At 46.6% G+C, this 57,671-nt stretch carries 44 protein-coding genes and 1 riboswitch (1 of these 45 running past the window's edge); of the genes, 18 read left to right on the top strand and 26 right to left on the bottom strand.

Features of this window, described 5'->3' with window-relative positions:
- Both L5M29_RS18905 and L5M29_RS18900 read right to left on the bottom strand, forming a co-directional pair.
- Positions 1-36 carry the 5' portion of a DUF4274 domain-containing protein gene (locus tag L5M29_RS18905; protein ID WP_263169451.1) on the bottom strand. 570 nt of this gene lie to the left of the window's left edge, so 36 of the gene's 606 nt are visible here — the first part of the coding sequence; the start codon lies at positions 34-36; the stop codon falls past the left edge of the window.
- Between the two features lie 99 nt (positions 37-135).
- Positions 136-561, bottom strand: a complete 426-nt coding sequence (locus tag L5M29_RS18900) for an HPP family protein (RefSeq protein ID WP_105250180.1) — start codon at positions 559-561, stop codon at positions 136-138.
- Positions 562-814: 253 nt separating this feature from the next.
- On the opposite strand from L5M29_RS18900, the gene L5M29_RS18895 reads away from it, so the two are divergent.
- A complete protein-coding gene (locus tag L5M29_RS18895; RefSeq protein WP_263169449.1) occupies positions 815-2,581 on the top strand; it encodes an alkaline phosphatase D family protein in 1,767 nt (588 codons plus the stop codon).
- A 290-nt stretch (positions 2,582-2,871) separates the two neighbouring features.
- Positions 2,872-3,438, top strand: coding sequence for a phosphoribosyltransferase (locus L5M29_RS18890; protein WP_028759331.1), 567 nt, complete (start codon positions 2,872-2,874; stop codon positions 3,436-3,438).
- 86 nt (positions 3,439-3,524) lie between these two features.
- Here the strand turns inward: L5M29_RS18890 and L5M29_RS18885 are convergent, their stop codons facing one another.
- Positions 3,525-4,802 (bottom strand): glycerophosphodiester phosphodiesterase family protein, encoded by a 1,278-nt coding sequence (locus L5M29_RS18885; RefSeq protein WP_263169447.1) that lies wholly within the window; start codon positions 4,800-4,802, stop codon positions 3,525-3,527.
- 370 nt (positions 4,803-5,172) lie between these two features.
- Between L5M29_RS18885 and L5M29_RS18880 the strand changes: the two genes are divergently transcribed.
- On the top strand, positions 5,173-5,475 hold the full coding sequence (locus tag L5M29_RS18880) for a DUF3622 domain-containing protein (protein ID WP_105250177.1): 303 nt from the start codon (positions 5,173-5,175) through the stop codon (positions 5,473-5,475).
- A gap of 380 nt (positions 5,476-5,855) precedes the next feature.
- Complete coding sequence (locus tag L5M29_RS18875) at positions 5,856-7,040, top strand: DUF3103 domain-containing protein (RefSeq protein WP_263169445.1); 1,185 nt, start codon at positions 5,856-5,858, stop codon at positions 7,038-7,040.
- A gap of 97 nt (positions 7,041-7,137) precedes the next feature.
- Here L5M29_RS18875 and azu read toward each other — a convergent pair whose 3' ends face one another.
- The 3 genes from azu to rihA form a co-directional block, all read right to left on the bottom strand.
- On the bottom strand, positions 7,138-7,614 hold the full coding sequence (gene azu / locus L5M29_RS18870; protein ID WP_028759449.1) for an azurin: 477 nt from the start codon (positions 7,612-7,614) through the stop codon (positions 7,138-7,140).
- Between the two features lie 293 nt (positions 7,615-7,907).
- Positions 7,908-8,819: a ribokinase gene (gene rbsK / locus L5M29_RS18865; protein ID WP_263169444.1), complete on the bottom strand. Its 912-nt coding sequence runs from the start codon at positions 8,817-8,819 to the stop codon at positions 7,908-7,910.
- Between the two features lie 19 nt (positions 8,820-8,838).
- Positions 8,839-9,795, bottom strand: coding sequence for a pyrimidine-specific ribonucleoside hydrolase RihA (gene rihA, locus L5M29_RS18860; RefSeq protein WP_263169443.1), 957 nt, complete (start codon positions 9,793-9,795; stop codon positions 8,839-8,841).
- Between the two features lie 234 nt (positions 9,796-10,029).
- Here rihA and L5M29_RS18855 point away from each other — a divergent pair, with 234 nt between their 5' ends.
- From L5M29_RS18855 to L5M29_RS18845, 3 genes are all read left to right on the top strand, one after another.
- Positions 10,030-11,472: a hypothetical protein gene (locus tag L5M29_RS18855; RefSeq protein WP_263169441.1), complete on the top strand. Its 1,443-nt coding sequence runs from the start codon at positions 10,030-10,032 to the stop codon at positions 11,470-11,472.
- Positions 11,473-11,606: 134 nt separating this feature from the next.
- Positions 11,607-11,840, top strand: a riboswitch (cobalamin riboswitch).
- 108 nt (positions 11,841-11,948) lie between these two features.
- Complete coding sequence (locus tag L5M29_RS18850) at positions 11,949-13,910, top strand: TonB-dependent receptor (RefSeq protein ID WP_263169438.1); 1,962 nt, start codon at positions 11,949-11,951, stop codon at positions 13,908-13,910.
- A 280-nt stretch (positions 13,911-14,190) separates the two neighbouring features.
- Entirely contained in the window at positions 14,191-14,919 is a 729-nt protein-coding gene (locus L5M29_RS18845) for an HDOD domain-containing protein (protein ID WP_105250172.1), read from the top strand.
- 80 nt (positions 14,920-14,999) lie between these two features.
- On the opposite strand, the gene L5M29_RS18840 is transcribed toward L5M29_RS18845, so the two are convergent.
- Positions 15,000-15,905, bottom strand: a complete 906-nt coding sequence (locus L5M29_RS18840) for a LysR family transcriptional regulator (protein ID WP_028761667.1) — start codon at positions 15,903-15,905, stop codon at positions 15,000-15,002.
- Positions 15,906-16,105: 200 nt separating this feature from the next.
- Between L5M29_RS18840 and metE the strand changes: the two genes are divergently transcribed.
- Complete coding sequence (metE, locus tag L5M29_RS18835; RefSeq protein WP_263169436.1) at positions 16,106-18,376, top strand: 5-methyltetrahydropteroyltriglutamate--homocysteine S-methyltransferase; 2,271 nt, start codon at positions 16,106-16,108, stop codon at positions 18,374-18,376.
- A 96-nt stretch (positions 18,377-18,472) separates the two neighbouring features.
- Here the strand turns inward: metE and queG are convergent, their stop codons facing one another.
- Positions 18,473-19,675 carry a tRNA epoxyqueuosine(34) reductase QueG gene (queG, locus tag L5M29_RS18830; RefSeq protein ID WP_263169435.1) on the bottom strand — a complete coding sequence of 401 codons (1,203 nt, stop codon included), beginning with the start codon at positions 19,673-19,675 and terminating at the stop codon, positions 18,473-18,475.
- A 174-nt stretch (positions 19,676-19,849) separates the two neighbouring features.
- Here queG and L5M29_RS18825 point away from each other — a divergent pair, with 174 nt between their 5' ends.
- Positions 19,850-20,647 (top strand): substrate-binding periplasmic protein, encoded by a 798-nt coding sequence (locus L5M29_RS18825; RefSeq protein WP_263169433.1) that lies wholly within the window; start codon positions 19,850-19,852, stop codon positions 20,645-20,647.
- Here L5M29_RS18825 and L5M29_RS18820 read toward each other — a convergent pair.
- Positions 20,644-22,500, bottom strand: coding sequence for a diguanylate cyclase (locus tag L5M29_RS18820; RefSeq protein WP_411569048.1), 1,857 nt, complete (start codon positions 22,498-22,500; stop codon positions 20,644-20,646). The two genes, L5M29_RS18825 and L5M29_RS18820, sit on opposite strands and share 4 nt — an antisense overlap.
- Positions 22,501-22,720: 220 nt before the next feature.
- On the opposite strand from L5M29_RS18820, the gene L5M29_RS18815 reads away from it, so the two are divergent.
- The gene (locus L5M29_RS18815; protein WP_113939058.1) at positions 22,721-23,245 is read left to right on the top strand and encodes a phosphatase PAP2 family protein; all 525 of its coding nucleotides are present in this window, start codon (positions 22,721-22,723) and stop codon (positions 23,243-23,245) included.
- Between the two features lie 31 nt (positions 23,246-23,276).
- A complete protein-coding gene (locus tag L5M29_RS18810; protein WP_263169429.1) occupies positions 23,277-23,711 on the top strand; it encodes a DUF3069 domain-containing protein in 435 nt (144 codons plus the stop codon).
- Positions 23,712-23,824: 113 nt separating this feature from the next.
- Here the strand turns inward: L5M29_RS18810 and L5M29_RS18805 are convergent, their stop codons facing one another.
- The 4 genes from L5M29_RS18805 to L5M29_RS18790 form a co-directional block, all read right to left on the bottom strand.
- Entirely contained in the window at positions 23,825-25,513 is a 1,689-nt protein-coding gene (locus tag L5M29_RS18805) for an NAD-dependent malic enzyme (protein ID WP_263169425.1), read from the bottom strand.
- Positions 25,514-25,787: 274 nt separating this feature from the next.
- Complete coding sequence (locus tag L5M29_RS18800) at positions 25,788-26,252, bottom strand: DUF1456 family protein (protein WP_168824742.1); 465 nt, start codon at positions 26,250-26,252, stop codon at positions 25,788-25,790.
- Positions 26,253-26,392: 140 nt separating this feature from the next.
- Positions 26,393-27,667: an Nramp family divalent metal transporter gene (locus L5M29_RS18795; RefSeq protein ID WP_263169423.1), complete on the bottom strand. Its 1,275-nt coding sequence runs from the start codon at positions 27,665-27,667 to the stop codon at positions 26,393-26,395.
- A gap of 168 nt (positions 27,668-27,835) precedes the next feature.
- Positions 27,836-28,375 (bottom strand): PH domain-containing protein, encoded by a 540-nt coding sequence (locus tag L5M29_RS18790; RefSeq protein WP_263169422.1) that lies wholly within the window; start codon positions 28,373-28,375, stop codon positions 27,836-27,838.
- Between the two features lie 242 nt (positions 28,376-28,617).
- Here L5M29_RS18790 and L5M29_RS18785 point away from each other — a divergent pair, with 242 nt between their 5' ends.
- Positions 28,618-31,176: a TonB-dependent receptor gene (locus tag L5M29_RS18785; protein WP_263169420.1), complete on the top strand. Its 2,559-nt coding sequence runs from the start codon at positions 28,618-28,620 to the stop codon at positions 31,174-31,176.
- Positions 31,177-31,335: 159 nt separating this feature from the next.
- A complete protein-coding gene (locus L5M29_RS18780; RefSeq protein ID WP_263169418.1) occupies positions 31,336-31,968 on the top strand; it encodes a glutathione S-transferase family protein in 633 nt (210 codons plus the stop codon).
- 109 nt (positions 31,969-32,077) lie between these two features.
- Here the strand turns inward: L5M29_RS18780 and L5M29_RS18775 are convergent, their stop codons facing one another.
- Complete coding sequence (locus L5M29_RS18775) at positions 32,078-32,578, bottom strand: DUF4447 family protein (RefSeq protein WP_263169417.1); 501 nt, start codon at positions 32,576-32,578, stop codon at positions 32,078-32,080.
- A gap of 30 nt (positions 32,579-32,608) precedes the next feature.
- Positions 32,609-33,016 carry an SMI1/KNR4 family protein gene (locus L5M29_RS18770; protein WP_263169415.1) on the bottom strand — a complete coding sequence of 136 codons (408 nt, stop codon included), beginning with the start codon at positions 33,014-33,016 and terminating at the stop codon, positions 32,609-32,611.
- Between the two features lie 612 nt (positions 33,017-33,628).
- Between L5M29_RS18770 and L5M29_RS18765 the strand changes: the two genes are divergently transcribed.
- Genes L5M29_RS18765 through L5M29_RS18755 form a run of 3 tightly spaced genes read left to right on the top strand, consistent with a single transcriptional unit; the run spans position 33,629 to position 38,353 of the window.
- A complete protein-coding gene (locus L5M29_RS18765) occupies positions 33,629-34,861 on the top strand; it encodes an efflux RND transporter periplasmic adaptor subunit (RefSeq protein WP_263169414.1) in 1,233 nt (410 codons plus the stop codon).
- Positions 34,862-34,863: 2 nt separating this feature from the next.
- Positions 34,864-36,882 carry a MacB family efflux pump subunit gene (locus tag L5M29_RS18760; RefSeq protein ID WP_263169413.1) on the top strand — a complete coding sequence of 673 codons (2,019 nt, stop codon included), beginning with the start codon at positions 34,864-34,866 and terminating at the stop codon, positions 36,880-36,882.
- A 7-nt stretch (positions 36,883-36,889) separates the two neighbouring features.
- A complete protein-coding gene (locus tag L5M29_RS18755) occupies positions 36,890-38,353 on the top strand; it encodes an efflux transporter outer membrane subunit (protein ID WP_263169412.1) in 1,464 nt (487 codons plus the stop codon).
- A 133-nt stretch (positions 38,354-38,486) separates the two neighbouring features.
- On the opposite strand, the gene L5M29_RS18750 is transcribed toward L5M29_RS18755, so the two are convergent.
- The 10 genes from L5M29_RS18750 to L5M29_RS18705 form a co-directional block, all read right to left on the bottom strand.
- The gene (locus L5M29_RS18750; protein ID WP_173913176.1) at positions 38,487-39,629 is read right to left on the bottom strand and encodes a site-2 protease family protein; all 1,143 of its coding nucleotides are present in this window, start codon (positions 39,627-39,629) and stop codon (positions 38,487-38,489) included.
- Positions 39,630-39,860: 231 nt separating this feature from the next.
- On the bottom strand, positions 39,861-40,238 hold the full coding sequence (locus L5M29_RS18745) for a DUF4144 domain-containing protein (protein ID WP_263169411.1): 378 nt from the start codon (positions 40,236-40,238) through the stop codon (positions 39,861-39,863).
- Between the two features lie 233 nt (positions 40,239-40,471).
- Complete coding sequence (locus L5M29_RS18740; protein ID WP_198573564.1) at positions 40,472-42,160, bottom strand: DUF342 domain-containing protein; 1,689 nt, start codon at positions 42,158-42,160, stop codon at positions 40,472-40,474.
- Between the two features lie 479 nt (positions 42,161-42,639).
- The gene (locus L5M29_RS18735) at positions 42,640-43,683 is read right to left on the bottom strand and encodes a methyltransferase (protein WP_263146794.1); all 1,044 of its coding nucleotides are present in this window, start codon (positions 43,681-43,683) and stop codon (positions 42,640-42,642) included.
- A gap of 184 nt (positions 43,684-43,867) precedes the next feature.
- A complete protein-coding gene (locus L5M29_RS18730; RefSeq protein WP_263146797.1) occupies positions 43,868-45,190 on the bottom strand; it encodes an alkaline phosphatase in 1,323 nt (440 codons plus the stop codon).
- Positions 45,191-45,264: 74 nt separating this feature from the next.
- Positions 45,265-46,218 (bottom strand): glutathione synthase, encoded by a 954-nt coding sequence (gene gshB / locus L5M29_RS18725; RefSeq protein WP_168826802.1) that lies wholly within the window; start codon positions 46,216-46,218, stop codon positions 45,265-45,267.
- Positions 46,219-46,311: 93 nt separating this feature from the next.
- Complete coding sequence (gene rsmE / locus L5M29_RS18720) at positions 46,312-47,043, bottom strand: 16S rRNA (uracil(1498)-N(3))-methyltransferase (protein WP_173246769.1); 732 nt, start codon at positions 47,041-47,043, stop codon at positions 46,312-46,314.
- 8 nt (positions 47,044-47,051) lie between these two features.
- On the bottom strand, positions 47,052-47,828 hold the full coding sequence (gene endA, locus L5M29_RS18715; RefSeq protein ID WP_411569047.1) for an endonuclease EndA: 777 nt from the start codon (positions 47,826-47,828) through the stop codon (positions 47,052-47,054).
- Positions 47,829-47,957: 129 nt separating this feature from the next.
- The gene (locus L5M29_RS18710; RefSeq protein ID WP_219252128.1) at positions 47,958-48,617 is read right to left on the bottom strand and encodes a SprT family zinc-dependent metalloprotease; all 660 of its coding nucleotides are present in this window, start codon (positions 48,615-48,617) and stop codon (positions 47,958-47,960) included.
- Between the two features lie 158 nt (positions 48,618-48,775).
- Positions 48,776-49,930, bottom strand: coding sequence for a hypothetical protein (locus tag L5M29_RS18705; RefSeq protein ID WP_263169410.1), 1,155 nt, complete (start codon positions 49,928-49,930; stop codon positions 48,776-48,778).
- Between the two features lie 331 nt (positions 49,931-50,261).
- Between L5M29_RS18705 and blaOXA the strand changes: the two genes are divergently transcribed.
- Positions 50,262-51,086, top strand: a complete 825-nt coding sequence (gene blaOXA / locus L5M29_RS18700; RefSeq protein ID WP_263169409.1) for a class D beta-lactamase — start codon at positions 50,262-50,264, stop codon at positions 51,084-51,086.
- 164 nt (positions 51,087-51,250) lie between these two features.
- Here blaOXA and L5M29_RS18695 read toward each other — a convergent pair whose 3' ends face one another.
- Positions 51,251-52,162 carry a LysR family transcriptional regulator gene (locus L5M29_RS18695; protein ID WP_105251501.1) on the bottom strand — a complete coding sequence of 304 codons (912 nt, stop codon included), beginning with the start codon at positions 52,160-52,162 and terminating at the stop codon, positions 51,251-51,253.
- Positions 52,163-52,283: 121 nt separating this feature from the next.
- Between L5M29_RS18695 and L5M29_RS18690 the strand changes: the two genes are divergently transcribed.
- Entirely contained in the window at positions 52,284-56,837 is a 4,554-nt protein-coding gene (locus L5M29_RS18690) for a biotin carboxylase N-terminal domain-containing protein (RefSeq protein ID WP_113941555.1), read from the top strand.
- The last annotated feature ends 834 nt before the right edge of the window (positions 56,838-57,671 follow it).

Below are 57,671 nucleotides of genomic sequence, written 5' to 3'. Positions count from 1 at the left end.
GCGAATAAATTGTTCCTGGGAGAGTAATTTAGCCAAGGGAATCCTTTCTTTTTATAGAAAATACAGTTTATAAAAAATACAACGCCAGCCTTTACGTAGTAAAAGGCTGACATAGAAGAAAAGGAGCGTAAAACGTTACGCTTGCTGTTGCAGCAGAGTACGGCACAGCTTAATAAAGTCCGATGAAGTGACGATACCGAGCACTTTTTTATCGGCATCGACGACGGGCAAGCAGCCGAGTTTGTTTTCAATAAAATATTCCACCACCACAGTTAAGGGCTCGTCGGCGGTGAGATGCTGATACTCTTTATCCATCACTGTCGTGATTGGCGTGTATCGCTCTTTACGTTCGAGCGCGCCTTGGCCGTATTTGTTCAACATAGTCATCACGCTGGCGATCATCTTTTTATGGGTGAGTACGCCAACGAGGGTGCCATCAATTTCAGAAATCACAGGTAAGTGGCGTACGCCACGGGTTTGCATCAGATGGTGGGCATCTTTCAAGCTGGCGCCATCGCTGATGCAAATGACTTGATCACTCATAATATCGCTGACTTTCATTGTATAAATTCCTTTTCTTGCCATTCTCTGGCGTGCATTTAACACGCTGCGTTAGCCTGCACCGATGTTAGCAGCTTCTCTGTAAGCTACGCCAGTCCTGCACAAATAAAGTACGCTATCCAGTATAAGTGTTTGAATTGATAGATATCATAAAAGGCTGACAAAGATGTCACAAATATGTAACAGTGATATCTCACAATCGTGGTCTTATTAGACCTCATACCAGTGAAGCCTTATCTAACAAGGAATAATAATGAATCGTACCGTAACTCGTCGTGATTTTTTGGCTATGTCGGCCAAAGGTGTTGGTGTTGCTGTAATCTCTTACGGCTTGATGGGCTGTAGTGATAGTAATGATGATAATTCTGTACCCGCTCAATTTTTACATGGAATTGCCAGTGGCGATCCGGCAGTCGATGCCGTGATCCTATGGACTCGTGTCACGCCTGAGTCTGAGGGCGATGTAAAAGTGAGTTGGCAAGTGGCAAGCGATGCGGCCTTTAGTCAATTAGTGACTACAGGTGAGACTGTCACTAATGCGAGCCGTGACTACACGGTTAAGATTGATGCCCGTGGTTTACGTGCCGGGCAAACCTACTTTTATCGCTTTATGACGGGTGATAAAACCTCAGTTGTGGGTAAAACCCGCACTCTGCCTGAGGGTGATGTTAGCTCAGTCAAATTAGCCGTGATGTCCTGTGCTAACTTTCCTGCCGGTTATTTTAACGTCTATGAGTTAGCGGCGGCGCAGGATGATTTAGATGCTGTGGTGCATTTAGGCGATTACATCTATGAATATGCCCGCGGTGGTTATGCCAGTGAGTATGCTGCCGAATTGGGCCGTGAAGTGTTACCGGCCAATGAGTTGCTGACGTTGAGCGATTACCGCACTCGCCATGGTCAGTACCATACCGATGCGAGTCTGCAAAAGTTACACGCGAAAGTGCCTTTTATTACAGTGTGGGATGATCATGAAGTGGCCAATGATACTTGGCGTGATAGTGCCGAGAATCACAACGAAGGCGAAGGGGATTTTGCCGTTCGTAAAGAAGCGGCACTACAAGCTTATTTCGAGTGGTTGCCGATTCGCCCATGGCGTGAAGGGAATCATGAAGAGATTTACCGCAGCTTCAGTTACGGCAATCTCGTCGATCTGCATATGCTGGATACTCGCGTATTAGCCCGTGATAAACAGCTCGATTATGCCGATTATATGGATCCTACCACGGGCTCGTTTGCGGGAGAGCGTTTCCTTGCCGATGTCACTTCGACCACTCGCACTATGCTGGGGCTGACGCAATTATTATGGCTGCAGGGCACATTGCTACAGTCGACAGGCAAGTGGCAAGTACTGGGACAGCAGGTATTAATGGGTAAGATGTCATTGCCGGCGGCGATTGCCACTCAGCAGATGAGCATTCCCCAATTTGCCATGTTAGGGGCTTTAGCTAAGTTAGCGGCCCGTGCGGCGGCAAATGATCCCACGCTGACTGCCCAAGAGCTGCAATATCTTCAAGCCAATCAAGCCTTACTCACGCCAGAAGTTATCGGACTGCTGCAATTACCTGCCATTCCATACAACTTAGATGCTTGGGACGGTTATGCCTATGAGCGTGAAGTGATTTTAGGTACGGCTAAATCGAAAAATCTCAACCTAGTTGTGATCGCGGGTGACACCCATAATGCATGGGCAAACGAGCTTAAAGACGTGCAAGGCGATACTGTGGGTGTTGAGTTTGCGACTAGCTCAGTATCATCGCCAGGCCTTGAATATTACTTGAATCTGCCAGCGGAACAGATCCCCGCGACCGAGGCGGCAATCGTCGAGTTAGTGCCAGATCTTAAGTACGCTAACTTAAAAGACCGAGGCTTTATGACGCTCACCTTTACCGCTGATGAGGTGCGCAGCGACTGGCATTATGTGGATACCATTTTGTCGAAGGATTTCCAAGTCGCAACGGCCCGTGGTTATAGCACTAAGACAAAAGTAGGCGAGCATGTGATTACGCCTATCGTTTAATGCGGTATTGTTCGCTTGTTTATCGGCCACCTTAGGGTGGCCTTTTTGTTGCTTTTGGCTTTAAAAGGCAAAATAAATGTCTGTTGTCACGCAAGTTCTTACTATTACTGCAGCACATCGCATTTTTTTGGTATAAAATTCGCTCCCAAAATTCGGCGGCTGCCTACACTTGCTAAGGCAAAGCTGTTCTAGTGTTTTGGGAACCTTTACCCGCCGAACAGACCTTACAGGGGTCATAAGCTTTTGCTTTAACGACCTAAGAATAAAATCAATGTGATGGGGACTGTGTCATGTCAGAAAAGTATTTTGTTACCGCGCAGCAATTGCTGGAAGATTCATTTTTATTAGCTTCGCAAGTGTATGAGAGTGGCTTTCGTCCGCAATTTATCGTGGGTATTTGGCGTGGCGGTGCTCCAATCGGGATCGCGGTACAGGAGTTTTTCGATTTTAAACAAGTTGAAACCGATCACATTGCCGTGCGTACCTCTTCTTATTATGGGATTGGCACCGACAAACAAAGCAAAGAAATCAAAGTTCATGGCCTGCATTACATCGTTGAAAATGCGAACGCGAGTGACGGTTTGTTGATTGTGGATGACGTGTTTGACTCTGGCCGTAGTATTCATGCATTAAAAGAAAAACTCAGCCAACTGATGCGCTTGAATATGCCAACCGATATCCGTATCGCTTGCCCTTATTACAAGCCAAAAAATACCGCAGTGCCTTTAAAACCCGACTATTACATTCATGCCTCTGAAGACTGGTTAGTTTTCCCGCACGAAGTTACAGGTTTAACGCCTGAAGAAATTGCCGAAGGTAAGGGCGATTTAAAGAATATCCAGCACCTGTTTAAATAGCTCGCGGCGAGATATAGATTATTTTCGCAATAAAAAAATGCGTTAACGATTAATCGTTAACGCATTTTTTTTTCTATATCGATGACTTATAAATCCATACAGTTAGCATAGTAAGTCACTGTGGCGGGCCAGTCGGAGAACACTCCAATCACGCCGACATCTTTCGCCAGTACATCAAGTAATTCAAAGGTATCGCCTTCGTTATCTATCGCTTCGGTAATGCTTTGATAGTAAAAGCCGCCGCCATTTTTTAATAAACCAGATCGCTCCAGCGACCAAGTGATGATCTTAAGCCCTGCGCCTTTGGCGGCCTTAGCGTATTCCGAAGGAATGATCTTTTTGTCCGCATCTAAGGCGACTAATACCCAGAGTGGCGGCGCAATAATTTCGACGCCTTGGGTCTTTAAATCCGCCATTGATGGCGACCAAGTGGCAGAGTTCTGCGGATCAAAGGCGCTGTTATAATCGTATCTGTCATCGAGAAACACGGCTTGCTTCGCAAATTCAGGGGCGTTGGCGACCCAATATTTGATGTCATCCAAAATAAATGACTGGGGGAATACCTGCGAAACATCGACGCCCGCCGCCGTGTATTCATCCAACATTTTTTGCGCGTAATCCTGCTGAGTAAAACCATCGAAGGGCATAGATACGCTCGCCGCTTTTAGCTCAGGCGTCATCTTTACACCAGCTTTTTTAAACATTTCAATACTTTCAGCGTGGGTCATCAAGGTGCCATTGTCAGCATAAAGATCGGTGCGCCAGCTTGGGGTACCATTGATGAATTCGGCCGCAGTGGTCGCTTTAGGATTGTTGCCTTCCATCTTACCCTTGAGAGTTTTAAATTCGGCGAGGGTGATATCGCTAGTGCAACAGGTTGCCGATGCGCTGATACCATTGGCGGCATCAGCGGGAGTGAATGGGCTCGAACATTTATTGGCAAGTTCGGGTATGGCTAAAATGTTGGTCGTGCTGGCAAGATCGCACTGTGAGTGGCGGCAAACTAAAGCTTTATCGGCGGTGAAGGTGACATCACATTCGACTATGCCTGCGCCCGAATCGATAGCCGCTTGGTAGGATTCCTTTGTATGCTCAGGGAATTGCATTGATGCGCCACGGTGACCGATAGAAAATTCGCTGCGATAAAAACTGTCAGTGGTGCATTGTTCTAAGCGGGTTTTAAGTGTGCTGTCTTGCATTTGACGTACGAGGAATAAAGGTCTTTCTCCCACTTGAGCAGGAACGGGTTTGCTGGTGGGTGGCGTGATAGCGGCGTTATCATCGTCATTATTGCAACCGGCTAATAAAGCGCTCGTGGCAATTAACAGGCCGAGTGAGAGCGACGAAATAGGGTGTAGTTTCATCAGATTTACCTATGAGTAATGATGTAAATAATTAATATTAATCAGAAACTCTAAAGTGTTAATGTGACTGAAAAAGCCTATTTGTATGACATAAACAAGAATATATACCGTTTGCACGACGATTATCTAAGGCACGCTAGCTTGCGATAAACTGCCTTCGACAGAGGACGGTCGGGATATATGCACAGTGTTGCTTTAGATGTGAGCATTGACTCCACTGAGCGAGTCGATGAAACTGGCATGAATATTTTCATCTGGGCGATCTTTCTGGGCCGAAATCAAGTACACTGCGCTCCTTTTGTTTTATGATGAGCGTTTGGTTCGCTTGATAAGACAAACGTGACAAGCATCATTTAGGAAATAGAGCAGAATGAGCAAGGGCAAAAAATACGATTTTCGCGTGACACAGGGCGACAACGGTTGGAAAACTGAAATCACTCGTCGCATGACATCAACTAAAACAGTTGTGTCTAAGAGCCATGATGGCTTTGCGACTGAGGCCGAAGCGCAAGCTTGGGGCTTAACTGAATTACAAGTGTTTTTAGGCACGTTAACTGAGCGCAATAAACGTCGCTCAGAGAAACAAGCTAAAGCAAAATTAGCCGCAGCATTAGCGGCTGAAGCGGCTACTGATGCCGAAGATCTTGATGAAGATGATTTCGACGAAGAGTAATACTCATTAGTTTAACCTTGTCTTATCAAGCCAGTGTGACTGTTAGGGCGCGCATAACGGGTTCTGAAACGTCACTTTGGCGATGAACAGCAAAAGGCAGATCTTAAGATCTGCCTTTTGTGTTTTTGTCGCTCGCGAAACTGTGCATATCAATTCATTTCATCCTATTTCCTCGTTTATCTTCATACACTCTGTTCGGCTGGACTGATCTGTTGATGCTGTAATTAGCTTGTTTTTATCGTATTTAGCCGGAATTACGTACCCTATACCATTAATAATTAACGATAACTATTATCATTTGATTTACTTAGATGCTGCTCTGTGCTCATATGTAAGTAATTCGAACGCACGTTTAACTTTATCAAGGTAAGGGAACTCCTATGAAACTACTTCAATCCAGTTTATTGCTGTGTTTGTCAGCTTCGGCAACCCTGAGTTATGGCCAAGCCTTAGATGGAGATGCGTTACGCTTACTACAAGCGTCGCTAAAGGATTCGACTTTGGATGCACAAGCGCAGTTAACCAATACTAAGCGGGCATTGGCGTTAGATTTAAGCCATCAATATGCGCAGCTTGCGCCTATCTTACAGACTGAAATAAACCAGTATCAGTTGGCAGTAAATGCCGATGACATTCTGTCTCAGCATAGGCTCAATGATAATGTGATCACCAAAGCCGATGCGTCGATTCGCCGAGTGAAGGGCTTAAGTGCCAAAGCGGATTCTCTGGTGCAAGTGCGTCTGGCGGATGAAACCATGTTAACCCCATGGCAGCAAGGTGAGTCTCCTCTATTTGCCTATGAGCCCGATGGTGACGAGCGTCAGTGGGATTATATTGAAGCCTTTGATATTCATGGACAAGTGCATCAATTAGACGTGTATAACCTGCCGCAGCAACCAGTGTTTGTGGTCGGTATCGATAGCAAAAAAGCCTTTGTGGCTGGCTTAGAGGTGATGCGGGCGACATTTGCCGAGGCGCAGTCAGCGAAAAAAGAGGGCGCGCTACTGAGCCGTGCGCAAACACAGGCGGTGGCAGACAAGCCGATTTCAACCACAGTGATCAAACAAATATCCTTGAAGGATGACCATGAGCCGTGGATTTCTGGTCGTGCCGAAATTTACGGCATAGTGACTGGGGTTGATCCAAGCCGTGAAGAGCCTGTGCTCGATATCGTCGAAATGCCCTATTTAGATTATGCGGATACGACCTATTATCCGAATCAAATCATCATCCATTGGGAACGTTATCGTTGGGCGGCTGCGGACATGATCTTAATGGAGCATGACGATGGTACTAACTATAAAGTGTTGGCCACTAAGCTGTTGGAAGCGGCGGAGCAGATCTTAAAGTCGATCCCCGATCCTGAAGCTCAGGGTTATGCGCTGATCCCGCAAATTACCAATGGTATTTTAAGTGTGATGCCGGATGCTTGGTTCACCAATGACGATGACTTTGTCGACGTGTATTACACTTTACAGGAAGGGGTTGAATATCCTAACTTGAACGGCGCTAACGGTAATGCGATGACGAGCTTTGCGCCATTAGTCATCCAACCAAGACCATGATGGATTAGTGCGGCTAAATGCAATGGCTGAAATGTAAAAGCGGATCCTAAGATCCGCTTTTTTATTGGCTAACTTAAGGTGAGGCTAAGCCATTCCTTTAAGCTTTTAACTTGAAACTGCCTTGCATAATCGCCCAGTGACCAGGGAAGCTGCAGAAGAATTGGTAGGCTTCGGTGGCGCTCATACCGGCAGTGCTAAAGGTGATCGACGTTGATTCGCCACCGCCCACTAAATCTGTGTGTGCGATAACGCGCGTATCACCGGCTTTGACATAGGCTGCATCAGGACCGGCACTCATGCCTTCAGTTGCTACTGCTGACATATCGGCTGCCTTAGTTAATACCCAGTTATGGCCCATGGCTGCTTTTGGCAAGGTGCCTGAGTGGGTTAAGGTTAAGGTCACTTCTTTACAGCTTGCAGGTACAGACAGCTCTTTAGTGTCAAATTGCATTGCATCAGTGGCGGCAATTTTCAGTTCACATTCGTTGGCACTCGCTTGGCTAGCGAATAATAATCCTAGGCCGATTAGGCTAGTGCTGGTCACGTTACGTAAAGCTGTGCTTTTTGCTTTCATCTGGTACTTCCTTATTTGAACAAGGGTAGCCGAGCCGTTTTGACTCGGACATGCACCTGCCAGCATAAGCAATCTTCATTAAATGGGAATGAAATCAGCGTGTAAATTATGTATATGCAACTTTAGGTTGAAAGCTTGCATCGTTATTGGCGGCAAAATTGTTAGCGGTAAACATAGGTGAGTACTTAGCTTTAGTGAACTAAGTACTCAGGAGCTATTATTTATGTGTTTGATTTATAAATGATAATTTATTGATTCTAACGCAGGGCGTCTAATTCAGAACGTCTTACGTTTTAGTACGAAAGCTCCTGTCGATAGGGAATCGCACGTTGTGCGCCTGGGCGAGTGACAGTAATGGCACTGGCTGCATTGGCAAATCCCACGGCTGCAGCAATTGACATGCCCTCGCTTAAGCCCACAACTAAGGCGCCATTGAAGGTATCCCCTGCGGCGACTGTGTCTATGGCCTGCACTTCAAACGCAGGTATTAGCCCATTAAAACCTGGGCTGCTGATAAATGCGCCACGGCTACCTAAGGTAATGACCACAATCTTTACTCCCTGCTGGTGGAGAAGTTGCGCTGCCATTTGTGCATCATCAAGATGGTTGATCTCAACTCCCGTTAAGGCTTCTGCTTCGGTTTCATTGGGGGTAATAATATCTACCCACTTGAGTACATCTTGGCCAAGTGCCGTCGCTGGAGCAGGATTTAGTACAGTCGTCACGCCAAGATTCTTGGCTATTTGCAGCGCCTTTGCCACTGTGGCAGCGGGCGTTTCCAATTGTGCTAACAAGTACTCCGCATTAGCAAACAGGGCGTAATGAGCTTCTAAGTCATCGGGTGAAAGGCTGGCGTTGGCACCTGCGGCAACGCCAATCGTATTCTCACCGTTATCACCGATAAAAATCATGGCAGTGCCTGTGCTCAGTCCGGCTATTTGGCGGATCCCTTCCGCGCTGATGCCATCTTTCATCCAGCTTTGACGCATATCATCGCCGATACTGTCTTGGCCGAGATGGCAGATAAAATCAGTGCGTGAACCTGATTTGGCTAAGCGCGCGCAGGCGACGGCTTGATTGGCCCCCTTACCGCCCAGTTCGAGGCGATAATCTCGGCTCATTAAGGTTTGCCCTGCAGCGGGCAGGTACTCAAATTTCATCACATGGTCGGCATTTGCACTGCCGATAACGAGTATCTGGCTCATAGAAGACTCACTGTTATTTTTATCTGCGATTGAGATAAGTTGCATCATAGACGCGTAAACTGTCTACCAGTAAATCGACAAAGCCTTGCCTATCGATCCCAAACAGCACAGTCGCATTGGCGGCTTTACCTGTTAGCTGATAGCGATCGACCACTGTCATGCCTAAGGTCAACTCACTTTGGGTTTCAATACTTACCCAGCAATCTTGCGCCTCAAATAGCTCAGGTTTAAGCAACCAAGCGATAGTGCAGGGGTCGTGCAATGGCGCACCAATAAAGCCCCATTTAGGATCTCTGTGGTAAATCATAAAGAAATCCAATAATTCGGCGACGCACTGAGCAATTGGATTTTGAATCGCGCGAATGCGTTCTATGTCTTCATCCATGATTTGCGCCTGATGAGTCACATCGAGCCCACACATAGTGATGGGAATACCTGACTTAAAGACAATATCGGCGGCTTCGGGGTCGACAAAAATATTAAATTCGGCGGCTGGGGTCCAATTACCGACACCAGCTGCGCCGCCCATTAGCACTATGCGCTCAATTTTATCGTGTAACTCGCTATGACTCGCCAGTAAAAGGGCGATGTTAGTCAGCGGTCCTGTGGGAATTAAGGTTACTGGCTGATGACTTTGGCGAATTTGCTGCGCCATTAATTCAACTGCGGTAATGGCTTGAGGACTAAAACTTGGATTAGGCAATGCAGGGCCGTCGAGTCCGGTTTCACCATGGACATTGTCGGCAATGATTAATTCGCGAGCTAATGGCTTGACTGCGCCGCCAGCGACAGGAATATCACTGCGATTTAATAAGGTTAAGATCCGCAGGGCATTATTGAGCGTTTTATCCGGCGTTTGGTTACCGGCGCTGGTGGTGACGGCAAGTGGAACCAGCTCTGGATGGGCGAGAGCTAAAATGAGCGCAATAGCGTCGTCATGGCCGGGATCGCAATCCAGAATAATAGGGCGAGTCATACTGTTACTCCTTTAAACAGTGGTGATGGGGGCTTAGAATAGCATGCCATCAGTTAGGCGCTAGCCTGTGGAGGGGACTTGCAGAGTAAACTGTGAGCATTTTCGTCTTTTTATCAACAAGCTGCTAGAATTCTGCCCATTTTTGACACTAGGCGATGTTAGGTAAATCCATTCTCGCTCTGTCCGCTGCACAACATTGAATGACATCTCCAAGCAAATATAAGGAAATAAGTAATGCTCACTCATCGAATCACTTGGCCTAAGGTTTTACTCGTGGGCATGGTTGCCATGCAGATCTCTGGCTGTAGCGATCCTCAACCTATGGCCGTTGTGGAAAGTAATAACGAGTCATTGCTACAGTTTGATAACGGCAAACTGCTCCAACTTAAGGAAAATCCGAGTCCACAGTATCGCCATATTCCCTGTGATTTACCCGCAGTCGAGACTGTGGTCAACAACAGTTCGGCCTTTGCGGCGTTAACACAATCTGGTGAGGTGATCACTTGGGGTGACAGTTATGCTGGCGGTGATAGCCGCGAGGTGACGGAGCAGCTTAAGCAAGTTAAGCAAATCGTCCCAGTTAAGGACGGGTTTGCCGCGCTACGTCAAGATGGCACTGTGGTGTACTGGGGCAATGCGGGGAAATATAGCCTCGACAAAGCCCTACAAAACCGCATGACCAATATTACCAAATTGTTCGCCAATCAAGAGGCCATTGCCGCCCTTGATGCCAATGGCAAGGTGCATACTTGGGGTTATGGCCCCTACGGCGGCAATAGCTTACATGTGCAGGATCAATTAGTTGATGTTGTTGATATCTTCGCCAGAGGACGCAGTTTTGTCGCCCTCAAAAAAGAAGGTAGCGCGGTGATTTGGGGGCAGGTTGAAGAGTCGACCAATATGAAAAAGTTACTCCCGCAGCTTACGGATGTAGCGAAGATCGAATATTTTCAACACACCTATGCCGCCTTGAAAAAGGACGGCACTGTGGTGAGTTGGGGCTGGCGCAGTGATGCTTACTCGATCCGCAGCGCCTTAAAGGATGTGGCGAGTATGACGGCAAACAATTGTGCCTTTGCGATTTTAAGCCCTACGGGGGATGCACATTTTTGGGGCGATGGGATTAACTGTGGTATCGATTGGATTAAAAAAACCGATATCACAGGGGTAAAAGAGATTATCAGCATTGGCTCAGGCTTTTTATTACTGCAGGATAAGGCCGTGCCGCAAATAGTGGCCGACGATACTGATTACGCTCATATGTTTGGGTTTCATTATGCCCAAGAGATTCTTGATAAATATTGGCAGGAAGGCAGCATCATTACCCAAGGGCCTGCCTCCTTTGTGTTTACACGTCCCGATGGCAAAGTGGTGCCTGTTGGTTATCGCGCCAACCGTGAAAATGTGGAGAAGTTGATTGCACGTATTCCGCGCCTTACTTGGTTAGATGGCGCAAATGACGGTTATGTTGGCATCAGCGAAAAGGGGGAACTGGTCTCTTGGTCGATGAATTTGCCAATGTTCGACAAGTCGCCAGTGCAACCTGCTGACTCGTTAGTGATTAAACCGCTGGATTTTACCCCCGTTGCCCAATGTGAAACCTCTAAGCAGCGTCAGGTGATTTTGAGCAAAGACAGACCAAAACCTGCGGCAAAAAACTGGGATGGTGTTTTCTAGCTCATGTGAGTTTTCTCGCTAACTTGAGATTAATGGACTTTCATCCGTATAGACGTCTATAATGCGCGCGCTCAGGTCTGATATGCTCTGAGCCTTGTTGGGCGTTAACAGGTTGTACGCCCTTTGAACCTAATTTTGAGTCAACCTTCTGTGGTGCTTGCGTGCGAAAGCCGTGAGATAATCGGGAAGCCAGTGAAATTCTGGCACTGCCCCCGCAACGGTAAAAGGTGAGAGACGACCGCGTTTGATTGGTGTGTTCAAGACAGAACCCGAAAGTCAGAATGTGAAAGGTCAGTCTCGCGTTAATCCAACTTTAATGGATTAACATAGCCTAAGTCCGGAGACCGGCCCTAAAGGTGTTTTTGAGATTTCGGTGGGCAGATCTCAAAATGCGATAATCACCGTCAGTATTTACGACTGAATTAACGGTATCGTGGCGTCAATGCCCCGTTTTCCTTGCAGGAGTTAAAGGTAAAATGGGAACAAATCCAACAAAAATCGCGCTGCTGATCGGCAGCCTATGCAGTTTTTCAATTATCGCGCCCGTTATGGCGGCTGACGATACCAGCACAGCTAAAGTCGACGAGCATCTTGTCGTGATCGGCCGCTCTGATAAGACCCCGTTAAATATTGCCGCCAATGTGAATGTGATTGATGCCGCGGCGATTGAAATGAGTGGCGCGACTAATTTGACCGACGTCTTACGTGGTCAAAGCGGTATTCAAATTTCGGATAACAATATTGGAACTAGCTTTGCTATGCGTGGTTTTAGCGCCAGCACTGCCGTTAATAACACGCTGATTTTACTTGATGGTCGTCGTCTCAATAATATCGATATCGCAGCGCCTAGCCTTAATGCCATTCCGCTTAATCAAGTGGATCGTATTGAAATTTTATCGGGTAGTGCGGGTGTGCTTTATGGCGATCAAGCGGTAGGTGGCGTGATCAATATTGTCACTAAATCCCCTGAAAATACAGGTGGTAGCGTACAGTTATCTGGCGGTAGCTTTGATACCTATGAAGGTCGTGGTGATGTGTCTGGCGCGATCAACAAAGATTGGCGTTACTTTTTCACAGGTAGTTATAACCAAGGTGACAACTATCGCCAGCATAATGCCAACGAAACCGGCTCTATTCTTGGCCGCATTCAATATAAAACAGCCACAGACTCGTTCTTTGTTGAAACCAGCTACTACGATAACGATCGTGAAAATCCGGGCTCGCTTACTGAAAAGCAATTTAAAGACGATCCCCGTGCTTCATCAAATAAGGTAGAGTATGCCCACGAGATGACCACTGCGGCGCGAACGGGTTACCAGCATCAGCTTAATCAAAACTGGGCGCTGGCGGCGGATTTAGATTACAGCGATACCTTAGTGTCTTCTCTTAATTGGGGGGCGAACAGCCATAACACACGCTCACTGTTAATGTTTAGCCCTAAAGCGTTAGCGAATTACAGCACGCGTCAAGGCGAGCTAAGCCTAGTCACAGGTTTAGACATCAGCCGTGGCAAGGCTGATTTTGACACTATGGCGCGCAGTAATGTGCAGCAAATGCAAAGCGCCTATCTACAAGCTACAGTGCCTTTAAGCCATACTTTAAGTTACGTTGTGGGTGGCCGTTATGCGCGGGTGACCGACGAGTTAGTCGATGGCAATGTCTATCCTAATGGCATGGATTTAGACGAAAATGCCCACGCATTCGAACTGGGTTTAAATTACCGCCCAACTGCGGAGCACAGACTCTATGTGCGCGCTGATGATAACTTCCGTTTTGCCAAAGTGGATGAGCAAGCTTATACATCGCCGGGCGTATTTGGCTTAAAGCCGCAAACAGGCCGTTCCTATGAGGCGGGTTGGGATTGGGCTGTCGCTAGTCAAACCCTGCGAGTCAGCCTATATCGTCTCGATTTAGAGGATGAAATTGTTTATGACTCGAGTGCAGTTAAACCCATAGGTGGAAATTTCAACGGCGCAAACGTTAATGCCGACGCTTCTCGTCGTTATGGCGCGGGTGCCGATTGGGATTGGCAGGTGACTAAAGCGCTGCAACTCGGGCTGGAATATAACTACACCGACGCCGAATTTACCGATGGTGCTAACGATGGCAAAGAGCTGTCTTGGGTGGCAAAACACACGGGACGCGGTTATGTCAGCATGGATTTTGCTGAGCATTTCCAAGTATTTGCCGAAGCTATCTACACGGGGGATCGTTTTATCGAAGGCGATAACGCTAATCAAGGTGATAAGCTAGCAAGTTACGTGCTTGGTAATTTAGCCTTGAATTATAATCGTGATGCTTGGCTTGCCAGTCTGCGTATCGATAATGTATTCGATAAAGATTATGTTAGCGCAGGTTATTACGGTGGCGATTGGGGGGATAGTTACTATTCTGGTCGAGGTCGCGATATTCGTTTCACTGTGGGCTACCGCTTCTAAATATTAATGAGCTATCTAACTAACAAAGCCAGACTCAGTCTGGCTTTTTATTTTTTACGCTGAGTTCAAAGAATAAATCTTAAAATAGGTATAGTCTTGAATATCGTTTTAGTAGAGTGGTTTAATTGTCGTTATCTATAGTGTTAGCGGGCAGTCATTACTAAATAGGAGTAATTTATATTTTACTCTGCTGTTTATGGCTGAAATTCTTAGTATTTTAGGTATGATGTGAGCTGTAACCGAATCATCTTATTGTTAATAAACAGGTGTAAAGTGTCTTATGACTGATCTTGAGCAACAGGTTTTTACTCAAGTTAGAGCTATCATAGCGAACGAAGAGCAAGTGATTGGCCGCCGAGGAATTCTAATTCCACTCAAAAAAGCGATCCTTGCTGAAGGCGACATTCGTAATGTGATTGACATTATCTCGAGCGATCCCGCATTGGCAGCGCACATGCTTATGCGCAGTAATTCCGCACAGGCTGCTGTAGTGGAAAATCACAAAACTCGTTCGTTGAAAGAAGCTTTGATCCGCTTAGGTCAAGTTAATATCTATCGCTACGCCTTTACGTTCTATTTAAAAGAACGCCTCGATGAACTGCCACAGCCCTATAAAAAGTTGGTCCAAGGTTATTGGAAGCTGACTGAAGATATTGCAACGGATGCGGTAGATAGCTTAGCGGATATGGAAGGTGTGGAGGTTGATGCTGACGAAGTGCAAACCTTAGCTCTGTTCAGTGTGTTCGGCCAAATTATCGCACTGACCGCATTTGCCTATTTAAATGCTAATGCCGAACAGTCATTTCCTTTAAGTGTGATTAAGTCATTGATTGATAATCAACAACAGACCTTAACCATAGAAGCGTTCGAGGCGTTAGATCTCGATCAGGATCTGCGTCAAGAATTTATGATCGCCCATAATTTGCGTCAGACCCGTAATCCTAATTCATCAGGGTTGATACTGCGCCGTGTCTTGTCTATGCGTGGATTGTTGATGAATCCGCTGTAATTTGTCGATGCTATGAAGTAGTCATTTGACTCAATAAAAAAGCCTGCATTCGCAGGCTTTTTTACTCTATGTCACCCGCATTAATTCGTCTTCTGCTGGCGGGATAAACCTTCCCTCGCCACCAGTTGTAACCAATTTTGGATCAATGCAGAGTTAGCACTGTGGCGGCGATAGGCACCAAATAGCGGTCGTTTCAGACCTTCTTGGCCGAGTTTTACCGTAGCGAGACTCAGTCCATGTCCTTCATTAATCGACCAGCTTGGCAGTGCGGCTATGCCGTCTTTACAGGCAATGCGTTGCAATAACATCATGGTTAAATCACAGGTTTTTTGCTCGCCCGCCTCTATGCCCGCAGGTTCTAAAAAGTGGCGATAAATATCTAAACGTGTCAACGGCACTGGATAACTGATAATAGGCAAGTGTGCTAATTGCTTAGGAGTGACATAGGCTTCTTTCGCTAAAGGATGATCCTTAGCAACCACTAACTTCACTTCAAAATCAAACAAATGCTGGTAGGCGAGTGAATGCCCAGGCACAGGATCTGAGGTTAATACAATATCCAGTTCACCCATTTCTAAGGCATTGAGCGAGTCGAACAAGTGGCGGCTCGACAAGTCTAACTCGGCAGTTGGATGATCTTGCCTAAATTGTTCCATTACAGGCATTAACCAGCGAAAACAGCTATGGCACTCAATGCCGACTCGCAACTGATTAGTTTCGGTTTCCAGCCCATTCTTCAAATCTGTCTCGGTTTCTAACACCTTAGGCAAAATCTCTTCGGCCAGATGCAACAGGCGTGCACCTTCTTGGGTGAATGACAGTGGCTTACTCTTACGCACAAAAATGGGCGAGTTAATCCTTTGCTCCAACTCCTTAATCTGGTGGGAGAGGGCGGATTGAGTGACAAAACGTTTTTTGGCTGCGCCCGCCAAACTGCCGCTTTCTTTCAGGGCCATTAAGGTTCGCAGGTGTCTTAGTTCGATCATGTTCACTCCAAGTGAATTTCGCTCATGTTGTGCTTGAAATCAATTCGGTTGCTGGCATAGAGACTAACACAATAAACTTCTAGACGTCCAGACGCCCATTGTTATTTATCAAGGCTGAAGTGCTGAAAAGTGCCAAGAGAAAACAATCTGGTGGGTGCAAGTGCCGAATGTGGCTTATCTCAAATAAAGGAAGATAGAGTATGCAATTAAATAGTCTTGGGTTTCCCCGTATTGGGCGTCGTCGTGAATTGAAATTTGCCTTAGAAAAATACTGGCGTGGTGAGAGCACTCAAGCGGAATTACGTGAAGTGGCGAGTGAACTTCGCCGTACCCATTGGCAGTGGCAAGCTGCTGCTGGCATTGAGCAAGTTCCCGTAGGTGATTTTGCCTTTTATGATCAAGTGCTGACCTTAAGCGCGACTTTAAATGCCATTCCTGAGCGCCATCGTGGTGAAGGGGCAATCGATCTCGATACTTTATTCCGTGTTGCCCGCGGCAGAGCGCCAACGGGCCAAGATGCGCCAGCCTCTGAAATGACCAAGTATTTCAATACTAACTATCACTATCTGGTACCTGAGCTCAGCCAAAACCAAGAGTTTTCGATTGCCTATGAGCAGTTCTTTGATGAAGTCAGCGAAGCGCAGTCCTTAGGCTATAAAGTAAAACCTGTGCTACTCGGCCCTGTTAGCTACTTGTACCTAGCTAAAACCGTGGGCGAAGAGTTTGATAAGTTAAGCTTATTACCCAATTTATTAACTGCTTATGCTGACATTTTGGCGCGTTTTGCTGCTCAGGGAGTGCAATGGGTACAGCTCGATGAGCCCATTCTCGCATTGGAATTGGATGGCGAATGGCAAGCGGCGATGATTGAGGCGTATCAAGCCCTCAGCACTGCGAAGGTGAAGATCCTTCTTACCAGTTATTACGGCGGTATCGCACACCATCAATCGCTGGTATCGGCCTTGCCGGTCGCGGGGTTGCATGTCGATTTAGTCACAGCGCCGGATCAATTAGCAGTCTTTGCCAATGCGCTTGGTCAAGATCAAATTTTGTCGGCGGGTGTGGTCAATGGTCGCAACGTGTGGGCGGCAGAGGCGGATTTGATTGCCGAACGCATAGGCACGGTTGCCCGTGATCTCGGAGATCGCTTGTGGATCGGTACTTCTTGCTCACTCCTGCACAGCCCTGTGGATTTAGAGGTGGAAGCCACGCTTGAGCCCGCGCTGCGTCAACAACTCGCGTTTGCGAAGCAGAAATTACTCGAACTGGCCAATGTGCGCCAATTGCTACTGGCACCTGAATCGGTCGCGGCAAAAGAGATTGTGCAAACCTGTTTGGCACGCCGTGAGGCGAAAGCGCAGTCTGCAGATAAGCAAGTGATTGCCCGCGTTGCCGCGTTGACATCTGCCGATTATGAGCGCATCAGTGATTTCAGCGTACGCCAAGCAGTGCAGCAGCAGAAATACCGTTTACCTCTGTTGCCGACCACCACCATTGGCTCCTTCCCACAAACACCTGCAATCCGTGGACTACGCAGTCGTTGGCGCAAGGGCGATCTGAGTGATGCACAATATACAGAGCAATTGCAGCAAGTCACCCGCGATACTATCGACCGCCAGCTTAAACTCGGTATCGATGTGTTGGTTCATGGTGAGGCCGAGCGCAACGATATGGTGGAATACTTTGGTGAGCAGCTTGCGGGCGTTGGCTTTACCAAAAATGGTTGGGTGCAAAGTTATGGTTCACGCTGTGTTAAGCCGCCGTTGGTCTATGGTGATGTTAGCCGTCCAAAGGCGATGACGGTTGATTGGGCCGAGTTTGCCCAAAGTCTCACCGACAAGCCTGTAAAAGGCATGCTGACTGGCCCGGTGACGATTCTGCATTGGTCATTCGCCCGTGAAGATATCGGCCGCGATGTGATTGCGACTCAGCTGGCGCTGGCGATTCGTGATGAAGTGGTGGACTTACAAAATGCAGGTATTGGCATTATACAAATCGATGAGCCCGCCTTCCGTGAAGGTCTGCCATTGAAACAAAGTGAGTGGCAAGCCTATTTAGATTGGGCGGTGAATGCCTTTAAACTCAGCGCTGCTGGCGTGACTGATGAGACTCAAATCCACACCCACATGTGTTACAGCGAGTTTAACGACACGATTGCCGCGATTGCCGCCATGGATGCCGATGTGATTACTATCGAGACTTCGCGTTCACGGATGGAGTTACTCAACGCCTTTGAAGATTTTGAATATCCCAATGAAATCGGCCCCGGTGTGTATGACATTCACTCACCAAACACCCCAAGTGTGGAGGCCATGGTGCACTTAATCGAGAAAGCGGCGCAAAAAGTGCCCGTACGTCAGCTGTGGGTCAATCCAGATTGCGGCCTAAAAACCCGTACTTGGGATGAAGTTGAACCCGCACTGAAAAACATGGTCGATGCCACGCGAGAACTACGTCGCCGCCTTGGTTAATATTATGCTTGAGTGAAATATTTTTTTACTGAGTTTATTGAGTTAGTAACAGCGGATGCTTATGCATCCGTTGTTGTTTATTGCTTGCCGATTGACTTAAGCATCTCGCGGTAAGCCTTTTTCGATAATGCGCACCATGCGCTCGGTTTTGCGGCGGGCTTTTTGTTGTTCAGTTGCTGCGCTTTCAGCAAGGCGCGATTGCTGGGCATTAAGCGCCCATTCAATATGCTCACGCACTATCTCATCGATATCTTCGCTGTGATTGCGGGCGTTAAGTGCGGCAATAATCCTTGGGCTTGCGGGAGCGTTACCCAGTGCTACTGCAATATTACGTAGCCAACGTTTATGTCCAATGCGGCGAATGGCGCTGCCTTCAGTTTGTTTAAGGAACTCGGCCTCGCTCCAAGCAAAAAGGCTGAGAAGGTCTGGTTGCTTTAACTGCGGACGAATATGAAAGTCAGTTTCTTCAGTCAGCGGCGCTTGGCGATTGATGGGACACGCGAGTTGGCAATCATCGCAGCCATAGATGCGATTGCCCATGAGTGGCCTAAATTCTTCGGGAATAGCGCCCTGCAGTTCAATGGTGAGATAGGAAATACAGCGTCTGCCATCGACCACATAAGGTTCTACGATTGCACCCGTTGGGCAGGAGGTGATGCAGGCGACACAAGTGTTACAGCCTTCTTGAATGGGAATATCCACAGGTAGAGGCAAATTGATCAGTAGTTCACCTAAAAAGAACCAACTGCCAGCCTCATGGTTGAGTATGAGTGAGTGTTTACCTGTCCAGCCTATACCGGCTTTTTCGGCTAAGGGGCGCTCAAGTACTGGCGCTGAGTCAACAAAGGGGCGAAAGTCAGCTGCATCGAAACCGAGAGCAACTAACTCTGCACTGATTTGATCTCCCAGCTTTTTAAGTCGAGCGCGGATCAACTTGTGATAGTCGCGACCTCCGGCATAACGGGAAATGTAACCTAAGTTGGGATCGGTGAGATTCGTTGCAAAGCCAGCTTCGGGTGGCAAATAGTCCATCCGTACGGAGATCACCCGCACTGTGCCCGGATGCAGTTCTTGCGGGCGAGCGCGCATCATGCCATGGGTGGCCATATAGGCCATTTCGCCATGAAAACCTTTGTCTAGCCATGCTTGGAGTTTGGCTTCTTCAGCGGTTAAATCCGTATCGCAAATGCCAACCTGCGCAAATCCGAGTGCTTTTCCCCACGTTTTAATTTGCAGAGCGAGCCGCGACAGCATGCTGGCATAGGATTGGCTTGGGGTTTGATTGGCTAAAGTTGACATGAATTGATGGCAGCGAGGCTCTTGGCTAGGTGGCAATATGATAGCAGTTTTCACTTATTGAGGACGAGTTTACTCAGAAGGGGGCGTGAGGCGATATTTTCTTTGGGATATTTGTTTATTTGCAGTTGGGATTGAGTCTATGATTAGGTCTAATGTTTATCGTTTGGTATTCGTATGCTGAGTGCGTTTCCCCTTAGGGCGTGTTTTCTTGCGATGAGCTTATTAGGCCTGATGCCTAATCTTGTTTTTGCGGCGCCTGACAAGTTGAAATTGGTGACCGAAGCTTGGCCTCCCATGAGTTACGAGCAAAATGGTGTGCCGCAAGGTTTTGCGGTGGACTTAGTCAATACCTTGCAATCAAGACTGGGTCAGAGTGAAAAAATCGATGTGTTACCTTGGGCTCGGGCGTATTCGATTGCCAATACCTCAGCAAACGTTTTACTTTTTGCTACGTCAATTAATGATGAGCGAGCTGAGCAGTTTGATTTTATCGGTCCTATTGCGACCAGCAAAATTGCATTGTACGCAAGGGCGGCAGATCCCATCGCTCTCGATCAACTTGCTGAACTTCAATCGACAGATATTGTGGGGGTTTATCGGGAATCGGCGGGTGCGCAGTTGCTACAACAAGCGGGCGTGGATAATTTGCTGGTGGCGAGTTTTCCGCAGCAATCGGCGAAGCAGTTGCTGTTTTCTCGAATTCGTTTTTGGTGCCAAGCGGATCTTGCGGTAAAGCAGATACTCGAAGAGGTTGGCGCGAGTGAGACAGATATCCGTCAAGTGTATGTTGTATCGGAGATTAATCTCTATTTAGCTTTTTCTAAAGGGACATCGGCGGCAACCGTTATCAGTTGGCAAACAGAGCTTGAGAAAATGAAAGACTCAGGTGAATTTAGTCGTTTGTATCAGACATGGTTTGGCACTTTGCCACCGCCATTACAACATCAAGTGTTTTGGCATAAGGCCGTTTAATTCTCTCTTAAAGCCTCATTATTGGCTGATTTCACACAATTTCTGCCCGCATTTTTAGCCTCATAAAGAGCATTGTCGGCCCGCTTTAGCAAGGTGGCAAAATCTTTATCTTGATATGCATCTTCCGTATTATTTTGTGGTTCTAAAGTGGCGACACCAGCGCTAACGGTCAATTTGAGTTCTGCTGGTAAATTCTGTGCGCTAAGGCGGCTAATATGGTTCTGCAATTGATGCGCCAGCGCTAACGCACCTGTGGCATCAGTGTTAGGCAATAGGATTAAAAACTCTTCACCACCGATGCGGCCAACGAGGTCTTTATTACCCGATAAGGCTCGGCCTGCATTTGCAATGGTCATAAGGGCGCGATCGCCTAATTCATGGCCGAAGTTATCGTTGATTTTTTTGAAGTGATCCGCATCAAAAATAATCACTGAAAAAGGGCTTTGATGTTTTAAGGCTTGCTGAAAATATTTCGCGGCTTGGGCATAAATATGCCGACGATTAGGGAGTTTGGTAAGGTAATCCGTGAGGGCAATAACTTGCAGTTGGCGATTTCTATGTACTTGTTTATAAGCGAATATAGACACTATCGTCAGGATAAAGCCCGCTAGTAATAGGATAATGTGTTGCAGTGATTTGTTCTTTTCGAGTAGCGCGAGCTCTTGTTCTTTAAGGTTTTGGTTTTCAATCAAGCGTTGATTTTCAGATTCAATCCGACTGGTATCAAACTTGACCTTTAATTCTGTCGTATGATGGGAGAGAGAATTGCCATCGACTTTTTTTGTTAGGGTAACAAATTCTTGCAGCGCTCCGTAGGCGGCAGATAAATCATTCATCGCCACATATATGTTACTTTTAAGCTGCAGCAGTTGAGTGAGTCCCCGATTATTCTGCAGAGTGCGAAAGGCTTTTTCCCCTTGCTCAAGTTCGATAAGCGCCTCTTTATAGTGAGCTTGTTGAAACTTTATATCGGCCATAAATAGCTTCATGAAGCTGTAATCGGTCAGATCTTTTTCATTAATAACAGTATCGGCTTCGATTAAATACTTTTCGGCTTCTGTCAGACGATTGAGTTTGATTAAGCTGTAGGCAATATTCGTTGCCATAGTTGCTGCCACTTTTTCCTGCTGATGTTCCTTGAAGTATTGATAACTTACTAAGAAATTATCTACGGCCTGTTGATGTTCACCGAGTTCATCTAAGGCAAGGCCAATGTCCGAGTTGACATACATTGCCTGTTCTTGGTTATTGTTTTTTAGATAGAGAGCTTTGAGTTTGGTGTAATAGCGGATTGCACTTTGGGGATCGCCATAACGTCTAAAACTGGTAGCAACATCGGCAAGGTTAATGTTAGCCCAACCGCTTAAATTGAGTGATTCATAGAGATCTTGCGCAGTGACGAGATCGTCTAATGCTGCAGAAAAATCGCCAATATAAGAGTAAAGTGCGCCGCGAATGCTGCGCGAGTCGGCGATTAGCTTAAGGTCTTCATGCTCATAGGCACGTTTAACACTGAGATTATAGCCTTCCATCGCGCCATCCATGTCACCACTTAATTGCAGAAACCAAGAGCGGCAGAGCGTGAGGTCGGTAATGAAATGGGGGGAGGCGGTTGGCGGAATATTGCTCAGTGCTTGGTTAGTATTTTTAAGTGCCAGTGCAATAGCTGTGTCGTTTTCTGTATTCTGATCCCAGCATTTAAGCAGTTGCAGCTTTTCATGACGGGTGACATCGTCAGTCGAAATTAGTTTGCTTAATAACACTAGATTGCTTTCGATTTCTTCACGGGTCATAGGGACGCCGCTTTCAAATCTTGCAAATATTTTATCAACCTGAGTCTTTTCTTCTGCCATAGCGTTGCTGAGCGGCAGTAGAAGCAGCAATAAGGAGAATGATAAATACCTAAGTTGATGTAGCAAAAAAGATTCCTGTTCGAATTAAAATCAATAGCTAATTATTAGCTTAGCATAACTTGTTTGTTCATTTTTAATATAGATGTATAGCAATTTTGCATTCGGTTAATGATCAAGGTATAAACTCCGCCTTGGTTATTATCCCACAAAGGAATCACCCTTGAAGAAATTACTCTGTGCTGCATTATTCATGATGAGCGGCACTAGCTGGGCAGGCTCAGATTTAGAAACCTCTGGCGATGTATTACATTTATTATTACCCGCTACTGCGATGGGCGCGACCTTGTTTTATGAAGAGGGTTATGACGGTAGTTGGCAGTTAATTCAGGCAGCGGTGTCGAGTCGGTTAATTGTTGAAGGTCTTAAGTATGGTGTGAGTAAAGACAGGCCAGACGATAGTGGCGATGATTCGTTTCCATCGGGTCATACCTCTGACAGCTTTATGGCGGCGACGTTTATTCAGCAGCGCTATGGTTGGCAATATGGTTTACCTGCCTATGTTGCCGCATCTTATGTGGGCTACACTCGAGTGGCGAGCGACCAGCATTACCTCGAGGATGTGTTAGCTGGCGCGGCGATTGGAGCGCTGGCGGGGTGGTATTTTACTCAACCCTATGAGGGGATTACAGTTACGCCGATTGCGGGTAACGGCGTTTATGGTTTATATGTGAGTGGCCAGTTTTAACTCTATTTTTGGGATGCGAATCGAGATTTTTATGAGCGAATTATCAGCTATTTACCGTGAAACTGCCGAGCAGATTTCTTACAATGTTGCGAATAAAGTGTTACCAATGGCGAAATTACCGGGTGACTTATTAGCAGCGTACCAAGGTTTGTGTGCCGAACTGTTGGAAGACAGGGAAGGTAAATTTAGCCAAGCTTGGGCATCTTTACCTGCCAGTGCGCGTAATCTAATGGAACAAGCCGCATTCCACGGTTTCTATATCGCGAATGCTTGGTTGCAATTGAGTCGTGTCGCCCAAGAAATTTCTGAGCAAGCCGATACCGATAGTGCAATCCAAGAGCAAGAATATAATGGCATTTTTACGCGCTTAGCCGATGAATCGCTCAAAGAAAGCCTACGTAAGTTGAAGAAGGCGCGTACCGATCGTGCTTTGCTCAATAGCTTTAAACAGGTGATGGCACCTTAGTGTTCTATTGAAATGAAAAAGCCCGTTACTGCAAAGTAACGGGCTTTTTGCTGGCTAGCACAAACGCTCAACTAAGCTGCTTTACTGCGACTTGGGTCGCGGCAACGCTATGCTTAGAACGAAGTGCGTTTGTAGCGGCGATATTCTGGACTCCAGAAATTGCCTTCAATCGACTGCTGTAAGATCTCATCGCTCATTGGCAGTGTTAACCCTTGTTCAACTGCGACTTTACCTACTGCGAAAGCAATATGCTTACTCACCGCATGGATATCTTCGAGTTTAGGCAGTAGTGGACCTGTACCATCGATTGCCAGTGGCGAACATTCGGCAAGTGCGCGACTTGAAGCCATCAACATGGCATCGGATACATGACGTGCGCCTGAAGCTAATACGCCTAAGCCAATACCTGGGAAGATAAAGCTGTTGTTGCACTGGGCAATTTCATAGGTTTCACTATCGACAACCACAGGCTCGAACGGGCTGCCCGTAGCGACGAGTGCTTGACCTGAGGTCCAATGCAAAATGTCCTTCGGTGTCGCTTCTACGCGGCTGGTGGGGTTCGACATAGGGAAAATAATCGGGCGAGCACAATGGCTGTGCATAGCACGGATAATTTCTTCGGTGAAGAGACCCGGAACGCCAGATACCCCAATCAGCACTGTCGGCTTGGCGTTGTTAACCACATCGAGCAGTGAAATATTGTCGCTGAAATTGCTCCAGTTTTGGATGTTGGTGCATTTCTGCGCTAATTTTTGCTGGAATGGCAACAGGTTAGGCATGTTGTCGAGCAATAAGCCCCAACGGTCAACCATACACACTTGAGTGCGAGCTTGCTCGTCGCTGATCCCTTCAGACACCATTTGTGCCACGATAGCTTCGGCAATACCGCAACCGGCACTACCAGCACCAAGGAAGGCGATACGTTGTTGATTCAATTCAGTGCCCGCAGCCTTACACGCGGCGAGCAAGCAACCAACGGCAACCGCAGCAGTACCTTGAATATCATCGTTAAAGCAGCAATAGCGATCCTTATAACGCTCTAGGATCGGCATGGCATTCTTTTGGGCAAAGTCTTCGAACTGAATTAAAGTGTCTGGCCAACGCACATGTACAGCTTGCATAAAGGCTTCGATAAACTCGGCATATTCTTCGCCACCGATGCGTGGATGGCGCCAACCCATATACATAGGATCTTCTAACAACTGCGGATTATCTGTGCCTACATCTAAGGTAATTGGCAGGGTATAAGCCGGACTGATACCGCCACAGCTAGTGTAGAGTGACAGCTTACCGATAGGGATCCCCATGCCGCCAATACCTTGATCGCCAAGGCCTAAAATACGTTCACCATCAGTGACTACTATGATTTTAACTTTTTGACGAGTCGAGTTATTGAGGATGTCATCGATCCTATCTTTGTTTGGATAGGAGATAAACAAACCACGGTTGCGGCGATAGTTTTTCGAGAAACGTTCACAAGCTAAACCTACCGTCGGCGTATAGATGATGGGCATCATCTCGCTGATGTTATTTTGCACTAAACGATAAAATAAGGTCTCGTTTGTGTCTTGGATATTACGTAGGTAAATATGCTTGTCTAAGTCGTTATTGAAACTTCTAAATTGATCGTAGGCGCGAGAAGCCTGCTCCTCAATCGTTTCAATGGCATAGGGGACTAAGCCTTCGAGGTTAAAGAAAATACGCTCTTCTTCAGAAAATGCACTGCCCTTGTTAATCAGTGGGGCTTCAAGAATGGCAGGTCCTGCAAACGGAAGATAGAGGGGGCGTTTATTATCGTCCATGGGTAACCTTTTGAGTTATTGTTTAAGTGGTCAATACGTGCTGTAAGTCACGTAAGGTTATCATGAAATGTGATCTTTGTTGTCCGTGGAACGAGGTATTTGTGGTTTTTTTTGCAGCAGTAAAAAAGTCAGCTGTTTTAAACAGGATTTCTGAGGTTGTTGAGATGGAATTGTTAAGGTCTTGTTTATATCCAAACAAGCTCAGGTGTAGATAAAAACGGATATAAAAAAACGCAGCCTAAGCTGCGTTGATCTTATAAGCTATGGCTTAGCGTTATACGCCGCGATACTTAAGTGATAAGCCGCGGATAAAGTTACGCAGTATTTGATCGCCACACTCTTTAAAATTCTTGTGGTCTGGATTGCGGAACAGGGCGCTTAGCTCTGATTTTGACATTTGCACTTCGGCTAAAGCCAAAGCTGCTACTATGTCTTCTTCACGCATTTCGAGGGCAACTCTCAGCTTTTTAAAGATGAGGTTGTTGTTTAAACGTGAAACGGGCGCTGGAATTTCTGCACCTTCACGTAGACCGCGCTTTTCTATGATAAGACCATCTAAAAACTGACATAAGGTCGTGTCGTTACAAGCTTTATAACCTTCTTCCTCTTCTTTACGTAGAAGATCAATCATCTCTTCGACAGGCACTTCTCTTCCAGCTTTAGCAAAAATTTTAATCATTTTTGCATTGCTAAAATCAAACACGAAGCGCAAACGGCGCAAAATATCATTATTAATCATGGTCATCTCTTGGCGCGGCTGCGCTGTCTGGTTTAAGAGCCCGCATTATATACCCAAACCACCTTAATTGCAGAATTCAGCGGGAATTTAATGGCAGTTAGTTAAGGCCATTTATTGCTCCGGCATAAACATTCTGGCAATTAACCTTTAATGATGTTGTACCAATAGATAAACAGTGCCGCGAAAATCAGTAGATAAATTAGGCCAAACCAAGAGAGTAGTTTCATCTTAGTCCCATATCTGTCTGCCTCGGGAAGCTGTTTGCTGGTCATTAAGCGGTAATTTAACCAAGCAAAAATGACTGTGGTCATAAAGGCCAAAATCATCACAAACTCGAGTAACGGTAAGAGTGCACCTTTAAAGAAGAGGATCAGTAACAAGCCTAAGGCACTGATGGCGAGCATGATCCCTGTGAGGCGTTTGTCTGAACTGGTCTTTGAGGTGAGTAACTGCCAGCCCATATCTAAGGTACGGCTATAGCCATCAATCACTGTTACTGTTGTGCTGAAAATACACAGAAATGCAACAATACCAATAAGATAACGACTCTCGCCGCCCATGACTTGACTATAAAGGTTGATTAATTGATTAGCAAATTGTGCGCCCGAATCGGAAAAGTGCTCACCGCTGCCGTGCATCACTAAGGCGCCCAAGGACAAAAACACGATCGCGAGGATCGCAGTGATGATGTAGCCTAAGTTAAAGTCGAGCAGTGCCTGCGCTTTCGTGACCGTCTGGCTTTTTTGTTTTTCGAGCAACCAGAGAGAATTCCAAGCGCTGACTTCAATCGGTGCTGGCATCCAACCCATCATGGCGACCAGAAATCCCACATGGGCCCACTGCCAAGGTGAAGGAGAGACAAAATTGCTCGCTAATGGTTGAGCGTGATCCCAAGCTAAGGCCACGGCAATTAATGTGGTTAAGGTTAGGGCGAACATGATGATCTTAGTGAGTCTATCAAGGAGTTGATAATGGCCTAAAATCAGTAAAGCCAATGAACTCAGCAATACCAGCAGGGCTAACCAATCGATGGGCAGCGGAATAAATTGGGTCAACATAGCGGCGGTTAACATGCACACCCCTGCTGTACTGGCAATGGCGGCGATCACATTGAGCCCAGTAAACAGCAGTAAGTAACCTCGGCCCTGTTTTTGGTAGCCGTGCAGTAGACTCTCCCCTGTGGCAGCTGTGTAGCGTGCGCCAGCAGCAAAGAAGGGATACTTAAGTAAATTCACCCCAAGAATAACCCAAGCCAGTTGCCAACCAAATTCGGCGCCCGCCCGAGTCGAGGCGACTAAATGGGATGCGCCAATCGCCGCTGCGGCCATAAGAACACCTGGGCCCATGGCTTTAATGCCGAGAGTTAGGTGTGTCATCCAAGAGGATGAAGGAGAAGTTACTGAAGATTCTGTCATGTCGTTATTAAAAATGCCTGTTGAAAATTAATCTGGGGAATCGAACACTCCCTCATGCTAAGACTGCGCTCATGCTAAGGCTGCGCTCATGTTAAAGCCGCGCTAACGCTAAGTGAGTGGCTCAACATTAAAGGTAAAGTGATTGAACTAAAAGTCGTTTTATTCAATTTATCTGTTTAATTTTTGGCTGAGTAAAGTTTCAATGCGTTTTAAGCTTGCAGCCATTTCGACTACGATTTGTAACAGCGTATTATCTGGCTGTGCCGATGGGCTTATTGGGTGCAAGGGTTGGGTAAGCCGTTCTTTTTGTTCTAATACGCGGGCTCTAAATCGAGGCGCATCGACTATGCCGACTAAGCTTATCAATGCGCCTGCGCCCGATTGCCCTGCGGTTTCTACCGTGAGTTTATGCAGACCAAATAGGCGCATAATTGGGCCTTGGATCAATGCCATATCGGTAATTTTGTCCAAAGGCACTGTGTTTTCAGTACGAGTTAATATGCCCCTCCTGACAATAAGTTTATTGCTGGTGAGCTGCGCACTCATATTGCGAATATAGCGGCGAGTCCCCCACAGCCCGATTGGAAACCAAAGTAATAACAAGGGAATACCTATTATGCTTAGGCTGAAATAGGCGGCGCCTGAAAGCAACCAATACCAACCTAAATGGGTTTCAAACTCTGCTTGATAAATAATCTTGTCTTCCATCTTTCTTCCTTAAATTTTGATATTCAAATACTGCGACTTGTCTTGTAGGTTGAATTTTTAGTGCCTAGACGTTCTTTGATTCTCGTATGAGGAAAATACACCGTCTCAAATGTAACAAAAGTTTAACTTTTATTTCTCTGCCATTGACTTTGGTTTGTAACTCATTACCTTGTGTATTGTTAATTTAGAGTTTTCTTATTGCTAAAATAATTTTAATGAGATAAATAAAACAAGGGAAATGTATGAACAGACCTCAGATTCTACCCAGTGCTTGTGCAATCGCAATTGCTATGGCATGTGCGCCAACAGTGGCCCATGCTGCCGATAAAGGTGCAGAAAAAGTTGAACGTATTGAAGTAACGGGTTCCCGTATTAAACGTACCGATATTGAAGGCCCTTCCCCTATTCAATCGATCAGTAAAGACGATATTGCCAATATGGGATTTGATAACCTGCAGCAATTACTTGAACGCATGCCTGCCAATGGTGCTGGCGCGTTTTCTACCCGAGGTAACAGCCAAGATTCAACCGCCAACGGCGGCGCATCTATCAGTCTACGTGGTTTAGGCCCAGACGCGACCTTAGTGTTAATTAATGGTCGTCGTGTTGCGGCGAGTGCTTTTGCCGAAGGTATCACTAATTCCTTTGTTGATATCAATAATATTCCGGTATCAGCTATTGAACGTATCGACATACTGAAGGACGGTGCATCGGCTATTTATGGTTCTGATGCGATCGCGGGTGTGGTTAACATAGTTCTGAAAAAAGACATTGAAGGCATTGAGGTCAATCTTGGCTACGGTGATGCTTCAGGCACTGGCTACGATGAAACTACTGCGAATATGGTGTGGGGGATGAAGTCCGATAAGGGCAGTGCCTCTATCATTCTCGACTATTTTAAAAATGATACTTTAGCGGCAACGGATTTAGGCCGTTTTGGAACTGCAGATCAGAGTCCTTACGGCGGTGAAGATTCGCGTTCTTCCCGTGGTTTTCCTGGGTATTTTTATGTGGATGGGGTGCCGACAGTTGACCCAGCTTGCCCTGCCGATCGCAATATAGACGGTGAAGTTTGTGTCTTTGATTATGGTCCGTATAACCTTGTTGTGCCTGCTGCTGAACGTGTGGGTGCTATTGGTCAATTCGAATATCACTTTAATGATGATTTAACCGCTTTCCTCGAGTTAGCTGCCCAGCACAACACATCGGAAGCGGGCGGTGCGCCGACGCCACTTGATGAGAAAGCTGGCTTAACCGTACCTGGAACTCATCCAAATAACCCGTGGGGGAAAGATATTGAAATCGGTCGTTTCCGCACCGTTGATGCGGGTGCGCGTCGTTGGGATATTGAATCTGATACTCTACGTTTAGTCGCAGGTTTACGCGGTGTAGTTAAAGACTGGGACTGGGAAGCTACGGTGCAAAAGGGGCGCAGTGAGTCAACTCAAACGGGTGACCGCAGCCAAGGTTGGGTAAGAACAGATTATTTGCAACGTGAAATTGATGCGGGTCGTTACAATCCTTTCGGTGGCACCATGAACTCCCAAGATGTCATTGATGATATTACCACCAGTCTAGTGCGCCAAGGTCTGTCAACCATGACTTCCTATGCGGCGAATATCTCAGGTCAAGCATTTACCCTTGCTGATCGCGATATCATGATGGCGGCTGGAGTTGAATATCGTGAAGAAGCCATCAGCGACGAGCCGGATGAGCAATTTCAACGTGGATTGATTTTTGGTACCGAAGCTGTGTCAGCTAAGGGCGATCGCGATCAATGGGCGGCGTATACTGAATTTTCCATCCCTGTAACGGATAACTTCGAGCTGCAACTTGCGGGTCGATATGATCACTACAGTGATTTTGGTTCAACCACTAATCCTAAGATTGCTTTCCAATGGGGTATTAGTGATGAGATAACGGCGCGTGCCTCTTGGTCTACTGGGTTCCGTGCGCCTTCATTAGCGCAAATTGGTTTGGGTCCATCTGAAGAAAGTAGCTTCCTAATTGATAAATATCGCTGCGCAGCCGACGGTCAAGGTTGTACCTTGTCTGATGAAACGACTGAGTTTGCAGGTAACCCAAAGTTAAAGGCCGAGGAGTCAGAGACTTGGAATATCGGCATGATATGGGCGCCAAGCCAGAAGTTCGATATTGGTTTCGATATCTACAGCATCACTCAAGATAATAAGATTGATAAGTTGTTACTGCAGGATATTTATGACGCTAATTGTAACGATCAGAACAGCACTGTGTGTGTGCGCCTAGCACCTCAAGCTGGTCAAACATTTGGCGCACTAGATGTGATCCGCTCAAGCTTTGTTAACTTAGGTTCGCAAGAAGTTCAGGGTATGGATGTGTCGACCCATTATGGATTCGAACTCGATAGTTATGGCGACCTTAAGTTCGGTCTTGAATGGAGTTATCTGCATAACTTTGAAAAAGATGATACTCATCAAGTGGTCGATTATACCGGAGAGTATAAGTATCCGAAGAATCGTTGGTTAGCGACAACCAACTGGACTATGGATAACTTTGCCGCCAATTTAAATTTGAGTTATATCGGTGAGTTTGAAGATTTCAACAAAACTCGTACAATTGATGCTCAAATTTTAGTCGACATGTCAGGTACTTATCGCTTCAATGAGATGTTCAAGCTGACACTAGGCGTGAACAACGTATTTGACGAAGAACCACCATTCGCTATCGGTGATGGTGATACCGACCTCTACGGTTACGTGACATCAGTACATAATCCAATGGGTCGCTACATTTACACTAAACTCTCAATGAACTTCTAATATTAAGCCTACGAGTTTTATAGCTCAGTGCTTTATATCAAAGTGTAGTGAAATCGAAACGGCGCATTAAGCGCCGTTTTTTATGGGCAGATTTGCACTAACGCAAACTCAGTGTATCTTCGTTAGGACACGAATTAACCGGACTAAAAGGACGTTGCAATGATCACTTTATATGGCACACCGCGCAGTCGCGCATTAAGAGTTGCTTGGGTGTTGGAAGAGTTGGGTGTTGATTGGGATTTTTCTTTTGTGGATATGACTAAAGGTGCGCATCGCAGCGCGGCATTTTTAGCGATAAATCCCTGCGGTAAAGTGCCTGTGTTAACTGATGAAGAGTTAGTGTTATCCGAATCTGCGGCGATTTGCCTTTATCTAGCAGAAAAGTATGGCGAGGGTAAGTTGTTGCCACCCGCGGGGAGTAACGCATCGGGTTTGCACCATCAATGGGTGAGCTTCATCATTACTGAGCTTGAGCAGCCGCTTTGGACTATGGGTAAGCATAAGTTTGCTTTACCGGAGGAGCAGCGTCATCCGCAGATCATGCCTTGTGCGGTATGGGAGTTTGATAAGGCGGTTGCATTGGCCGAAGCCATGTTGCCTGAAAGTGATTTTTTGCTCGGTGATGACGTTTCGGTGGCGGATATTTTACTGGCCCATACCTTAATGTGGGGCACATTGTTCGAACAAGCCATTCCACCTAAACTCGCCGCTTATCGCGATAGGTTGTCTGCGCTGCCGTCGCGTCAATCGGCTTTACAGAAGATGGATGCTGTGGTGGCCGCTAAGGGCTAATCATTCTAAGTCGCTGATTATCTGAAATCATTATGAGAATATAAAAAGGGCAGATAGTGATATCTGCCCTTACTGTTAACGCGAGTACTAAGCTTCTGGATTTGCACGCTTATAGCTGAGTCGCAGCCCACTTTGCGCGACTTTCGCGGCTTTCACTCATTTTGGTCGGTTCACGGAAGGCTTTGTAGGCCTCCACGTCGAGAGCCACTAGGCTGACGTCGACTTCTAGGACCAGTTTGCACTCTTTCTTAATGCGCCAAGCGGCCGTGTTGTACAGTTCAGTAAAAGGCAGTGAACTTAAGAATTCGGGGTTGTATTGTGTGTAAACCGCTTGAGTGGGGTAGACCACGAAGGCTAAGTGACGTTTAGGTTCTTTCTTAAATAGTTCTTCGATACCATCGCAGGTGTTGAGCACTTGCATCTCAATGATGTCATCAATATCAAGCAGTTTCTTTTGCGCCAGCTCAGGTGGCAGTTGTTCACCGCTTTCCCAGGCGAGGACATCGGCTTCGCTATGGTTAGTCAGAGCACCAACTTGAGCCGCGCTTAAGCTGAGTGACTGGCGTAAGTAGCTCATTTCGATGGCATTCAAGCCAATGTTCTTAGACATAATCGTGTTCTCAATGCAATAAAAGTAAAATTAGTATTTGATCTTTAACCAGATTTCTTCAACCCATTCCCAAAACGACTCCCAATAGATATCGGTAAAGTCGCTGTTTTTCCAGAAATGTACTTGACCATCTTGGTCGATACAGTAAAAAGCATCACCCTGCTGACAAATGGCAATCATGTCCCTTGGCATACCGATGGACCACGCATAGCAAGTCACTTCGGGCAGGTAGGTGTGCGAGTAGGGATCCGATGCTGTTACTGGCTCTATCGTGCCGTAAATCACATCACTGGCATACAGCAGGTATTCTTTTAGCTCCCTTGGCAATGAAATCAGGATTTGCTCTTCGACTTCGACGAGCTGCTCAAATGTGGGTAATTCGAGTGGTACAGGAACAGTTTCGCTGCGTTCTTGGAGTTGCTCAATAATGTCGTGCATGGCATTTCCTGCTGATAGGGCTATGGCGCGGGATTATATACCCAAACAACCTGAAGATGCAGGATTCAGCGAGAATTTAACGCACTTTAGGCAAGGCCATTTATTGTTCCTGCATAAATGACAAGCTAGCTTTTGCAGGTGTGGGGACGCATTCTTCGGAAGCGATAGCAAATTTGGCAATGAGCACAAGGGGCTTTCAACTCCGGTGGGGCGTCATGGAGCATCCAAGGAGGATAGGACGAGCAGTCCTCCTTGGTCGGGTGTGGGGTGAAGCTCCACTACGTTGATTTTTATTGAAAAAATCAAATGAAGTCTGTATCTAGATTCGTTTGAATGGCTGAACTACCACAAGTGGCACAGTCATAGAATGTAGACCCCAACAATTTATCACCTGACGATTTGATAACGCACTAAATTGGCATGGCAGTTTAAGCACCACTCAATCGTGTTTTCCTTGTCAATTTCTACACAGATATTTGCAAATCTTTACCTGTTAACGACACTTCCTTCGTCTACTGTCTTTGGCTAACTCTATATACTGTTGGAACAATTTCAGTTCCTTAGCAAGATGAATGCTTGCTGTCTTTAGCATTGATGGACACGACAATACCGATGAAAAAATCCTCAAAGCGTAAATTGCTGCTCGCGTTAAGCGGCTTAATACTCCTTAGTGGCGGTGCTTATTTTATGTGGCATAAGCCTGAAACGGCACCTACCTATGTAACTGAAGCGGTGCGCCGTGGCGATATCGAAAACTCAGTACTTGCCAATGGCATGTTGCAGGCATCCAAACTGGTGAGTGTGGGCGCACAGGTATCGGGGCAAATCTTAAGTTTGCCGCTGGCACTGGGTGATGAAGTAAAGAAAGGCGATTTGATTGCTCAGATTGATAGCTTAGCGCAGCAGAATAATTTGAAGGATGCCCTCGCATCACTCAAGAGTATCAATGCTCAGTTCCGTGCTAAACAGGCGCAGATCCGCCAAGCTAAGTTGGAATTTAGCCGCCAGCAGCAAATGCTTGCTGATAAGGCCAGTTCCCGCGCCGATTATGAAGTGGCCGATGCTAATCTAACGGTTTATCAAGCCGAGCTTGAGCAATTAGAAGCGCAAAAACAACAGGCTGAAATTAATGTCGACAGTGCCAGAATTGATTTAGGTTATACCAAAATTACCGCGCCGATGGATGGCACTGTGGTGTATTCCGCGGTGGAAGTGGGGCAAACCGTTAACGCCAATCAAACGACACCGACCATAGTTGAAATGGCGCAGCTGGATACCATGACAGTTAAAGCGCAGATTTCCGAAGCCGATGTTGTCAATGTCCATCCGGGTCAAGCCGTGTATTTCACTGTCCTTGGAAAACCGAATCATCCCTACCGTGGCGTTTTGAGGGCGATTGAGCCTGGGCCGATTTCGATGGATGGCGACGATAGCAATATGAGCTCTAGCGACTCAGACGCTATTTATTACCATGGTCTGTTTGATGTAGAAAACCCTGACCGCACCTTGCGTATCGGCATGACGGCGCAGGTGTCCATAGTGTTAGCTAAGGCCGATGATGCGCTATTAGTGCCTGCGCAGATATTGCGTATAAAGCCGAGGGAGAAATCCGCGGTGCCAGAGGCTAAGTCTGTCGAGCGTAAAGCCCGCAGCGGCCCGCAATATCAAGTGCCTGTGTTAGTTGATAACCAAGTGCAATATGTGGATGTCACTGTGGGGATTAACAACAAAATCAATGCTGAAATCACCGCGGGTTTGAAGGAAGGCGATCAGGTTGTTCTTGGCATGCCGTCTTCCGATGATGGCAACAGTAAATTACGTCGCCCACCTAGCGTGAGGTTTTAACAGTGACAACGGCATTACTTGAAATTTCAGGTTGTTATCGCACTTTTCAGGCGGCTGAGCAGCAACTCACTGTGCTGAAAGATGTGAACTTGTCGATTGGCCGTGGCGAGATGGTGGCGATAGTAGGTGCTTCTGGCTCGGGTAAATCGACCCTAATGAACATTCTTGGTTGTTTAGATAAGCCGTCAAAGGGCGCGTATTTTATTAACGGCCAAGATACCTCGACTATGGACGTTGATGAGTTAGCGCAGCTGCGCCGCGAGCACTTTGGTTTTATCTTTCAGCGTTATCATTTACTGGGTGATTTGACCGCCATAGGCAACGTCGAAGTACCTGCTGTGTATGCGGGTAAAGAACGCACGGTTCGTAAAGACAGGGCCGAGCATTTGTTAACGCGTTTAGGCCTTGGCGACAGGCTTGACCATAAACCCAATCAGCTCAGTGGCGGACAACAGCAGCGGGTCAGTGTGGCACGTGCTTTGATGAATGGCGGCGATGTGATCCTTGCCGATGAGCCGACGGGTGCGTTGGATAGTCACAGCGGCGAAGAAATGATGCAGTTGTTGCAGGAGCTTCACAGCGACGGTCATACCATCATTATCGTGACCCATGATATGCACGTGGCCCAATATGCTGACCGCATTATTGAAATCAAAGACGGTGTGATTATCAGCGATGAGCGCAGTCAGGATAAACAGACGGCTAAGCCACAAAGCTCGATGTTGCAAAGCTCAACGTTACAAAATATGGCGCCACAAAAGCCTAGCGGTGCAGTGGCAGCAAAAGACGGCTCTCGTGCGCGGGTGGCTTCGTGGGACAGATATGTCGAAGCGCTTAAAATGGCGCTGGTGGCGATGTCGACCCACAGGTTACGTACCTTCTTGACTATGCTCGGGATTATTATCGGTATCGCCTCAGTGGTTTCTGTGGTGGCCTTAGGTGAAGGCTCGCAGCAGGCCATTCTCAAAAGTATCAGTTCGATGGGGACTAACACGATTGATATTCGCCCCGGTTCTGGTTTTGGCGATAGACGCTCGGCGCGGGTACGCACCTTAACCGCAACGGACGCAAATGCTCTTAAAAATTTACCCTATGTTGATAGCGTGACGCCAAGCATTGGCTCTACTGCAACGGTTCGTTTTGGTAATAAAGCGGTATCGGCATCGGTGAATGGTGTGGGGCCTGAGTTTTTCCGTGTAAGAGGGTACGAGTTAGCGCAGGGCCAATTTTGGGATGATGCCAGTGTCGCATCGCTCGCCCAAGATGCGGTGATTGATGACAACACCCGTAAGGAGCTTTTTCCTAACAGCGCTGCCGACAATAACTCGGCGATAGGGCAAGTGATTTTCCTTGGAGATTTACCCGTACGTATCATAGGTGTGACTCAACCCAAAGAAAGTGCTTTTGGTAACAGCGATGCGCTTAATGTGTGGGTGCCTTACACCACAGTTTCTGGCCGTATGGTGGGTAAAAACTATTTGGATGGTATTACCGTTCGACTCGATGAAACTGTGCCGAGTAACGCGGCGGAGCAGGGCATTATCGCGCTGCTTAAAATGCGCCACGGCACGCAAGATTTCTTCACCATTAATACCGATACCATTAGGCAGAACATTGAAAAAACCACTGCGACCATGACCTTACTGATCTCGGCTATCGCAGTGATTTCCCTTGTCGTTGGCGGAATTGGGGTGATGAACATTATGTTAGTGTCTGTGACTGAGCGAACCCGTGAAATCGGTGTTCGTATGGCGGTGGGGGCGCGCCAGAGTGATATTTTGCGCCAGTTCCTTATCGAAGCCATTTTAGTGTGTTTGTGTGGTGGCACCTTAGGCATCGCCTTGTCCTACTTAATTGGCGTGGTGTTTGCTCAAACGGGAGGCAGTTTCCAAATGATTTATTCCACCACCTCCATCGTTGCCGCCTTTGCCTGCTCGACCTTAATTGGTGTGCTATTTGGTTTCTTACCCGCCCGCAATGCGGCGCAGTTAGATCCCGTTGATGCACTAGCCAGAGAGTAATAACACCATGAATACTAGACTATTTAATCGACCATTTTCGCCTCGTAGCTGTGCTATTGCTGTTTGCACGGCTTTGGGACCAGCTCTGTGCATAGCCCTGTTGAGTGGTTGTGGCAGTGCTATGCGTTCAGACTTTGAACCACCCGCACTGGCTATTCCCGAACAGTGGCAAAACACCACAGTGAATGAGCAAGTAAAAGTCGACCCTTGGTGGCAGCAGTTTCATCAGCCTGAGCTCGATAAGCTGGTCAGTCAAGTGTTGAGCACTAACAATGACTTAACCCTAGCGACCTTAACGCTGCGTAAAGCACGCTTGCAGGCAGGGCTAACGCGGGATGATCTATACCCACAGTTATCGGCAAACCTTGACGCTTCCCGTAATCAGCCACTGGAGGGTGGCGATGCGACTAAGAGTTATCAAGCAAAATTGTCTGTCAGTTATGAGGTGGACTTGTGGGGCAAAGTGTCGGCCAATATCGACCAAGCTCAATGGGCTGCGCTGGCGAGCGCCGAAGATAGAGAAAGTACCACCCAAAGCCTAGTGGCGACCACCGCATCCTTGTATTGGCAGATAGGTTATTTAAATCAACGGATTGATTTAAGCCAAAAGAGTATCGAGTACAGTCAGCAAACGCTGGCATTAACCCAAAGGCAGTATGATTCTGGGGCCGTGACGCAAGTGAATGTGCTTGAAGCTCAGCGCAGTATGGCGGGACAAGAGGCGGCCCATAGCCAGCTTATTCAGCAATTAACTGTGGCTAAAAATGCCCTCGCGATATTACTCAATCAGGCGCCAGCTGCTGTTCCTGCGCAGAGTTTAGCTTCAGGGGGAACTTGGGTTGAGATTAAGCAACTCCCCGACGTAGCAGTGCCGGACGTTAGCGTGGGTGTACCCGCAGATTTATTAGTGAGACGCCCAGATGTGAAGGCCTCCTTGTATCAACTGCGCTCCGCCTTGGCGAGTAAAGATGCGACCTATGCGAGTTATTTTCCAAGCCTGAGTTTAACCGGCGGTGTTGGGGAGTCGACCTCTGAGTTAAAAGAGTTGTTACGTAATCCCGTTGGCAGTTTAGGCGCAGGGCTAGTCTTGCCCTTTTTGCAGTGGAATCAAATGCAAATCAATAACGACATTGCCGATATCGATTATCAAACTGCAGTGGTGAATTATCGCAAGACGCTTTATTCCGCCTTTGAGGATGTCGATAACGCGATTTCGGCTAAGCAGCAATATCGTTATCAAGGGGAGAAGTTGGCACAGCAATTTAGCGCAGCGGCGGCCGTTGAAGCCATTTATGAGAGCCAGTACCGCAATGGCGCTATCGGTATTCAGAATTGGATTGATGCCCAAGAGAATCGTCGCAGCGCCGAGGCGGCTTTACTCGAGAATCGCTATAACCAACTCACCGCCCAAGCGACGCTTTATCAAGCCCTTGGCGGCAGCGATATCGCTCCGCCTTTGGCAAAGGAATAGCGCATTTTTGTAAAAGCATCACAGCGCGACAGAAAAATAAAAAACCGCTATTAATAGCGGTTTTTTGTTGGGCAAATGCAAGTGTAAGCACTCGCACTAGTGCCTTTGCGCTGCGTTTAGCCGTTAAGCAGAATTAGCTGCGTAATATTTGCAGCGGCAGACTGAGCATATCATCGCCGGTTCCGGCTAAGTGCCAGATGATGCCGACTAAGGCGCCAACCGTAAGCAAGTACCAAATAACCGAGAAGATTTGCCCGTATCTGTCTAACGGCAGCAGGTGGCTTTGATGGCGAGTGCGCCATTCGAAAATGATTTCTAAGCTGCCGATCAACAGTAAGAAGCCCAATAGCGCTAAGCCTAAGGTGTAGCTGATATACACTCCGAAAGCGGCACCGGCGGCGCAGGCGACCAGCCCCATGATGCTGTTCATCGAAAAACTAATGCTCTTTAAAATATGGCCGCCATCGAGTGGCAAAATAGGCAATAAATTAAATAGGTTAAGCAGCGCATTAAAGGCGGCAAGGCCAGCAAAAAACACATTGCCCGTTGCGTGGTAAGCAATCAAGGAAGCGATGGACATCAAGAGCCCAAAGGTCGGTCCCATGATAGAAATCACCACATCTTGCCAACGTGTATTAATTTTCTCATCGGAGAGCGCGAGTCCGCCCATAAAGGGAATAAGGTAAATCCCTTTGGTCTTCATCCCAAAATATTTCATTGCGCGAATATGGCCATATTCGTGAAATACCAAACAGGCGATAAGTGCGAGGGCGAATTGGAAGGAGAATAGCCAAGAGTAAGCGGCAACACTGGCGCCCGCTAACACTACCTTTATGACTTTAGCGCTTTTTAACAGCTTAAAGCCGAGGGAGGCGAGTCCTATCATGCTGATTTTTTGCTGCTTAACGATGGGCGTTTCTGGTGTTTGGCGTTCGATATCTTTCTCTGTCCGTCGCCCTTGGTCGATAATCTTGTCATCCATCAGCAAGCAGTAATCGAGGCGGAAAGGCTGCCAAACGAGATCGGTTTCGAGGCGAACTTGGATTTTAGCTTCTGTCATGGCGATGGCTTGCTCACCACTTTCTGTCACCAATGGGCTGCTGTGGTGGGTGAGCTCAAAGACATGGACTTTGAGGCCGCCATTATCGACGGAAGCTTCTTTTTGTGAGACTAAGGTGTTGTCCCAGTAGAGTTGTTGCCAGCCCGCGAGCGAGCCTTCTAAGCGCAGTTGTTTGCCTAAGCAGTCAATCTTAAGTAGTTCCAATTTCGGTTCCATCTATTTGTATATTTAGTGCCAACTTAAACGTCATCCCTTGAGTCGACGCAGAAAACGGTTATTTTGGAGTGCATCTTAAGCGCTATACTGTCTGGCTTAGCGCTGTTGCACCGCGGCAAATTATGCCTGTGAATTGATTATGAGGATATTAGCTTTTAAGGTCATATTGTTTTTTATTGATTAACTGAGTCATTGATAGCCATTTATTATGGCTTATCATGTGTTTGCTGTTTATTCATCGAGGGTACGAACAATTTCGATTCCTTGGGCAATTGTCGTGAAAGCCAGTTTAGCGACACAACATTGTCCTAGTGCTTGGGCATGATTTTGAACCCATTTGATAAATTCATTGAGTGGCAAATCCTGTTTTTGGCGCAGTAATCGAGGTAATTCGCCAACAGGATCTTCATGGATTTTTTGTGGACAGGCACTGATAAGGTATCGCTGCCCTTTGGAGTCTAATAATTGATCGGTTTCGATGAAGTGATGCTGATAGAGACAGACCAGTTCGAGCCAATCTCTTTGATGTTCTAGGTAAAGTAATTCGTCATTTTGAGTCAGTTTTACAATCGCTGGCCATTCAATACTCGACATCTTAACGCTAGTCATTTCAGATCCTTAGGAAGTTTAAAATGGGCTCTGAGGTATTCTCTGAGATCAATCGGCGGCAGTAGACAAGGATTAGGATTTAGCAAGAAGGTGGCTTGGCATACTGCTGCGTGCGTTTATCTGTGAGCAGTATGCCACGCTTGGAGAAGATAGATAGAGGCCAGAACGAGTTCAGAGGTTTGGCTGCTGAGTGAAAGCCGCCTCAGCACTGGCGTTAAGAACCCTAGTGAACCTTATGTGCTCGGTGCAGCTTTTGCCTTGGCGTTATAGTCAAAGTTAATCTCTTGATTAACATTGGCAATACAACAAGTGCCGTGTTCACGTGCCGTACGGTGATTTGCTGGACCTATATGCAGCTCAACGTTAAGGAATACGTGTTTAAGCACTTCGATACGGTATTTTTCGTAGTAGCCTTCGACTTCTTGTTTAAAGGTATCGAATTCAAGCTCTTCACGGGTACGTTCGTCCATGATGCGATTCTTTTCATCAAGCATCATCTTGATTTGCTCAATCATAACCGCGTCAGCTTGCCATTCTGACTTGGGGGGCAATTTATTGAGGCGAGCCTCGATATCTAAACTGGCGACGACCATAGCTTTAACGCTCTCATCGAGTAGCTTGAGATCTTGCTTGAGTTCAGCCTGTCCCATTGCGCAGTAAACGTCAGTTTTAGTCCCTGCCGTTGCACCTATGACAACCGCCGTGATGCCTTTTTCAGCGTGTGCGACTCCACCAACCAGATCGCCACGACGACCGCTAGGATCGCTGACCGTTAAACTGCCGGCGGTTTTGGTATTACTGTGCAGCAACTGTTTAGTTACTAAGATATTACCTTTGGCAACTAATTGAGAATATTGCACAAATTGGGCGCTGATCTGCCCTTGAGAATAGATATTGGTAGAGTATTCATTGGCTTTAATCTGGCGGCCAATGATGCCTTTACTCACAGTGACATCGCCTTCTGCTTCAAGGGTGGCGGAGTCCACAAACCCCATCACGGTAATATCGCCTGAGCTTTTAACTATCATGCCCTCGTGGACATCACCTGTAATTAAAATACTGCCCTTGAAGGTGACATGGCCTGTACTGATGTCGACGTCTTTAAGTTGCAGTACATCATCGACATTCATACCTGTACGGGTTTCGACGGGTTGCCCCGGCACTGTGGCGATCAGTTTATTGGGATCTTTGGGATGAAAAGCTGTGCCAGTACCCGCTTGAAGCACGGCATCCTTACCTGGTTTTTGTTTAAGGACTTCGCCCTTGATGTTGTAGCCCGGAGTGCCTTCGGTGGCTAAATGTTTAACCATCAAGAGATCATTGGCTTTAACAACGATCATTGCGCCTAAATTGCGCATATCGACACTGCCATCTTCGCGCTCTTGTGGCTGAAGCAAGCGCTCCCGCGCAAGGAATACTTTGCGTTCTAGTACCGCATTGAGTCCATTAACAGGGGCTTTGCCTTGGGCTATTTCACTTTGGCAGATTTCCCCTGGCTTGAGTGTGCTGAGTTGCTTTAGTAGAGCTTGAATTTTGAGTTTGCTTAGCCCCATGCAGACGTTGTTTTTTTTGAGATGAGTGAGGATCTCTGGCAAATCTATCTGTTTACCACCCCATGCTGCGGTAAGTTTAAGACTGGCTTGCATTTTATCGGGACTAATCTCGATAGCTATGCTGCCATCGCGACGTTCGGCCAAAGTAGTATAGAGCTCAAATTTTCCATCGTCTTGATTACAAAGAGAGTTGATTTTAGCGACGGTTTTAGTAATGGCTGGTTCTAGCGGAAACAGGGCGGCGAATTCAGGTAAAGATAACAGGCGCATTATGTCTTCATGGGTGACTGGACCATGGACATTCGGGATCAGGCGCAATTCAGCTTTTGTCTTATCGCTGTTTAGCTCTATGAGTTCAGGGTCCAGCATAGGGGCATTCCTAGTAATTGCGTTTTATTCTTGTTAAGAAGCTGTTTTGAGTATAACAGTAGAAACTTAGGGTAAAGAAGCCTTTTTGGCTGCAAAATCAGCAAATGTTGTCATTTTGTTGTTAATGGTCTATGAGTGAATTTTAAAATAGTTTTTTATAAAAAATTGAGTCTTATAATCAGTGTTATCTCTGGTTTTATAACAAAAATTACTGAATAAACCACAACTTATATTGATTTTAGGTTTAACCATTATTTTGATGTTTTAAATCGAATCCCTATGTTAGGAACGGCTGTTGAGTGATTATAAGTGAGGAATTGTCAGAATCGCTGGCATGCGGCAGATCACAATATTGAATTTTGTAACACGATGAAAGGGAGGTTTTATCTAAAAACAAACAGGGATTGGGATAAGAGTGAGTGGCTGGGTTGCCAATAACGCGCTTCAGCGAAAGCATCTGCGCGTTATTAATCAAACATCTATTTGTGCTGGAAGTAATACAACTTGTACTTGTTGTTATCGGCAACCACTTTCAATTGGCCAAATTCGGCGGCGATAATATCGGAATAGGGCAGGTGGCGATTGGCTACTATTTGCCAAATACCATTATGTTGTAATTGCTTAGCACTATCGGTGACAAAGTTCTGCGCTATGCTGGTGGTGCTGGCGAGGCCATCATGAAACGGCGGATTAGAGATAATGCCGTTAAATTTTCCTGTGGTTTGCGCGAGCCCATCGGATGGATACACTTTGGCTGTCATGCCATTGGCCGCCAGGGTGAGTTCGCAAGAAGCTAACGCCATGGCATTAATATCAACACATTCTAGGGATAGGCTCGGTTGTGCTTTTAGTAGGGCTGCGGTGATCACGCCTGCGCCGCAACCAAAATCGAGCACTCGACCCGAGAGTGTTGGTAGGTGTGACAATAATAATTCAGTGCCGAGATCTAACCGTTTTTCGCTAAATACCCCGACTAAATTACAGATACTGATCTCGCCTTGCGGCGTTGTGAGTTGATACTGACTGACCCAGTCGCTAAGTTTCATTGCCGGGGCGCTGCCCTCTAAATGGCTACCAAACAGTAGGCAGTGGCGGGCATTATCGAGCTTCATCCCCGTCGCAAAATACTCAGGCAAGAGTTTAACTAAAGACTTAATGCCGCCTTTGTTTTCCCCAACGACTAATAGCTGGCCGTTAGGCACAAGATGGCTGGCGGCGAGGTTAAACAGATAGGGTGCGAGGGGTTTAGCCTTGGGGAAATAAACGATAACCGTATCGTACTTTTCTGGTGTAATTGGGTCTTGATGTGGCAGTTCATGGCCGAAGTAGCAACGCAGTTTTGAATTCGCGTGCGGCGCTAAGTGTAAATAATGGTGATAATCCAAGGCGAGGGCATCGACCGAGGCCGCGACATCGAGCAGGGCTTTTGGCAGTAGATCGGCTTCATGATTGAGCACTAACACCTTATGTTGGCTTAGGCTGTCTTGATTACGAATAATGACTTGCGATGGATTAGTTAACACAGTTACAGGCACCTATAAACTTAAGTGTGGGCATTATACCCGTTATTCACGCCCGAGCCAGTTTGCATCGAATCACTGCACTAAGACCTAATAAAATCCCTAATAAAAAGACCCAATAAAAAAGGCAACTGCATTATGCGGTTGCCTTATGTGATTGCCTTTAATGAAAGGAATCGATTAACGCTTAGCTCTTAGGTTTCTTCGGTTTTGGCAATAAGCTGAAAATCTTATTGGCGATATCAGTATTGTCTTGATGGCCGTTAAACAGCTCAGATGCGGGACCTGCGGCAAACACTTGTACGTCTGTGCCTGTATGGCCGTCGGTTGTCCAACCTGTATCAGTTCGCTTATCAATAACATGGCGAATTGCAACCGCGATGGTTTCTAATCCCTGCATTCTGGCGACCGTTAATTTTGCGATTTCTTCTTCGTTGAGCTCAAAACCTAAACCGCGGGCAAGATCGGCCTGCCATTGTTCACCGCTGATGGCGGCTAAGGCTAATGTGTCGGTACTGGCTGAAACGTTGCGTAGGATTTCAGGGTTCCAGTTGTACTTTCCATCGACACCAATCGATAGGCCGCCGGTATTATGGTCGGCGGTGATCACCATCAGGGTATCAGGATGTTCACGCACGAATTGCTCAACCACTTCAATGGCATTGGAGAATTCATCCATTTCACCCATGGCTGTAGCTATGTCGTTATTGTGACCCGCCCAGTCGATGAGGCTTCCTTCGACTAACAGTACAAAACCTTGGTCATTCTGCGACAGTAAACTGAGCGCTTTTTGGGTTAAAGTGCTGAGTTTTTTCGCATCTTTTTCATCAATTGCCCAAGGTAATTGGACTTCGGCAAACAGTCCCAGCACTTTAGGTTGGGTGATGCTGGCGAGATCTTCAAAACGAGTAATATGTTGATAACCCTTGGCTTTAAATTGTGCTAATAGTTCAGGGGTAAAGTATTTTTGACCACCGCCTAAGAATACATCGGCGTTGGTTTCTAGATAGCTGAGTGCTAAGGCGTCGTAGTTTTTACGGCTCTCGTTGTGGGCTAAAAAGGCTGCAGGCGTGGCGTGGTTTATCTGGGATGTGACAGCCACACCTGTGCTGAGGCCAAGGGATTTGGCTTTTTCGAGTATGGTCGGTAGCGGTTGCTTTTGGGTATCGACCGAAATCGCCCCATTGTAAGATTTAACGCCAGTGGCGAGCGCTGTTGCTGCCGCGGCTGAGTCGGTAACATAACCACTGACACTGGCGGGATAAGTGCTCGCCATCCCTACAAGTAAACGGTCGAATACGGTTTGTTCGACTTCCTCTGTGTCAGGATTATCTTTGTAGTAACGGTAAGCGCTAGTGTAAGACGGTCCCATACCATCACCTATCATGATGACAATGTTTTTGGGACGCGACGGTGCTTTCGTTGGACCTGTTTCTATGTTGGCCCAAGTCGGAGTCGATAGTAATAAACCTATGCCGAGTAACAAGAATGGCGCTTTGGTGAAACTCATATCACATCCCTAGAAAGTGGCTAGGCGCTTGTGATGTCAAAGCGCCTTAAATCAACAAACTCGTTGGTAAATTTTTATGCTTTGGTGTTAATGCGTGCTTCAATAGCATCCATTAACATGCCGGTGATGTCGACATCAAATGCTGCTTGGATCTCACGGATACAAGTTGGACTGGTTACGTTGATCTCAGTCAGCTTGTCACCAATGACATCGAGGCCGACAAAAATCAGTCCACGCTTTTTAAGTTCTGGACCAATGGCGCGGGCAATTGCCCAATCGCTGTCGGATAAAGGTTGAGCCACACCGCTTCCGCCTGCCGCTAAGTTACCACGGGTTTCGCCTTTCATTGGGATACGCGCCAAGGCGTAGGGCACAGGCTCACCATCGACCACTAAAATGCGTTTATCGCCTTTGGTTATCTCAGGGATAAAGGCTTGCGCCATGGCATATTGTTGGCCATAGCTGGTCAAGGTTTCTATGATGACCCCAAGGTTTGGGTCGTCCTGCTTCACGCGGAAAATCGAGGTGCCGCCCATACCATCAAGTGGCTTAAGAATAATATCGCCCTTCGCTTGGTGGAAAGCGCGGATACGTTTGGCATCACGGGTTACGATCGTTTCTGGCGTGAATTCGCTAAACCATGCGGTAAACAGTTTCTCGTTAGCATCACGTAAGCTTTGTGGCTTATTAACGATCAACACGCCTTGTTCTTCGGCGCGTTCAAGCATGTAAGTTGCGTAGATAAATTCTGTATCGAATGGCGGGTCCTTACGCATTAAGATCACGTCGAGTTCGCTCATCGGCGTGTCTGTAGCTTCGCCGAGTTCAAACCATTTGCTCGCATCATTGAAAACAGTTAACGGACGCATATTGGCCATAGCCACACCGTTGACCATGGCAAGATCGGCCATTTCCATATAAAACAGCTGATAACCTCTTTCCTGCGCGGCCATTAACATGGCAAAACTGGAGTCTTTCTTAATGTTGATCTCACTGATGGGGTCCATCACTATGCCGAGTTTTATCATTAATCTGTTCCTTATTTGTCGCCGTTTGCAGGCAAAAAAGCATTTATTGGATAATGGGGTGCCATACCACCGCTGTGTGCGGCTGTGGACGGTCTAGCCTAAATCACCAAATCTGAGTTGCAGTGCCGTAATGGCGGTGAGCGAGGCGGTTTCGGTGCGTAGCACTCTGGGGCCAAGCAACACATCGGTAAATTGATAGGTTTCTGTCATGGCGATTTCTTCCGCCGACAAACCGCCTTCTGGGCCAATTAATAGTCGCACGCGGGTATGGGCCAAATCTAAGCCATTGATACCGTGTGCGGCACGTGGATGCAAATTGAGTTTAAGCGCTGAGGTCGGCTCACTGCACCAATCGTGTAAGTCCATCGCTGGGCGAATCACGGGCACTTGGCTGCGTCCCGATTGCTCACAGGCGCTCACGACGATCTTCTGCCATTGCTGAATTTTTTTCTCTAGGCGTTCGCCGTTGAGTTTCACACCGCAGCGATCTGAAAACAGCGGCGTAATAGTATTGACGCCAAGCTCGACTGATTTTTGAATGGTGAACTCCATTCTATCGCCACGGGAAATCACTTGGCCTAAGTGCAAGTTGAGTGGCGACTCAGATAAATTGGCCTCACAGGAGAGCAGTTTTACTGTGACATGCTTCTTACCTGCGTCAACAATTTCAGCAAGATAATCATTGCCATCGCCATTAAATAGACTGATATGTTCGCCGTTGCCCATGCGTAGCACCTTGCCGATATGGGCCGCGCCATCTTCGTCTAAGTTCAACTGTTGATTGATGGCTAATGGCTGAGGTTGATAAATTCTTGGGACTCTCATTGTCGACCTTATTCGGCTAATTGTTGACGCTGTGGTGGCGTATTACAGGCATTCTGCACAAAGGGGTTATGGTTACCTTGGGTTTGCGCTATGGCGTTATCACGTTTGCACTCAATAGTATCAACTGGATAGGTTTTATCCCATGCCTTAAACAATTTTAATTGGCTTGAGGCGATTTTAAGACCATAGGTCTGCTGCATATAGAGGTAGGTTCTGGCTATCTTACCGCGGGTATTCGCGGGAGGTTGTGCTTGACGATTCTTAAAGTCGACTACCATAGCACATTGGCCATATTGGTCGGCCTTACCGTTCCATTGGCTAAATCGGAAGTTGCTGCGATCGCCATTGACCTCACCAATTGCGGGTACCAAATTATGCATGTCCGATTCCATTTTATTAAATTCATTACTGTTATCGGCACAGTTTTTACGGCCGCCCTTTTGCCAGCATTGGAGTTGATGGCCAAATTCCCAGGCGGGGACTATGTGTTCCCACTCGATACGGTTGGCGCGTGTTTCCTGCTTACGGACTTGATAACCACAGCTGGCGAGATCGGGTTTCCACGATTTGCCTTTGATCTGAATTTCACAGCCACAGTAAAAGCTGACTGCGGGCAGAGTACCTTGGCGACTGCCTGCGTAGAACGCCTGTGACTTGGTTTTCGCTTGGCTGAAACTGCTGGGATGTGACACTGAGGCACTTGCGGGCACAGATAAGGTCGCCGCCCAAGTGATTAGGCACAACAAAAGTCGCCGTGAATTAACGGCTAAAGAAGCTATGTTCAAAATTTATCCCAAAATAACAAACACTACGCGAGCCTTTGGCTCGTCTTTTATGGCGTGATGGTAAGGGAAATATCGCTGTTTATGCAAATTGAGTCGTACTTAGGTGGGAGTTTTGTTTGCTGAAAGTCGCTAGATCGCAGTTAAATGGGTCTTACAGCGTTTACAAATATAACGACTTTCACCACGCAGCACCTTGTTATGGCGGCGAATACTCAGTCGAATCGGTCCACAGGCGCAGCGATACTCAACATCGCGACTCGTAACTGAAGTGGTATTAAAGCTATGTGTGGTACTCGGATTGACCTTAAATACCGTTAACATCAAAGATTGCCATTCTTTACCGTGGGGCTTGGTTTTGCCAAAAAGCTGAAAACACAGCAAATGACAAATTTCGTGGGGGACTACCTCAGTCAGAAATGCCTCGCTGTTTTCGCGTAGCAATACAGGATTGAATCGCAAGCGATTCTGTTGCAGATGAGCCGTACCCGCACTCTTACCCCTTAGACTAAATTGAGTGACTGGGCGTGGAAAAGTGCGCTTAAGCGATATCTCGGCCTCTTGATAACAGGCTTCAATTCGCTCTAGTACTTGAATTTGTAGTGACGAGAGTGGGCGTGATGAACCGGTGAAAATATGTGCTTGAGCCGGATTTTGTAATGGTGGACTCGTTATCACCTGCGACTTATCTTGGCTTTGGCCCAAGGCTGCGTACGTCGATTTTGTCAGCGGGGCAAGTGCTTCACTGCTGCGACGGCGTAAGGCATTGAGTAAGTCAGCGGGTTTCAGCATAGGGTTAGCGTTGGATCTCGTCGGTTAAAGATAAAATTGAGTGCTTAAAACTTATCGGTGATTAAGCCTGCCTAAGCGTTCACATCAGAAGCGTTCGCATCATAGCGAACGCTATTTGACAATGCCAGTTTCGGCCAGTTTCAGCCAGTGTGACTTGGCTATAAACTCGCTGCCGCCTGCATCACCATAGTGCGTACTTGTTCGACTATGGCTTGCTCAGTATCGGCATCATAGCCTTTGACTCTTGGTGTGTGAATGTGGCCGACCTTGGCATGGCTATTAAACTTTTGCTGCAAGACTATGGCGCGATAGGAGATTTCATTAGAGAGATAACCGCCGCCAGAACCTTCGACTGAGGTTTCGTTTTGCAGTTCGCTTAATGACGTCGCGCTAAATTCACCGCGGGCAAGGGTAGTGACAGTATGGTTATCATTGACTTTCCATTGACCATCTTTGACTTGCATAGCCGAAACAGGCAGTGAAAACTCCACAAATTCGGGGCCGATAAAATCTTTACCATTAAGCTTTGGGGCAACGGGTGCGGTTTTCGTGCCGCCAGTGAGTACGTTTTGGTTATCGGGCGCCGCTGCGCTGCGATTTCGCCCTGGGAAACGTTCGATATCAAAATCAGTTCGGCCCATGCTAACGGTGAATACAAATTGGGTTTTGGGATCGCGATAAATCGGGCTCAATAGCGACTCGATAAGTCCTTGATCAAAATCTGCAAAACGTACTGGCACCATAGCGGCTTCTATTTGCGCCGTTTTACCATTAATATCAAAGCGAAAACCATCCAAGGCGAGGGCGACTAAACCTGAAGGATTACTCTGGGTGATATCTTTGTCGAGGAAGAAAGGATCGAAACCAGTGAGAAATATTTTGATTTGGACATCATCACCATATTGAATATCGCTAAAACCCCGTGAGGCCTTTTCAACCGCACTCATTAATATGTCTTGTTGCCAATCGGCCATTTTAAAGTTGGCGCTGGTGGTTTCTAGACTATTAAGCATGGCAAGGCGAGCCCAGTATAAAGGTCGGTCGTCAAAATGCCCTGACTGTACATCGCGGACAGCTTGTTGCCACAATCTGTGTCCTTGGCGCGCCGCTAATTGGGTGGCGTCAACTTCGTTTTTCTTTGAGCTCAGTTGAGCCAGACCATCGTCAAGTGCTTGATAGCGAGTGACTACGTCGCCTATGGTTTTTTCGGCTGCTGGTAGGCGGGAAACTTCAACATCACCAAATAACTGCACGGCACTGGCTGTAGTCATTAAGCTGGTGGTGAGGATGAGTGTTAACACTGGCTTCAACATGTTTGGCTTCCCTGTAGTGATTAGACGTTATTCATTGGAAATAATGGTTATTTTTTTCGTGCGGATAGTCTCTTATGCCAAAAAGTATGCACTACAAGCTGAGGGTAATAAAGTTAAGCTCAGTGATCTTTGTCATCTTATGCCAATATCTTCTATCACAAATCATATGGCGCTAGCATTAATCCATCTGCAACAGTGCAATAGGGTCTAGTTTGCCTCTTTTTTGCCACAATTGGTCAGCAGTTTGCTAGGGCTTGCCAAAACCCTAAGTGATAGCCTTAATCACTTTTTTTAGTTCATTGGATTGTTTGTTTTTCTACAAGGAGATTTTATGCGTTTGTTCACCATATCGGCTGTGCTGATGATGTCCTCTATTTTAGTGTCGTCAAGCTTAGTGGCGCCGACTTTTGCATCTACTACAGCTAAGGAGTGGCAAGAAACCCGCAGTTGGGATGCTAGTTTTACTCAGCACCAAACTAAAGGCGTAGTGGTGTTATGGAATGAAAACAAGCAACAGGGATTCACTAATAATCTTAAACGTGCCAATCAAGGTTTTTTACCTGCATCGACGTTTAAAATTCCTAACAGTTTGATCGCGCTAGAGCTTGGCGTGGTAAAGGATGAGCATCAAGTCTTTAAGTGGGATGGTAAAAGTCGAGATATCGCAACTTGGAATCGTGATCATAACCTTATTACTGCAATGAAGTATTCGGTTGTGCCTGTCTACCAAGAGTTTGCTCGCCAAATTGGTGAGGCGCGTATGTCGAAGATGATCGCCTCGTTTGATTATGGTAATGAGGATATTTCGGGAAATTTGGATAGCTTTTGGTTAGATGGTGGCATACGAATTTCGGCTACGGAGCAAATCGATTTCCTACGTAAGCTTTATCACAACAAGATACACGCTTCTGAGCGCAGTTTACGTATTGTTAAGCAAGCCATGCTGACTGAAGCGAATTCTGACTATATTATCCGTGCGAAAACCGGTTATGCAGTCAGAGCGGAGCCAAGCATTGGCTGGTGGGTAGGTTGGGTTGAACTCGATGATAATGTATGGTTTTTTGCGATGAATATGGATATTCCCGACGCCGCAGGTTTACCATTGCGTCAAGCCATTACTAAGGAAATCTTAAAACGGGAACGCGTTATTCCTTAGCCCATGCTAGGTAGCGTAAGCATAGCGTATCCAAACCTTGCGAGAATTGCGTATGACGCTGCCTACTTAGCTGACATCAATCGTGATACTGAAAGCCTAGACTCAGATCTAGGCTTTTTTATTGGGCTTTCTTGAAACAGGTTTCTTTGATGCGACGGGAAACGTTAACCCATTAGGGATTGCAGGCTTTCTTGGCTGCTGAAGCGTTTTACAAAGAAGTCTAAGAAGACACTGATGTTGGTGGCCAGTTGGCGTCGGCTCGAATAAACCCCGTAAACCTTAAAAGGTTCAATCGGCCATTCCTGTAAAATCGGTACTAGCTGTCCATTAGCAAGTTCGGTCTTACAGGCTGAATTGGATAACATGGCGATGCCAAAATCATCTATGGCTAATTGCTTCACCATTATCGGGCTGTTGACCCTCACTTTACGCTGAAAGTTCGCCATGGTTTTACGTGAACCTTTACCCAGTGGCCAAATTGGTGCTGAGCGAGAAGTCCCCAATAAAATCCCACTGTGCAGGCTGAGTTCCTTTGGAGTCGCGGGTGTGCCTTTGAGTTTTAAGTATGCAGGGCTTGCCACTAAAATTGGCTGGCGTTCAAACAGTAATCTTGCGACTAAGTCCGACGATTGAAGTGGGCCATATTTGATGGCTATGTCATATCCTTCACCGACTAAACCAATATCGTTGTCGGTAAACTGGACATCCAATTCAACATTGGGATATAAACGCATGAATCCGCTACAGAGGTTAGCGATAAGTTCTTGGCTAAATGACACTGGGATTGCAATGCGTAATGATCCTGACACATCATCGTGAGTATTCTCGATAACTGCCTTGGCCGCTTCTACCTCATTGCGAATCGAATCACAGTGCTGATAAAAGAGTGCCCCGATTTGGGTCAAACTCAAATTACGGGTGTCGCGCTGTAGTAATCGCACGCCAAGTTGTTCTTCTAGCTGCGCGATTTTGCGACTTATGGTGGATTTTGGGTGGCCGGTTTCACGTGCAGCTTGGGAGAATCCCTTCGCTCTAACTACGGCTGCAAATAGCATCATACCGTTTAAATCTGGCATGTTATTCCCACTGTCTCATATTTGGAACAAAGCGTCCTATGCAGTTTAATGGCATTTGACGGGATAACAAAGTTATATTTATTGGCTAAAAATTTTCAGAGGCTAAGCAGAGGATCTTTTGATGACCAGCAATAATCAGCCCAAACACATGACTCAAGCCCAAACGCCCGATCCGCTTTTTTTACAGGCCGAGCATTTGGCAAAAGATTTTTCTCTGTTTCCTAAGCACAGTAAACAGAGTTTATCGGAAGAAATTAAAGGTCTTTTAAATGAGGATGCTATTCAAGCAAACTTAAAAGACTTGGCATCTTTAGATGTCGACGGTTACGTTGCTAAAGTGATCCAGCCGACCCAAGATAAAGGTCGTCCTGGTGCAAAACGTATTATTGCCGATCTTAAAGGTCGTTTGATTACGGAAACTCACTTGGGCTCTTTTTACAGTGCTGAGGTCGAGCTGAACTTTGGTTCACGCACTCGTCGTATTGGCTTTATTGCCCAAGAACGCACTACCGCTAACGGTGCTTGGATGCCTGAGCATCATTACGCCGCTTGTAAAGCAATTCGTCATTTCGCCGAATTGTCTATGCCGATTATCTATTTAATTGATACCCCAGGGGCGGATGCTGGCGAAATCGCTAACAGCCAAAACCAAGCGCATTCAATTTCTAAAGCTATCGCAGAAAGTGCCAACGTTGACGTACCGACAGTCGGTATCGTAATTGGTGCTGGTTATTCTGGTGGCGCAATTCCATTAGCGGCTGCGAACATTCTGTTGTCGTTGCGTGACGGTATTTTCAACACGATCCAGCCACAAGGTCTGCAAAGTATTGCCCGTAAGTACAACTTATCTTGGCAAGAATGTGCGAAATCTGTCGGTGTATCACCAGAAGAGCTTTATACCTCAGGTTGTATCGACGGTATCATCGACTTTTCACCGGGCGATCGTGACGAGCGTCAGCACAATCTGCGCCGCGCTATTATTAGCAGCGTAGAAGCGGTTGAGCGTGCAGCGATGAATTTTGTGCGTGAATCTAAAGATTTACGTGAGCATTATGATCGCAGTTTAACTCGTTTCCTTAATCCATCTAAAAACTTGATGGCTTTGGAACTGAACGCAGAATTAGCTGTGGCAACGAGCCCGACCAGTCACCATAACTTGTTCGGTAGCGCCTATCGCTATTTGCGTTATTTAACGCTACGTAGCCGTATCCATTCTATTTCTCAAGAGCAATATGGTCGTCTGTCACGTGCTAGCGTGCCAGAAGGTGATCTGTTGGCACGTATTCAACAGGAACAAGACCGTGTGTTCCAAGCTTGGTTGTCTAACCCTGACAAGCTAGTTTATGACGAAGATTTGAATAAATTGTGGACTAACTTTGTCGCTAAACGTGACGAAGTCTCTACCGAGCGTAACATGCTGACACGTTTGATTTTGGGTGAGCCAAAAGAGAACTATAAAAAAGCACGTAAGGCGCTGTTATTTAACATCAGCTGGTCTTTGTATCATCGCTGGAAGAGCAATGCGGCTAACAACTTTAAAGGGCTGATTCAGCACTTAGAAAATTTGCCAAAGTCTGTGACTCAAGCTAAATGGCCTGAGCTTAATCAGCTGACTGTGCTAGACGTGGTGGTAAATGAAGAACTGCGTGAAGACTTTATTTGGCAATGCCATAACATTCTGATCTTCAATGCCTTGTATGACAACGTTGTGGGCAGCTTAGCCTCAATCGCTAAAGAAGCCATGATGTCGAAGAGTTTGTCACGTAACTCAGTGAACAACCTGTTGCATAAGTCAATTGACCATGCATTGTCGACGCAAGATACCTCGAACGACAAAGCTAAGTTCTATAAGTGGCTCAAGTATTTTATGGGTCAATCGAACCGCGCCGATTTGCTGGTGCGAGTAGAGCAGTGGAAGAGTGTGGGTTTCCCACAACTTAACGACAGTCTATTCGTGGTACTGACTTACTTCTTCGAGCGTTTACTGCCTGAGTATTTCGATAGTGAAAGCGATACCAGCAAGTACACTGGCGCGATCAACCCTGTGCGTATCGGTCGTCGTAAGGACTTCTGGAACCGCTTGACCATGGGTTATCAAGATCTATTGATCCAAAAAGTGCTGCGTGACGAAAAACGTAAAGGCAACATGACTTGGGAAAATGTGGTGAAGCAGTTCTTTACCCATTTCGAAGAGATCAACGGCGACAAAATGTCGGCTAACTTGCTCAACTTCCCAGGCTTCCGTTTATCGATTGAAGACGCATTAGATAAAGGTATTCGCCCATGTGGTTTGATCACAGGTATTGCTGACTTTAAAGAAAAAGGTCAAAAAGTGCGTGTGGGTGTGGCAGTGTCTAACACCGCATTCCAAGCGGGTGCATTCGATATGGCCAGTGCTGAGAAATTCTCTGCACTATTAATCGAGTGTGCTAAGCGTAAATTACCCGTTGTGTGCTTTATCAGTTCAGGCGGTATGCAGACTAAAGAAGGCGCCGCGGCGCTATTCTCTATGGCTGTGGTGAACGATCGTATCACGCGCTTTATTCGTGATAACGAATTGCCAGTACTGATGTTTGGTTTTGGTGACTGTACCGGTGGTGCGCAGGCGAGTTTTGTGACTCACCCATTGGTGCAAACTTACTATCTGTCTGGTACTAACATGCCATTCGCAGGTCAAATGGTGGTGCCAGCTTACTTACCATCAACGGCAACGCTGTCTAACTACTTGTCAAAAGTACCTGGCGCAATGGCGGGCTTAGTCCATAACCCATTCAGCGACAATTTAGACTCTCAGTTAGCAGGTATCGATCCTCTGATGCCAATGCCTTCGGCAAAAATTAACGATGTGATCATCAATGCACTGTCGACCTTAGTGGTTGAAGCTACTGTTGAAGAAGAAGTGATCGTGCAGAACGATCCACGTAAGTTAATGAAGCCAATTAACAAAGTATTGGTTCACGCTCGTGGTTGTACAGCTGTAAAACTTATTCGTAAGGCGCATGACAATAATATCAATGTGGTATTAGTGGCGTCTGATCCTGATATGACATCAGTGCCCGCGGACATGCTCAAAGAAACCGACAAGTTAGTTTGTCTTGGTGGTAACACATCGGACGAAAGTTACTTGAACGCATACTCAGTGCTGAAAGTGGCCGAATATGAACAGGTTGATGCATTGCATCCTGGTATTGGTTTCCTCTCAGAAAGCCCGCAGTTTGCTGCATTGTGTGTGAATAACGGTGTTAACTTCGTCGGTCCTAGCGTGCATTCAATGACGACTATGGGTAACAAGTCGAACGCAATTAAGACATCGCAAGCGCAAAACGTACCTGTTGTTCCTGGTTCGCACGGTATTCTGACCAATGCTGAACAAGCCGTAAACGTGGCGAGCGAAATCGGCTATCCAGTACTGCTTAAAGCGGTACAAGGTGGTGGCGGTAAAGGTATTCAGGTTGTAAAACGTCCTGAAGACATGATTGGTTTATTCCAAAAAACCGCAACTGAAGCGGCCGCCGCCTTCGGTAATGGTGACTTGTACTTAGAGAAGTATGTGACATCACTACGTCACATCGAAGTGCAGTTGCTGCGTGATAAGTTCGGCAACGCGAAAGTATTAGGTTTGCGTGACTGTTCGGTTCAACGTAACAACCAAAAAGTGGTCGAAGAATCTGGCTCAACTATGCTGCCGGATGAGCTGAAGCGGCAAGTGCTGGCTTATACCCGTGCCTTAGGCGACGCGACCGATTACATGGGCGCAGGTACCGTTGAGTTCATCTATAACTTAGATGCAAACGAAGTCTACTTTATGGAGATGAACACGCGTCTGCAGGTTGAGCATCCTGTCACGGAAGCGACTTCAGGTATTGATATCGTTAGTGCGCAGTTTGATATTGCCGCTGGCCGTTCAATTGCAGCGTTAGAACCGAAAGAAATTGGTTATGCGATGGAAGTACGTGTGACGGCTGAGAAAGCGGCGCTCGATAGCCATGGCATACTGCAGCTTATTCCAAATCCTGGCAAGATCACTGAGTGTGTGTTCCCAGATCATCCAGATGTGGAAATCATTTCGATTGCTGCGCCAGGTAAAGAAGTATCGCCATACTACGATAGCTTGATTGCGCAAATCATCATGCGCGGTGAAAACCGTGAAGATGTGATTGCCAAACTGTACGAATACTTAGACAGTGTAGTGCTGAAAGGCATCGCGACTAACATTCCGTTACTCAAGCTGATCTTGAAAGATGGTACCTTCAACGAAGGTGTTTACGACACTAACTATCTGCCACGCTTAATGGCTGAGCTCGATATTCCTGCGTTGATCGCAGAAATGGAAGCTGCCGCTGAAACTGTGGAAGTGGACACTGAGTCACTGCGTGTTGGCGAAAGTAACGAACTGAAAGTGTTAGCCCAAGGCGCAGGTATCTTCTATACCTCTTCTGCACCGGGTGAAGCGGACTTCGTGAAAGAAGGTGACATAGTCACGGTCGATCAAACGCTAGCACTAACAGAAGCGATGAAGATGTTCTCGCAAGTGACCTTAGCCGGCTTTAACCGTCAGAGTGCGATTCTGTACCCTGAAGATAAGAAGTATCGTATAGAGCGCATCCTGAACAGCAATGGTCAGCAAGTGTCTCAAGGCGATTTACTGTTCGTGGTCTCGCCTGTTGAAGAATAAGCTCAGCGTTTAACGCCATAGCTGAATAAGAAAATACCCGTCATTGGCGGGTATTTTTTTGCTTCTAAATTATTGCTTCTAAATTATTGCCACTAAATTATCTGTCACTAAATATAGGTAAGCGAACATGCCACTCTTAATGTGCATGACGTCTTTGACAAATCAACTTAGCTTTAATAGATAAGCTCATAACTAACAAGTGGCCAATCTCAGCTTTGTGCAATACGACCTGTATTTCTGATTAAGTCGGCAAAGAGTTTCTTTAATCTGTCGTTCGCCCATTTATCAGAACAAGTAGCATCAAGAGCCCACCTCTGGCCTCGAGAATTAACGGAATCTCCATGCTTTATTCGTAGTAATAGAGGCTCATCAAATCTCATTTTAAGTTGAAACTGAGTCTAAAACGAGCAGGGTGTGGATAAGTTTGGGGGTAAGTGGTGGGTATGGTGTGGCTAGATTAGATAATTAGAATTAACTGCAAATTTCCTGAAAATAGGGGTTGCACAAAAAGTTTCACTGCCTATAATGCGCATCCACTGACACGGCAGACAGCGTTAAGCAGCCTGATGTGACAGTTCATCGATGAGTTTACTAATTGATGAGTGTTGAGAAAGTTTGTAAAAACTCCTTGACGCGAAACGGGAAATGCGTAGAATACGCAGCCCTAGCCAACTGGAAGCGTTCGACGCTCAGTGTGGTACTCACCTTCTCTTATGAGGTTGAGTTGCTCTTTAACAAGATAAAACAAGAAATCTGTGTGGACACTCACAGGTGTTGAGTTAATCGAAACTGCTTAACCTTCGGGTCTTCGGGTTGGCAGTCAAAAATTTAAAT

Origin of the sequence: Shewanella sp. SM95, from assembly GCF_025653595.1 — a bacterium.
Lineage (GTDB): Bacteria > Pseudomonadota > Gammaproteobacteria > Enterobacterales > Shewanellaceae > Shewanella > Shewanella oncorhynchi.
This window is presented reverse-complemented; position numbering and strand designations above follow the sequence as displayed.

Coding starts and splice junctions, on each gene's coding strand:
- L5M29_RS18900 (WP_105250180.1), bottom strand. CDS start 561: ATGAAAGTCAGCGATATTATGAGTGATCAAGTCATTTGCATCAGCGAT.
- L5M29_RS18895 (WP_263169449.1), top strand. CDS start 815: ATGAATCGTACCGTAACTCGTCGTGATTTTTTGGCTATGTCGGCCAAA.
- L5M29_RS18890 (WP_028759331.1), top strand. CDS start 2,872: ATGTCAGAAAAGTATTTTGTTACCGCGCAGCAATTGCTGGAAGATTCA.
- L5M29_RS18885 (WP_263169447.1), bottom strand. CDS start 4,802: ATGAAACTACACCCTATTTCGTCGCTCTCACTCGGCCTGTTAATTGCC.
- L5M29_RS18880 (WP_105250177.1), top strand. CDS start 5,173: ATGAGCAAGGGCAAAAAATACGATTTTCGCGTGACACAGGGCGACAAC.
- L5M29_RS18875 (WP_263169445.1), top strand. CDS start 5,856: ATGAAACTACTTCAATCCAGTTTATTGCTGTGTTTGTCAGCTTCGGCA.
- azu (WP_028759449.1), bottom strand. CDS start 7,614: ATGAAAGCAAAAAGCACAGCTTTACGTAACGTGACCAGCACTAGCCTA.
- rbsK (WP_263169444.1), bottom strand. CDS start 8,819: ATGAGCCAGATACTCGTTATCGGCAGTGCAAATGCCGACCATGTGATG.
- rihA (WP_263169443.1), bottom strand. CDS start 9,795: ATGACTCGCCCTATTATTCTGGATTGCGATCCCGGCCATGACGACGCT.
- L5M29_RS18855 (WP_263169441.1), top strand. CDS start 10,030: ATGCTCACTCATCGAATCACTTGGCCTAAGGTTTTACTCGTGGGCATG.
- L5M29_RS18850 (WP_263169438.1), top strand. CDS start 11,949: ATGGGAACAAATCCAACAAAAATCGCGCTGCTGATCGGCAGCCTATGC.
- L5M29_RS18845 (WP_105250172.1), top strand. CDS start 14,191: ATGACTGATCTTGAGCAACAGGTTTTTACTCAAGTTAGAGCTATCATA.
- L5M29_RS18840 (WP_028761667.1), bottom strand. CDS start 15,905: ATGATCGAACTAAGACACCTGCGAACCTTAATGGCCCTGAAAGAAAGC.
- metE (WP_263169436.1), top strand. CDS start 16,106: ATGCAATTAAATAGTCTTGGGTTTCCCCGTATTGGGCGTCGTCGTGAA.
- queG (WP_263169435.1), bottom strand. CDS start 19,675: ATGTCAACTTTAGCCAATCAAACCCCAAGCCAATCCTATGCCAGCATG.
- L5M29_RS18825 (WP_263169433.1), top strand. CDS start 19,850: ATGCTGAGTGCGTTTCCCCTTAGGGCGTGTTTTCTTGCGATGAGCTTA.
- L5M29_RS18820 (WP_411569048.1), bottom strand. CDS start 22,500: ATGGCAGAAGAAAAGACTCAGGTTGATAAAATATTTGCAAGATTTGAA.
- L5M29_RS18810 (WP_263169429.1), top strand. CDS start 23,277: ATGAGCGAATTATCAGCTATTTACCGTGAAACTGCCGAGCAGATTTCT.
- L5M29_RS18805 (WP_263169425.1), bottom strand. CDS start 25,513: ATGGACGATAATAAACGCCCCCTCTATCTTCCGTTTGCAGGACCTGCC.
- L5M29_RS18800 (WP_168824742.1), bottom strand. CDS start 26,252: ATGATTAATAATGATATTTTGCGCCGTTTGCGCTTCGTGTTTGATTTT.
- L5M29_RS18795 (WP_263169423.1), bottom strand. CDS start 27,667: ATGACAGAATCTTCAGTAACTTCTCCTTCATCCTCTTGGATGACACAC.
- L5M29_RS18790 (WP_263169422.1), bottom strand. CDS start 28,375: ATGGAAGACAAGATTATTTATCAAGCAGAGTTTGAAACCCATTTAGGT.
- L5M29_RS18785 (WP_263169420.1), top strand. CDS start 28,618: ATGAACAGACCTCAGATTCTACCCAGTGCTTGTGCAATCGCAATTGCT.
- L5M29_RS18780 (WP_263169418.1), top strand. CDS start 31,336: ATGATCACTTTATATGGCACACCGCGCAGTCGCGCATTAAGAGTTGCT.
- L5M29_RS18775 (WP_263169417.1), bottom strand. CDS start 32,578: ATGTCTAAGAACATTGGCTTGAATGCCATCGAAATGAGCTACTTACGC.
- L5M29_RS18770 (WP_263169415.1), bottom strand. CDS start 33,016: ATGCACGACATTATTGAGCAACTCCAAGAACGCAGCGAAACTGTTCCT.
- L5M29_RS18765 (WP_263169414.1), top strand. CDS start 33,629: ATGAAAAAATCCTCAAAGCGTAAATTGCTGCTCGCGTTAAGCGGCTTA.
- L5M29_RS18755 (WP_263169412.1), top strand. CDS start 36,890: ATGAATACTAGACTATTTAATCGACCATTTTCGCCTCGTAGCTGTGCT.
- L5M29_RS18750 (WP_173913176.1), bottom strand. CDS start 39,629: ATGGAACCGAAATTGGAACTACTTAAGATTGACTGCTTAGGCAAACAA.
- L5M29_RS18745 (WP_263169411.1), bottom strand. CDS start 40,238: ATGACTAGCGTTAAGATGTCGAGTATTGAATGGCCAGCGATTGTAAAA.
- L5M29_RS18740 (WP_198573564.1), bottom strand. CDS start 42,160: ATGCTGGACCCTGAACTCATAGAGCTAAACAGCGATAAGACAAAAGCT.
- L5M29_RS18730 (WP_263146797.1), bottom strand. CDS start 45,190: ATGAGTTTCACCAAAGCGCCATTCTTGTTACTCGGCATAGGTTTATTA.
- gshB (WP_168826802.1), bottom strand. CDS start 46,218: ATGATAAAACTCGGCATAGTGATGGACCCCATCAGTGAGATCAACATT.
- rsmE (WP_173246769.1), bottom strand. CDS start 47,043: ATGAGAGTCCCAAGAATTTATCAACCTCAGCCATTAGCCATCAATCAA.
- L5M29_RS18710 (WP_219252128.1), bottom strand. CDS start 48,617: ATGCTGAAACCCGCTGACTTACTCAATGCCTTACGCCGTCGCAGCAGT.
- L5M29_RS18705 (WP_263169410.1), bottom strand. CDS start 49,930: ATGTTGAAGCCAGTGTTAACACTCATCCTCACCACCAGCTTAATGACT.
- blaOXA (WP_263169409.1), top strand. CDS start 50,262: ATGCGTTTGTTCACCATATCGGCTGTGCTGATGATGTCCTCTATTTTA.
- L5M29_RS18695 (WP_105251501.1), bottom strand. CDS start 52,162: ATGCCAGATTTAAACGGTATGATGCTATTTGCAGCCGTAGTTAGAGCG.
- L5M29_RS18690 (WP_113941555.1), top strand. CDS start 52,284: ATGACCAGCAATAATCAGCCCAAACACATGACTCAAGCCCAAACGCCC.